At 67.8% G+C, this 47,258-nt stretch carries 30 protein-coding genes; 18 read left to right on the plus strand and 12 right to left on the minus strand.

What is annotated here, in order from left to right:
• The 4 genes from ACFHYQ_RS03845 to ACFHYQ_RS03860 form a co-directional block, all read right to left on the minus strand.
• Window positions 1-496 (minus strand): transposase family protein (locus tag ACFHYQ_RS03845; protein ID WP_394299668.1); only part of this gene is annotated, 496 nt, incomplete at its 3' end.
• A gap of 175 nt (window positions 497-671) precedes the next feature.
• Entirely contained in the window at window positions 672-1,109 is a 438-nt protein-coding gene (locus ACFHYQ_RS03850) for a response regulator transcription factor (protein WP_394299669.1), read from the minus strand.
• A 395-nt stretch (window positions 1,110-1,504) separates the two neighbouring features.
• Window positions 1,505-1,948, minus strand: a complete 444-nt coding sequence (locus ACFHYQ_RS03855) for an AAA family ATPase (protein ID WP_394299670.1) — start codon at window positions 1,946-1,948, stop codon at window positions 1,505-1,507.
• 262 nt (window positions 1,949-2,210) lie between these two features.
• The gene (locus ACFHYQ_RS03860; protein ID WP_394299671.1) at window positions 2,211-2,564 is read right to left on the minus strand and encodes a hypothetical protein; all 354 of its coding nucleotides are present in this window, start codon (window positions 2,562-2,564) and stop codon (window positions 2,211-2,213) included.
• Between the two features lie 167 nt (window positions 2,565-2,731).
• On the opposite strand from ACFHYQ_RS03860, the gene ACFHYQ_RS03865 reads away from it, so the two are divergent.
• Complete coding sequence (locus ACFHYQ_RS03865) at window positions 2,732-3,736, plus strand: LuxR C-terminal-related transcriptional regulator (protein WP_394299672.1); 1,005 nt, start codon at window positions 2,732-2,734, stop codon at window positions 3,734-3,736.
• 24 nt (window positions 3,737-3,760) lie between these two features.
• On the opposite strand, the gene ACFHYQ_RS03870 is transcribed toward ACFHYQ_RS03865, so the two are convergent.
• From ACFHYQ_RS03870 to ACFHYQ_RS03880, 3 genes are read right to left on the minus strand one after another with little or no spacing between them, the layout of a single operon-like run.
• On the minus strand, window positions 3,761-4,489 hold the full coding sequence (locus tag ACFHYQ_RS03870; protein WP_394299673.1) for a thioesterase II family protein: 729 nt from the start codon (window positions 4,487-4,489) through the stop codon (window positions 3,761-3,763).
• A gap of 3 nt (window positions 4,490-4,492) precedes the next feature.
• Window positions 4,493-5,737, minus strand: coding sequence for a cytochrome P450 (locus ACFHYQ_RS03875; RefSeq protein WP_394299674.1), 1,245 nt, complete (start codon window positions 5,735-5,737; stop codon window positions 4,493-4,495).
• Complete coding sequence (locus tag ACFHYQ_RS03880; RefSeq protein ID WP_394299675.1) at window positions 5,734-7,971, minus strand: amino acid adenylation domain-containing protein; 2,238 nt, start codon at window positions 7,969-7,971, stop codon at window positions 5,734-5,736. Before ACFHYQ_RS03880 ends, ACFHYQ_RS03875 begins: the two co-directional genes overlap by 4 nt.
• 134 nt (window positions 7,972-8,105) lie before the next feature.
• Here ACFHYQ_RS03880 and ACFHYQ_RS03885 point away from each other — a divergent pair, with 134 nt between their 5' ends.
• The 5 genes from ACFHYQ_RS03885 (at window position 8,106) to ACFHYQ_RS03905 (ending at window position 12,184) form a co-directional block, all read left to right on the plus strand.
• Entirely contained in the window at window positions 8,106-8,870 is a 765-nt protein-coding gene (locus tag ACFHYQ_RS03885; protein WP_394299676.1) for a hypothetical protein, read from the plus strand.
• Window positions 8,871-9,049: 179 nt separating this feature from the next.
• A complete protein-coding gene (locus ACFHYQ_RS03890; protein WP_394299677.1) occupies window positions 9,050-10,699 on the plus strand; it encodes a condensation domain-containing protein in 1,650 nt (549 codons plus the stop codon).
• Between the two features lie 128 nt (window positions 10,700-10,827).
• A complete protein-coding gene (locus ACFHYQ_RS03895) occupies window positions 10,828-11,589 on the plus strand; it encodes a thioesterase II family protein (protein ID WP_394299678.1) in 762 nt (253 codons plus the stop codon).
• A gap of 123 nt (window positions 11,590-11,712) precedes the next feature.
• The gene (locus ACFHYQ_RS03900; RefSeq protein WP_394299679.1) at window positions 11,713-11,940 is read left to right on the plus strand and encodes an MbtH family protein; all 228 of its coding nucleotides are present in this window, start codon (window positions 11,713-11,715) and stop codon (window positions 11,938-11,940) included.
• Window positions 11,930-12,184 carry a phosphopantetheine-binding protein gene (locus ACFHYQ_RS03905; protein ID WP_394299680.1) on the plus strand — a complete coding sequence of 85 codons (255 nt, stop codon included), beginning with the start codon at window positions 11,930-11,932 and terminating at the stop codon, window positions 12,182-12,184. Before ACFHYQ_RS03900 ends, ACFHYQ_RS03905 begins: the two co-directional genes overlap by 11 nt.
• A gap of 61 nt (window positions 12,185-12,245) precedes the next feature.
• Here ACFHYQ_RS03905 and ACFHYQ_RS03910 read toward each other — a convergent pair whose 3' ends face one another.
• Entirely contained in the window at window positions 12,246-14,381 is a 2,136-nt protein-coding gene (locus ACFHYQ_RS03910; RefSeq protein ID WP_394299681.1) for a helix-turn-helix transcriptional regulator, read from the minus strand.
• A 105-nt stretch (window positions 14,382-14,486) separates the two neighbouring features.
• Entirely contained in the window at window positions 14,487-15,527 is a 1,041-nt protein-coding gene (locus ACFHYQ_RS03915; protein ID WP_394299682.1) for a cytochrome P450 family protein, read from the minus strand.
• Window positions 15,528-15,815: 288 nt separating this feature from the next.
• Here ACFHYQ_RS03915 and ACFHYQ_RS03920 point away from each other — a divergent pair, with 288 nt between their 5' ends.
• The 12 genes from ACFHYQ_RS03920 to ACFHYQ_RS03975 all read left to right on the plus strand — a co-directional run bounded on the left by ACFHYQ_RS03920 (window position 15,816) and on the right by ACFHYQ_RS03975 (window position 45,885).
• The gene (locus ACFHYQ_RS03920; RefSeq protein WP_394299683.1) at window positions 15,816-20,285 is read left to right on the plus strand and encodes a type I polyketide synthase; all 4,470 of its coding nucleotides are present in this window, start codon (window positions 15,816-15,818) and stop codon (window positions 20,283-20,285) included.
• Entirely contained in the window at window positions 20,282-22,591 is a 2,310-nt protein-coding gene (locus tag ACFHYQ_RS03925; RefSeq protein ID WP_394299684.1) for a condensation domain-containing protein, read from the plus strand. Before ACFHYQ_RS03920 ends, ACFHYQ_RS03925 begins: the two co-directional genes overlap by 4 nt.
• Window positions 22,588-30,072 carry a non-ribosomal peptide synthetase gene (locus ACFHYQ_RS03930; RefSeq protein ID WP_394299685.1) on the plus strand — a complete coding sequence of 2,495 codons (7,485 nt, stop codon included), beginning with the start codon at window positions 22,588-22,590 and terminating at the stop codon, window positions 30,070-30,072. The genes ACFHYQ_RS03925 and ACFHYQ_RS03930 overlap by 4 nt, the downstream gene beginning before the upstream one ends.
• On the plus strand, window positions 30,069-31,313 hold the full coding sequence (locus tag ACFHYQ_RS03935; protein WP_394299686.1) for an MFS transporter: 1,245 nt from the start codon (window positions 30,069-30,071) through the stop codon (window positions 31,311-31,313). The genes ACFHYQ_RS03930 and ACFHYQ_RS03935 overlap by 4 nt, the downstream gene beginning before the upstream one ends.
• The gene (locus ACFHYQ_RS03940) at window positions 31,310-32,080 is read left to right on the plus strand and encodes a thioesterase II family protein (RefSeq protein ID WP_394299687.1); all 771 of its coding nucleotides are present in this window, start codon (window positions 31,310-31,312) and stop codon (window positions 32,078-32,080) included. The genes ACFHYQ_RS03935 and ACFHYQ_RS03940 overlap by 4 nt, the downstream gene beginning before the upstream one ends.
• Window positions 32,077-34,458, plus strand: coding sequence for an amino acid adenylation domain-containing protein (locus ACFHYQ_RS03945; protein WP_394299688.1), 2,382 nt, complete (start codon window positions 32,077-32,079; stop codon window positions 34,456-34,458). Before ACFHYQ_RS03940 ends, ACFHYQ_RS03945 begins: the two co-directional genes overlap by 4 nt.
• Window positions 34,459-34,621: 163 nt before the next feature.
• Complete coding sequence (locus tag ACFHYQ_RS03950; protein ID WP_394299689.1) at window positions 34,622-35,788, plus strand: cytochrome P450; 1,167 nt, start codon at window positions 34,622-34,624, stop codon at window positions 35,786-35,788.
• A 26-nt stretch (window positions 35,789-35,814) separates the two neighbouring features.
• Window positions 35,815-38,841: an AMP-binding protein gene (locus ACFHYQ_RS03955; RefSeq protein WP_394299690.1), complete on the plus strand. Its 3,027-nt coding sequence runs from the start codon at window positions 35,815-35,817 to the stop codon at window positions 38,839-38,841.
• Window positions 38,838-40,610, plus strand: a complete 1,773-nt coding sequence (locus ACFHYQ_RS03960) for a non-ribosomal peptide synthetase (RefSeq protein WP_394299691.1) — start codon at window positions 38,838-38,840, stop codon at window positions 40,608-40,610. The genes ACFHYQ_RS03955 and ACFHYQ_RS03960 overlap by 4 nt, the downstream gene beginning before the upstream one ends.
• 121 nt (window positions 40,611-40,731) lie before the next feature.
• A complete protein-coding gene (locus ACFHYQ_RS03965; protein WP_394299692.1) occupies window positions 40,732-41,403 on the plus strand; it encodes a hypothetical protein in 672 nt (223 codons plus the stop codon).
• Between the two features lie 284 nt (window positions 41,404-41,687).
• Window positions 41,688-42,131: a CBS domain-containing protein gene (locus tag ACFHYQ_RS03970; RefSeq protein WP_394299693.1), complete on the plus strand. Its 444-nt coding sequence runs from the start codon at window positions 41,688-41,690 to the stop codon at window positions 42,129-42,131.
• A gap of 49 nt (window positions 42,132-42,180) precedes the next feature.
• Entirely contained in the window at window positions 42,181-45,885 is a 3,705-nt protein-coding gene (locus tag ACFHYQ_RS03975) for an FHA domain-containing protein (RefSeq protein WP_394299694.1), read from the plus strand.
• Window positions 45,886-45,984: 99 nt separating this feature from the next.
• Here ACFHYQ_RS03975 and ACFHYQ_RS03980 read toward each other — a convergent pair whose 3' ends face one another.
• The 3 genes from ACFHYQ_RS03980 to ACFHYQ_RS03990 form a co-directional block, all read right to left on the minus strand.
• Window positions 45,985-46,371 carry a type II toxin-antitoxin system VapC family toxin gene (locus ACFHYQ_RS03980; protein WP_204010200.1) on the minus strand — a complete coding sequence of 129 codons (387 nt, stop codon included), beginning with the start codon at window positions 46,369-46,371 and terminating at the stop codon, window positions 45,985-45,987.
• Window positions 46,368-46,604 (minus strand): FitA-like ribbon-helix-helix domain-containing protein, encoded by a 237-nt coding sequence (locus ACFHYQ_RS03985; protein ID WP_204010198.1) that lies wholly within the window; start codon window positions 46,602-46,604, stop codon window positions 46,368-46,370. The genes ACFHYQ_RS03980 and ACFHYQ_RS03985 overlap by 4 nt, the downstream gene beginning before the upstream one ends.
• A 90-nt stretch (window positions 46,605-46,694) precedes the next feature.
• On the minus strand, window positions 46,695-47,177 hold the full coding sequence (locus tag ACFHYQ_RS03990) for a hypothetical protein (RefSeq protein WP_394299695.1): 483 nt from the start codon (window positions 47,175-47,177) through the stop codon (window positions 46,695-46,697).
• Window positions 47,178-47,258: the final 81 nt, after the last annotated feature.

Here is a 47,258-nt window from a genome sequence, read left to right on the forward strand (position 1 = left end):
GCAGATGCCTTTGGGTTCCGTCGTCGTTCTTGGCGCCCCGGACGGTCTTGCCGTCCAGCCGCAGATGGGCGAGCGGCGGCGCGTCGCCTGTCTCGTCGCTGGCGTTCATGCAGGTCAGCAGGGTGGTCGTGAGCCAGGTGCCGATCGCGGCGTCCAGGGTGTCGGCGTCGGTGTCGGTGAGGACTCGCCAGATCGTGGTCTTGCCCGGCGCGGGTGCCGGGGCCGCTCCTGCTCGCATGTAGAGGTCGGCCAGGACCTCGACGGGGACGTCCGCGATCCAGCCGGTGATCGCGCGGTAGCCCGTCATCCCGGCCACGGTCGCCGCCGCGGCCAGGGTGAGCACCGCCGTCACCGGATGGTCCCGTCCTTGATCAGAGCGCCCATCGGTCACTTTCTTGAAAAGTTCGAGCAGGTCGTCGCATGCTTCGCCGAGGGGAACACGGATGACGGGCTCGGCCGCTACCGGTTCGGCGGGCACGATGGCACACTGGGTCACGCTGAAGCTCCATGCGCGCAAGTTCTGTGAGAAGACCCTTGCTAGCTGGAGCTTCAGTTCATTTCAGGGCGAACACGCCGTACGTGATCAGATCGCGACCTACACCGCTTCATGATCTTGGAACGGCCGTGGACGGCAGGGTGCCGCCTTTCCCGCTCGCCCTAGCGCGCCCACGCTACGCCATTGCGAAAGAGACTTTGACGAGATGAGCCTTGTTGCCGCCCCCGACCTTTGACCGGATGCGTTTTACGTAGGTGTCTACTGTGTGTGGGCTGATACCTAGCCGGCGGGCGATCTGGGCGTGGGTAAGGCCATCGGCGATGGATATCAGCACCTGCAACTCGCGCTGTGATAGATGGGGTCGTGCTGCGGCCGGGCGACGGGTCTGGGCGGCATTCATGATGGCCTCGACAATCCGCTGTGCCGACAGCATGTCCGATACGCAGCCATCGACGCCGGCGGTGCTCTCCCCGGAGAGGCGCCCATCCGGGGAGAGCAGCAGCACATACCCGACGTCATGCGGTGTGTGGGTGATGTTCCACTGGCTCAGCGGGCGGTCTGTCACTAGCACATCGAGCGGCGTGTCGACGGACGGACCATCATTCGCCTCCACAGGTTCGAAGACCAGGACCTCCGCATTGAGGATGGTCCTTAATGCGTGCTCGATTGCCCAGCAGATAAGAGGATGCCGATGAGCGAGTCCAATCCTATACATCGAAACGCCTCCATCGGCGGAGCATGAGAGGGAGAGGGTAGCTCATTCCCAACCGGTCGTGTCTGTGCGTGCAAGGGCCGCGAGTGCCGACTCGGCAGTAAATTCGGGCGAGCCGGCGAAGGAGACCATCAGGGTCATGATAAGCGAGAGGGTGGCAATGATGAATCGATGCACTCTGACTCCAGGTTGTCGAAGGCAACGAGCATGGATTGCGAGGCCCAGAACGAGAGCGTGCCAGTAGCATCTCCTGGATGTAATTCTGGTACCGAAGATGCGCCTTAGTCGAGAGGACCTCAAGTTCCGGTTTCGGCCATTGGCATAGTTTGTCCATTGGCTGATTGGCCAAGCACCGCGGGCAGTGCTCGGGGGTAGCGCACCGCGATTCGCTGGTCGAGGGAGGCCAGGACGCCGAGCTTGATCATGCGGCGGAGGGTGGGCTGGCCGAGCAGCAGCAGAGCGAACGGCTGGCGGCTCTCGAGTTCGTGGTTGGTCATCATGTGCAGCGCTTCCAGATGGGCGTGGTTGAGCGGGTGCGCCTCATCGATGACCAGGACGGAGGTTCGTCCGAGTTCGGCGTGTTCGACGGCGAGGGTGTCGGCGGCTTGCGGGATCAATGTGGCAGGTGGGGGCCGGGGGTTGCCACCCAGTCCGGTCACGAGTTGGGCGAGGATGCCGCGCATGCCGATTTCGGGGTCAGAGATGTAGACGATGCTGTAGCGGGCGGGGCCCAGCGGCATGTTGCTCCGCGGGAGGCGGTGCCGTTGCATCCGGAGGCGGCTGTGTTCGCCGCGCACCACTGGTTGGGGATCGAGCCGCTGGCCGCCTACCGCCTGACCGGCAAGGCCTGACAGGCGGACTTGCAGGCCAGTCGATCGGGGGAGTAGCACAACTCGACATCGACGCCGAACCCGGCGACCAGGTCCCGCAGCGCCACAAGCCATGATCTTCAATGCGGCGCCGGACCCGCGCCTACCGGCCCGAGCAGCGGAGCTCGGACAGCTATGAATTCAGACAAACCGTCACGCACGCGTGCGGCGTAAATACTTTCCGCAGGTCTGGAAGGTATCCGCAGATGGAGTTCCGGAACCCTGTGGCTTCCTGCACGACAACGCCGTCGAACTGTGGCAGGGCGGCGATGGCTTGGTGTATGGCGGCCACGGCGACGGCCTCTGCTTCGGCGAGCGTGCGAGCCATGAGGAAGACGCCGAGGACCGCCATGCCTAACTGGTCGTAGGCGAGAGACGCATGCTCGATCCGCTGCTCCTCGGTGGCCTGGGCGTACACGACCGCCGGCAGGTCCGGCGGCACTGTGAGCTCGAACGGGATATTCAGGTGGACATGGATGAATTGCATCTAGAGTCTCTTTGAGAATTGGTACAATCAAGGCTATTCGGGGAAAGCGCATCGAGCGTCAAGGACTGATCGGTGCGCCAAAGCCCTCGGTCCGGATTGGCTGACACTGATCGAAGATCTTGATGGCGTGAGGCTGACCAGAGAGGAACGCGGTGGGAGACGGGGGGGTGCTCGAGTCCCTGGGGCTCGATGCGATTGCCGAGAATCTCTATCGTGCCATGCTGCAGTGTCCCGAGGACGACCTGGCGACCATTGGCGCCCGCCTCCAGATCTCCGATACCAGGCTGCGCGAAGCACTCGACCAGCTGCACGAGATGTCCCTAGTGCGCCCAGCGTCCGGCGTCGCGGCCCAGTATCGGCCGGTGCATCCGGAGGTGGGGATCGGTGCACTCATCGAGCGGCGCAGACTCCGGATTCAGCAGGAACTGCACCGAGTGGAGGCTGCCAGGAGCGCCGCGGACGAACTGGTCGTAGACCTGGCGATGACCGCAACGGAGCGGCCGGGCCGTAGCGGCATCCGGCATCTTGAGGACCTGGCCGAGATCCGCGAGCAGCTCGGCCTGCTGTCCCGTGAGGTCAGGTACGAGCTCATGGCCCTCGTGCCGGGCGGTGGGCAGAGCGAGGACAATCGGGCCGCGGCGCGCCCCCAGGACAAGGCACTGCTTGCCCGGGGTGTGCGAATGCGTACGCTCTACGTGGACAGCTTTCTCGCTTGCTCGGCGAGCGTCACCTACGCGAAGTGGCTGGTGGAGCGAGGGGCGGAGGTCCGCACAACGCCGGTTCTCCCGATCCGTATGACGATCATGGACAGATCCATGGCGATCATCCCCGTGGACCCCCACAACAGTGCGGACGGTGCCCTGCTGCTCACCAACCGCGGTGTGCTGACCGCTCTGTGCGAGCTCTTCACGTTGTTCTGGCGGGATGCGCGTGCCCTGGAGGCGCACGAACAGCGGTCGCGGGACGATCGTGGTCTCAGCCAGCAGGAAGCGGCGGTGCTCCAGTTGCTCGCCGAGGGCTACACGGACGAAGTGATCGCCAAGCGCCTGGGCGTCTCGCCCAGGACGGCCCGTCGCGTCGCCGCCGAACTGATGGCGCGACTGGAGGCGCGGAGCAGGTTCCAGGCCGGCATCCGCGCCGCTGCACGTGGTTGGCTCACCGGCGAGGAGTAGCCGGTGGCGAGGGTCGTACCCCATCTAATTCGTCGGCTTCACCAGGTTTCGACGGAAGAGCTCCATCAGTTCTCCTGGGGCCTCCAGGAAGCGGTAGTGGACCCCGTCGAGCAACTCGAACGTCGTGTCGCCGTACTCCGCCCAGCCCTTGATGCGTAGCGCGGACACGTCCACATCCCGGGTCCAGCCGATCGCGGTGATCGGAACCGGTAGATGGATGGGAGCGGGCAGCCGGTATCTGCGAGTGGCTCCCATGTCCGTCAACAGGATCTCGTGCGCCAGGTCGATCAGGTCGGGTACCGGCGTCGCCCCCATCTCGATCATCAGCCGGACCAGCTCGTCCCGCAGTTCGTCGTCCCGCATGGCCAGCAGGCGGCCGAAAGGCTCCTCGTGCGGGGCTACTTGGGATGACAGGAAGATACGTGTGGGTGTCGGGAGGTCCAGAGCGCTGAGCTGCACAGTCGTCGCGAACGCGGCCAGGGCTGATCCACAGTGACCGAAGAGACCGAAAGGGCGGTCGAGATAAGGTAGCAGGGCGTCGGCAAGGTCTACAGCCAATGCCTCGTTGGTCTCGTAGGCGGTCTCACGCATACGGTTCTCCCGGCCTGGCAGTTGTACCGGGCAGATCTCCAGCTCGCCCACGAAGTGGGGCCACTTTCGATACATGCTCGCCCCGCACCCTGAATAGGGAATACAGAAGAGCCGGGCGGCCGCCTGTGGTGACGGCTGGCGTATGAGCCATTTGGTACGCAAGATTCAGCGCTCCTTGAGCCGTGCGGTGATGGGCAGGTGCTTGTATCCCGACACGAAGTTGGACTGGAGCCGCTCGGCTCGGCCGGCCGGAGCGAGATCGCGGAAACGGCTGAAGAGTTCGGTGAAGAGCAGCCGGAGCGTCACTCGCGCCACCATGTGGCCGACGCAGTGGTGCGGGCCGGCGCCGAAGGCGATGTGGCGGTTGGGCTTGCGGCGGATGTCGAAGACGAACGGATTGTCGAACGCCTCCTCGTCCCGGTTGGCTGAGGCGATCCATGCCACGACCGCATCGCCGGAGGCGATTGGCACGCCTCTGATCTCCGTGTCCTTGGTGGCGTAACGCATGAAGTAGGTGATGGGAGAGGCCCAGCGCAGGGCCTCCTCCACACCGCTTTTCACTAGCTCGGGATGGGCCGCCCAGTCGTCCAGCCTCTCGGTGCCGAGCAGCTCGACCAGCGCGAAGCTCGGCGCGTGGGGTGTGGTGACATTGGCGCCGAGCAGCATGCTGTAGCAGTTGGAAACGATTTCCCCGGTCGACATTCGCCGTCCGTCGAACTCGGTGCGCAGCAGGACACTGATGAGATCGTCGCCCAGGTTTCGTTCGCGTTCCTTGACGATGTCCTGGAAGTATGCGAACAGCTCCCGGTGAGCGGCCTTGAGGGTGTGCTCACGTCCGCGCGGGTGTCGGTACTCCGGATCGTCCGGCGCTATGCAGACCGTGGTGAGACGGGTCAGGCGTTTCCAATCTGCCGTCGGAAGTCCCATCAGCACACCCGTCACCGCCATTGGGAGCCCCAGCATGGCGTCGGCGAAGTCGAATACTCCGCCGTCCTGCAAAGGGCGGAGCAGCGATTCGACCTGTTCCTGGATGACATGCTGCCGGTGCTCCACGGCTTTGAGCGTGAGTGCCTGCTGCAGAGGGGCCCGCATCACGCCGTGCCGCGGTGGGTCGGTAACGGCCAACTGGCTGCCGCCCGCCGGGTCGTCCGTGCCCAGCAGGTCGATCATGGTGCCGCGCTCGGAGGTGAACGTAGCGTAGTCGCGCAAGACGAGAGCGACGTCGTCGTGTTTGGTGACCTGCCAGAACCCCAGGTCGGGGCTGACGGGATGCCAGCTCACGGGCCGCATCGCCCGCATCGCCCGCCAGATCTCGTGTGGTCGCCCATTGCTGTGGACTTGCGGGTCGACAAGGTCATAGGCCCCGCCCTGGACCGGGCAGCGGCCGAAGACAGGAAGGGGAGTCGTCATGGGTGGACCGCCTGAGGTTTGGCTGCGGGCAGGAGCGAGGTGAGGTTCTCTGCCAGTTCGGCGATGGTTGGCTGGAGATACAGAATCCGGGCCTGAAGCGCCACGCCGTAACGGGCACGGATCTTTTCGATGAGATCAACGGCCAGTAGCGAGTGGCCGCCGAGGTCGAACAGGTCGTCCTCCACACCCACGGGTTCGACGCCGAGTAACTCGCCCCACATCTCGGCCAGTTCCGTCTCCAGGAGATAGCGCGGCGCGACGTACTCGTTCCATACGTTGCGTGGTACCCGGCGGGTCGCGGGCAGGGCGGCGCGGTCGACCTTGCCGCTGGGCGTGAGCGGCAGCTCGGCCCGGGTCAAGACGGCCCAGGGCACTTGATGGGAAGGAAGGACGGCGGAAAGCCGTTCCCGCAGCAGCGGCCCGAGGGCGGAGCCCTCGATGGCGCCTTGCGCGGAGGGCACGATGTACGCCAGTAAACGCTTGCCCCCGGATCCGTCGGGCTGAGCTACGACCACCGCTTGGTGGACTTCCGGGCTGCGCAGCAGCTCCGTCTCGATTCCTCCAGGTTCGACCCGGTAGCCCCGGATCTTTATCTGGCTGTCGGCGCGCCCCACGAACTCGAGTGTCCCGTCTGAGGTCCAGCGGGCAAGATCGCCGGTACGGTACATCCGCCCGCCGGATTCAGGGGCATAAGGGTCGGGGATGAATCGTTCGGCGGTGGCGTCGGCCCGATTCAGGTAGCCGTGAGCCAGGCCCTCCCCGGAGGTGTAGAGCTCGCCGATCACGCCGGTGGGCACCGGACGCAGTGCGCAGTCAAGCACCGCGACCCTGGTGCCGCCGATGGGGCGGCCGATCGGCACAGAGTTCAAGCTGTCGTCGAACGGTCCCATGGTCGTCCACGTGCTGGTGAAGGTGGTGTTCTCGGTTGGGCCGTAGCCGTTGGTAAAGCGCAATTCGGGACAGGCTGCTAGCAAACGGGCAACTTGGATGGGGGAGACAACGTCACCTCCTGCGATGACCTGCCGCAAGCCACCGAGCGCCTTGGGCTGGGTGATGACCATTCGTTGAAAGAGGCCAGCGGTGAGCCAAAGGACGGTCACACCCTCGGTGATCAGCGTTTCGGCCAGCCGTTCTGTCGTCGTGGGTCCGGAAGGCAGGACGGCGAGCCGTGCGCCGTGCACCAGCGGCGCCCAGATCTCCAGCGTCGACGCGTCGAATGCGACAGGGCTGAGCTGCAAAAAGACATCGGAGGCTGAGAGCGAGATCCAGTCCGGATGGTGCACGAGGCGGGCGATCGCCCGATGGGGCACGGCCACGCCTTTGGGCTCGCCGGTGGAGCCCGATGTATAGGCTACGTAGGCTACGGCGTCCGGGCCGATGACGACGTCCTGCCCGTTGAAGTCCTCTCCGGACCGCGGCCGCGGAACCAGCACCGCGACGCCCTCAGGGATCTCGTCCTGGAACCGTTCCTCGGTGAGGATCAGTCTCGCGCCCGCGTCGTCCAGCCACTGTTTCCAGCGGGCCGGCGGATCCTCAGGATCGAGTGCGAGGTAGGCGGCACCCGTTCTGAGCACCGCGAGCAGGGAGACCACCAACTGCGGCGACCGCTGGTGCAGTACGCCGATGACCGACCCGGGTCCCGCGCCGAGTCTCCGCAGATCGTCGGCGAGTAGTCGTGACTGTACGGCGAGGTCCCGATAGGTCAGCGCTTCCTCGCCCAGGTTCACGGCGATCGAGTCTGGAGTGCGTTCCGCCTGTTCGAGCACAAGCTGGTGGACACAGCGAGCGGGCGGGCCGGCGGGGCCGGCGACCCGCTCCTGGAGCAACAGTCTCTCCTGCCGGTCCATCAGATCGAGTTCCCCCACGGCGAGGCCCGTGAGCGCATCACCCGCGCCGAGCACGCCGCGTACCTGCCTCAGGACCTGCTCCTCGGCGGGCGTGGGCCGCCGGTCCGTCCCCGGCTCATGGTGCGTACCGAGAAGAAGCGACAGCACCGCACCATCCGCTGCCAGCGTAAGTACAGCGTCGCAGTTCTCTGCGACGTTCGTATCGGTTGTCAGGCCGCGCAGGTCGGCAGCATGACGGGCAACCAGCTCACCGAAGACGGTGTCCCCGTCGACGTGGGCGGTCACGGTGCCGGTGCGGGAGCCTGTGGCATCGGTGATACGGCAGTGGACGGCTACTCGTTCCTGACCGGTCCGCCGGTGCAGGACGGCAGCCAGCGCGCTGACCACGTCAGCAGGCGTGGTCAGCGGTGTAGTCGCAATCATCTGGTGTCCTCTCGTGCGACCGGGCCGTAGGGTGCCCACCAGGGCGGCTCCTGGGCGATACTCATGCGGGGCCACCGGATCACCCTGGAGTTCGGTCGATGGATGAGCTGTACGTCAAGGACCATTTCAACGGTCCGTTACTGAGCGCTAACGGCGGCTACGCCTGCGGCCTGTTCGCGGACCGGGCCGCCGAGCTTCTGGGCGCCGTCGACCTGACGGTCACCCTGTTCGCCCCGCCGCCTCTCGCCGTTCCGCTCCGTGCCGACGCCGCAGGACGGCGGGCGCATGTGTGGGACGGCGACCGACTGGTGGCGGGCGTGGCGATCGCGCGTCCCGATATCGACACCCCCGCTTTCGTATCTCCCGGCGCGGCTGCGCGGGCGGAGCGGGAGTACCGGGGGCTGTCCAGCCACCCGTTCCCGTCCTGCTTCGTCTGCGGCACCGAACGGGGGGAACGGGAGAGCCTGGCGATGAGGCCCGGGCCGCTCCCAGGAGAGCCGCCCGGCACCGCCTGCACCTGGACGCCCGACCCGGTCCTCGCCGGCGGCGACGGTCGGTCGGTGCCTGTCCAGATCGCCTGGGCCGCACTCGACTGTCCCGGGGGCTGGACCGCCGACCTGTCCGCTGGCCCAATGGTGTTGAGCCGGATGACGGCGCGACTGGATCGCCTGCCGGTCACCGGTGAATGCCACGTCGTGGTCGGCCGGATGGACAGCCGCTCCGATCGGACGATGGTCACTACCACCGCGATCTACCGAGCCGGCGGTGAACGGCTGGGACACGCCCTGTCCGTCTGGACGGACTTCCTACCCGGAGCCCTGGGGCCCGGAGCCCCGGGGTGTGAAGGCGCACCGTCCGTCTGATCGATGTCCACGGTCAATTACTCCGCTTCGGCCAACCGGCCGGACTGTCCGGCCGCGGAATCGCCATACTCGGCGGTTGGTCCCCGGCTGCCCAGTCGGGGATAACCCTGACTCCCACCTCACTTCCGGCTGGCCGAATGTGGACGACGAGCAGGGTCGCCCGGAGAGGTGGGAAGTACATGCGTCGGCTGCCTTCGTACGAGCAACACGGGATGTGGATCGCTCAGGACCTGCGCGGCAGGACGGACACGTCGTTCCTGGTCCGTCGTGTCTTCCGCATCCGTGGCGCGCTGGACGTGACCGCCTTGCGAGACGCCATCTCCGATGTGGTGGCCAGGCATGAGCCGCTGCGGACGACGTTCGCCGTATCCGAGGGCCGGCTGACCCAGGTGATCTCCGCCCCTCGCGTCTTTGACCTGTTGGTCGAGCGGGTACCGGACGATATCCCCGACACGAATGCCTGGATCGACGGACGGATCGCGTGGCTCTACGCGAAGGGCGTCGATCTGGAGCACGGCCCTGTCCTGTCGGCACGACTGTTCGCCAAGGGGCCCGACGATCACGTCTTGATGCTGCTGGTGCACCACATCGCGGTGGACGGCTGGTCCTTTGAGATTCTCTACCGGGAGCTCGACGCCTTCTACGCGGCCCGGCTCGACGGGCGGGAGCCCGGCCTGCCCGAACTGCCGCTCACGTATGGGCAATGGGCGGACGAGTGCAGGCAGTCGGCCGAGCGGGGGGAGGGCACCGCCGCGCTCGCCTACTGGCATGCGCAGCTGCACGATCTCCCCGCCCCGCTGCTGTTGCCGACCGATCGTCCCGGTCACGACGACATGGAGTATCGCGCGGAGCGGATCGGCCGGGATCTGGACGAGGAGACGCTGGCCGGTGTTGAGCAGCTCGCGCGGGTCACTCGGTCAACCCCGTTCGCGGTACTGCTGATCGCGTTCGCCGCCCTGCTCGGCCACTGGTCGGGCAGGCGAGACCTGGTGCTCGGTGTGGCGACCGCCAACCGGTCCGCGCCGGTGACGCATGAACTGGTCGGTTGCTTCGCGAGCGTGCTGCCTGTGCGGCTCCGGCTTGATCCGGGAAAGTCGTTCACCGAAGTGCTGCGAGAGGGGCGCGTGGCACTGGTGCACGCGCAGGAGCACGAGCTGCCGTTCGAACGCATCGTCCAGATGCTGCCGCCACGGCCAGGAGCCGCTCTGGAGCCTCTGTTCCGCGTGGGGGTGTCTTCTGTCCAGGGTTTCGGAGCCTCGCTGCTACTGCAGGGGACGCAGGTCGAACCCGCTCCCATCGAGATCACGCATGTTCCGCATGATCTGCTGGCCAGCTTGGAGCTTGCGCGGGGGAGGGGGCGTGTGGACCTGGCCTATCCCGTCGCCGTCTTCGACCGGCGGACCATCGAGGAACTGCTCGACTGCTACCTCGACATCCTCCGCGCCGTCGTCCGCGACCCCCGTCTGCCGATATCGGCCGCGTCGCCGCTCGCTCTGCCGGTCCGGTCGGCGAGGCTGCCGGCGGAGGACCCCGCACCGCCGCAGGCCGATCCGGGTGATGCCCAGAACGTCGGCCGACTCACGGGTGAGCTGGAAATTCTCGTCGCGAAGGTGTGGGCCGAGGTTCTGGAGGTCGAGGTGCGGTCGGGTGAGGACGACTTCTTCCTGCTCGGCGGGAGCTCGCTGACAGCAGTGCGCGTCGTCGACGAACTGTCACGGGCCATCAGCGTGACGGTCCCCCTACGCACCGTCTACGAGTACAGCGACCTCAGTCAACTGGCGGAACGGCTCGCCCTGCTGCGTGCGTCCACGCCGCGGGACAAGGCATGAACAACGATGTGAAGGCGCGGGGGCTGTGACCCGGCTCAGCAGGCTCCGCCCGGCATCGCTCATCTACCCTTGGCCGAGGTCCGGTCCCCGCCCGCCTCTGCCGTCCCTTCTGCAGACAGTGAGCTTATATGACTACCATCGCCTCGCCGGGCTGGATCCACCGGCTCACCCCCGCTGGCGGCGCGGCTGTGAGGCTGTACTGCTTTCCCTTCGCAGGCGGTTCGGCCAGCGCGTATCGGCCCTGGGCCGCGCTGTTCCCTCCCGACGTGGAACTCGCGGCAGTTCAGCTCCCCGGTCGTCAGGAGCGCTACAGCGAGCCCGCGGTCACGGATCTGCGCTCACTGGTGCCGGACATCAGCCGAGCGATAGCCGCCGACCTCGACGGGCGGCCGTACGGTCTGTACGGGCACAGCATGGGGACGATTCTCGCCTACGAGGTCGCCGTGGAGCTGGCCCGTGCCGGGGCTGCGAAGCCGGAGCTGCTTGCGGTGTCCGGGCGACGAGCCCCGCACGCAGTGGACCCCGATTTCGTTCCCTACCACCAGATGCCGGATGAGGCGTTCCTGCACAAGATAGAGGCGCTCGGCGGGATCGCGCCGGAGCTGGCCGAGCACCGGGACCTGCTGGACCTGATGCTGCCGGTGCTACGCGCGGACTTCACCGCGGTGGAGACGTACCAGGCCAGACCGCAGGAGCCACTCGTCTGCCGGATCCTGGTGTTCAGCGGCGATGCGGACCCCCATGCGCCGCGTGACGGCCTGGAACGCTGGCGCGAGCTGAGTACGGCCGGCACGTCCATCCATATCTACCCAGGTGGACACTTCTTCCTCTGGGAACACTCGGCGGATCTCATCGCGAGGATCTCGGACACGTTGAGGGGCGTGGGTTGAGCCGTACACCATGCCCATCTGTATGGCGTGAAAGCGCGCGTTACGTCTGGTCCGAGGGACGGCTCTACAACAATCCGTCGGTCGGCAACTGATCTCCGGCCGTCTCACATCAAGGGGAACATCTTGTTCAGCGACGAAAATCAGATCCTGCGGGTCGTGGTCAACGACGAGGAGCAGCACTCGATCTGGCCGGTGGGCCGGAACCTTCCGCCCGGCTGGCGGGCGACAGGCTTCGAGGGAGTCAAGGCGGAGTGTCTGGAGCACATTGACGCAGTGTGGCCGGACATTCGGCCCCTGAGCGTCCGTCAGCGGCTGTCCGCGGTGTCCGAGGAGGTGCGGTATGCCGACTGAACTCTCGGCTGGTGTGCTCGAAGAGCGCTTGGCCGGTATGTTCGCCGAGTTGCTCGGGCTGTCCGAGGTGGGCCCCGAGGACGACTTCTTCGCACTGGGCGGGCACTCACTCACCGCCGGGCGGCTTATCGGCCGGATCAGGAGCGAGCTTGACGTCGAGTTGTCACTGCTCGACTTCTTCGACGGCCCAACCGTCCGGGAGCTCTCGGTGCTCCTGTGCGCGCAGCGTCAGCCGTCTGACTGAGTTCGGCAACGCCACCCGGCCTGCCCCGCCGGCGGGGCAGGCCGGGTGCTCCGGCACGGCATCAGCCCTGCCGCGCGGCCCCGGCGCCTGCGGCGGCCCGGCCGACCATGTTGGCGATCTCGGCTCGTGAGGAGACACTCAGTTTACCGAAGATCCGGCTGAGGTGTGTCTCCACCGTCTTGTGGCTCACGGCCAGGGCCCTGGCGATCTGCCGGTTCGTGCGCCCCTGGCTGACCAGCACGGCCACCTCCTGCTCGCGCCGGCTCAGCAGGTCCAGGCACGTCCGGCCGTTGGACGGCTCGTGCGGGTCGGCAGGCTCGGTCACCGGCTGCCCATTCCGTGGAACCCCGGCCGTGACGGCACGCAGCGCCAGCGCCGATGCGCTCAGACTCGGGGCTTCCAGGTCCGATGCGAGCAGCACCGCGCATTCTGCGGTTCGCGTGGCCTCGTCCCGGCGGCCCAGCCTCAGCTGTGCGGTGCCCAGCGCGATGGAGGCGGTCACGGACGAGGGCCATTGACCGGTGTCCGTCGCGATCGCCGCGCAACGAGCCAGATGGCGTATGGCAGGCTCATACGTCTCCAGGCCGAGCTCTGCCCGTCCGAGATCGATCAGGGCGTCCAGCGTGCCCGCGATCACCTCGTCAGGTTGCTGATCGAGCAGGCGGCTGGCCTCCGCCGCGGCGCTGCGGCTGGATTCGAGAGCGCCGCAGGAGAACTTCGCCAGGGCGAACGCCGCCAACGCCGCGGCGCGCAGGCGCTGATCACCTGAGCCGGCCGCGGCGAGGAGGGCGTCCTCGGCCACCTCCGCGGCGTGCTGCGCGTCATGTACGACGCGGGCCAGCTCGATCCTGAGCCGGACGGTCTCCTCCGCCGAGGGATGATCCGCCACCTGGCGCAGGGCCTGCTCCAGAGTCCGCACCGCGTCCTCGGTTCGTCCCGACTGCAGTTCGAGAGCAGCCCGGCTGGTGGCCGCATCGGTGATGGCGGCCGCATCCACGTCACTCCGAGGGAGTTGATCATACTTGCGCAAGAAGGCGGCGCAGAGGCGGTTCAATCCGCCTCGCCAGGCGGCCGCCGCACCGGACGCGAGCAAGGGGCCGTGCGTCCTGACAGTGCTCGTGCCGAGCGGGAGGATGCGCAGCGCCGCACGGAACCAGTGAGCCGCCAGTCGCGGGTCGCGTGCCCGCATACCGCTGCCGGCCTGGGCCAGCACGAGCGCGGCGGCCCGGTCGCCGACAGGTGCCGAGCGCTCCACATGGAACGCGTAGGTTTGCGGAGGCCCGCACAGGGCGCGAAGGGCCGCCTCAGCGCGTTGGTGGGCCCCGAGGCGTCGGCCGACGGGCACCATGCCGTACCACACCGCGCGCAGCAGGGGATGACGGAAGCAGAGCTGGGCCGTTCCTGGAATCGCACGGAGAAGGTCGGTGGCGGTCAGTTCGTCCAGCGCCTCCAGCACCTGCGTGCGAGGCAACTCCGCGACAGCGGCCAGCAGGTCGGCGTCGAACGAGCCGCCCAGGACCGCCGCCGAGTCGGCGACGAGCGCAGCCGTGCCGCTGAGGCCCGCGAATTCGGCGAGCAGCACGGCTGCGGAGGGTGGAGTCTGCAGGCCGAGCAGGGGATCGCCCGGACACGGCGCCATCGATGTGCACCAGTCCACGAGCAGGCGCACATAGCGCGGATTGCCATGGCAGAGCGCGAACTCCGCTCGCCGATGCGCCCCACACAGAGCGTCTGCTCCCAGCGCGTCCAGCTCGTCCCCGTCAAGTCCAGCGAGTTGCCAGCGCATGGGATGGAGCGACTCCATCACCGCCGCCACGCGCGACGGCATCTGCCGCGGCCTGCTCGCTACCAGGAGCAGCACGGGCCGCGTCGGCAGGGCAGCAAGCAGGCTGCCGAAAGCGGGGAGTTCGCCGGGGCCGAGATGATGGAGATCATCGATCAGGATCACCCGCCCTTCCGGGCTCGGTACGGCGGGTGCGGGCAGGCTACGTGGTCTGCCGGTCACCGTGGGCACCTTCCGCCGCCGGGCCAGCTCGGCGAGATCGACCAGAAACCGGGACTTTCCCATGCCGGGGTCGCCGGTGAGCTCGACAAGGTGCGAAGCACCGTCTTCCAACCGGTCGAGCAGGAACTCCCACGCGGCGATGAGCTCGCCTCGTCGCATCGGGCGCCGGGCATACCGCACCTTCAGGTCCATCGTCGCGCGACCTCCTCAACCGTCTGCGTCATTGCTTCGCGACGTCGAGGCCATTGTCGCCAGGGTCCCTTCCCCAATCGCAGTCCCCGGATCCGGGGACAGACGTCACAGCACGAGCGGGAGGCGATGGAATCCGTGGTAGGCGTGGTTGCCGGACGGCTCGGCGTTCGGCGCCGCCAGTGCGGCATCAGGGAAGCGCCGCTGGAACGCGTTGAGCAGGATCGTCGTTTCCAGCATGGTGAGCGGCATGCCGAGGCAGAAGTGGCGTCCCATGCCGAAGGCCAGTGCCGGCGTGGCCACGTCCTCCGCCCCTGTCAGTGAGACCATCACCAGCTCTCCCGCCCTGATGCGCCGGTCGGCGAGCTCGATATCGGCCGCGGCCACGCGGCTGACGTACTTCAGCGGCGGATATCTCCGCAGCACTCGATCGATGATCTCCTCGACCTCGACGGCCGCCCGGTCGGAAGTGCACAGCAACTCCCACAGGGCGAGCCCAAGCAAGCGGGCGGAGGTCTCCAGCCCGCCGAACAACATCATCGTGTGGTCGGCCACGCCGGCCAGGAAATCGCCGTCCTGATACCTGCCGGCGAGGCCCTCCGCCGCCTGACCCGTCAGCTCCTGCCGGATGAAGTCGGCCATCTCCAGTACGGCCTGCTGAGCCTTGCGGGCAAGGTCCAGCCGGTAGACGGCACTTACGAAGGCCGCGATGTCGGCGGACCAGCGATGCAGTTGCGAGATGTCGAGCCGCTGCAGCCCCAAGGCGAGACCGATCACCCGCGCTGAGACGGGTTCGGCTATGTCACGGACGGCGTCGACGCCGCCGGTGCGCGCCGACAGCGCGTCGAGGGTCTCGTCGACGATGTCGTTGATGGCGGGCCCGAGCCGGGTGAGCAGTCCCCGCGAGAAATGCGCTTGCGTCACTCTTCGCTCGGCGGTGTGCTGCGGCGGGTCGTGCTCCACGTACCAGCGGCGGAGGATGTCCAGCAGATACGCGCACTCCTGATGTATGTGGCCGCTGCTGAAACGGCTGAACGAGGTGTTGAGAGTGCTGGAGCTGAAGCGGTCGTCCGTCAGCACCGCACGACTCAGCGCCGGCTCATCCACCAGCCAGTATTCGAGATCCGAGAACCACGTGAGCGAGGGCATGCCAGGACCGTAGCGGCTGTGCCCGCGCGTGGCCTTACGGGAAAGTCCTGACCCGCCTGCTCCGTAGGAGTCGGATGTCCCGGGTGGGACCGGGAATGCGGTGGGATCTTCCCGATGGACCCGGAGCATGCGGCAGTCGTTCGCCCCGTCGGGGTTATCCCTGACTTGGCCCCCGGACGGCGGACGCCGAGCATGACCGTGGCCGGGCCTACGCAACTGTGGAACCCGCCGAGCATCTGGAACCACACAGACCTGGGGCTGGACGACAGCGCACGGGGAGAGGCGGACATGGACGACAAGCGTGGACCGGGAATGGACATCGCCGTCATCGGCCTGTCGTGCGCGTACCCCGGGGCCTCCGGGGCGGACGAGTTCTGGAACAACATCGTCTCCGGAGTGGAGTCACTCACGGACCTTACGGACGAGGATCTCCTCGCCGCCGGGGAGGACGCCGATCTGATTCGCTCCAAGGAGTATGTCCGACGTGCCGCCTGTATCGAGGGCATCGAGATGTTCGACGCCGCCTTCTTTGGGCTCACCCCCCGTGAGGCGGAGTTGATGGACCCCCAGCACAGGTTGTTCCTGGAGCACAGCTGGCGAGCCATCGAAGCCGCGGGCTACGACCCTCAGCGATTCCCCGGCTCAGTCGGGGTGTACGCCGGGCAGGGCGCCAACACTTATCTGGAACGGATCCGGGCGCGGGTCGACGCGGAGGCGCTGAAGCGAACCGGTGGGCGGATGCACTCGGTCGGCTCGCTTGAGAACGATGTGGACTATCTGACGCCTAAGGTCTCCTACCACCTCAATCTCACCGGGCCCAGTGTGCCGGTGGGCACCGCTTGCTCCACCTCGCTGGTCGCTGTTCACCTGGCCTGCCAGGCGCTGCGCACGTTCGAGTGCGACGCGGCGCTCGCCGGCGGTGTCGCGATCACCCCACCGGTCAAGCGCGGCTATGTCTACCAGGAGGGCGGCATCGCCTCGGCCGACGGGCTTACCCGCTCGTTCGATTCCCGCTCCACCGGCACCGTGTTCGGGTCGGGCGTCGGCGTGGTTCTGCTCAAAAGGCTTGAGGACGCCATCGCCGACGGTGACACGATCGAGGGCGTCATCATCGGCTCGGCCATCAACAATGATGGAGCGGGCCGGGCCGGTTTCACCGCGCCGAGCGTCGACGGGCAGGCGGAGTTGATCGCGGCGGCGCAGGCCGTGGCGGGGGTGCACCCCGACTCCATCACCTATCTGGAGGCGCACGGCACGGGAACCCCGATCGGTGACCCGATCGAGCTTGCCGCGCTGACCAGGGCATTCCGTGAACAGACGGACCGGACCGGCTACTGCGTCCTCGGCTCGGTGAAGGCGAACATCGGTCACATGGACTCAGCGGCGGGTGTGGCTGGACTGATCAAGGCGCTGTACGCCATCAAACATGGCGTGATTCCGCCGCAGCTGAACTTCCGCGAGCCGAACGAGGCCCTGCATCTGGCCACAAGTCCCTTCCGCATCACCACGGATCGGGAGGAATGGCATACGCCGGACGGCATGCCGCGCCGCGCGGGCGTCAGTTCGTTCGGCATCGGCGGTACCAACGCCCACGTGATTATCGAGCAGCCGCCGGTGGCCGAGCCCCGCGCTGCCGAGTCCGAGGGCTGGCGGGTGCTTCCCGTGTCGGCACGGGACGACAAGGCGCTGGCGGAGGCCCTCAAGGAGCTGGCGGACGCTCTCGAAGGTGATTCCGCTCGCGTCGACGACGCGGCACTGACGCTGCAGAACGGCCGCGGCAGATTCGCCTGCCGGGCGGCCGTCGTGGCCAGGAACCGCGGCGAGGCGGCCCGCGCGTTGCGCGACCGCGAGGCCGAGCCGTTCCGTACAGGACAGTCCAACCCGGCCGTCGCGTTCATGTTTCCCGGCCAGGGCGCCCATTACCCGGGAATGACCCGGGGCCTGTACGAGGGCATGTCGGAGTTCGCCGCGGAGTTCGACCGCTGCGCGGAGCTGTTCCGGCCGCTCCTCGGCCTGGATCCGCGTGACCTCATCCTCGACGAGGACCGAGTGGACGAGCTGAACCAGCCACGGTTGATCCAGCCCGTGCTCTTCTGCGTCGAGTACGCACTCGCCCAGGCCTTGATCGCGCGCGGCGTTGAACCAGCGGCCATGCTCGGGCACAGCCTGGGCGAGTTCGTCGCGGCCACCGTCGCCGGGGTCTTCTCGCTCCCGGACGCCGTACGCGTCATCGATGCCCGATCCCGCTTCATGGCGGGGGCCCCCGATGGGGGCATGCTCGCCGTGGCCCTGCCAGAAGCCGAGCTTGCTTCCCTGCTCCCGGTCGGCGCCGCCATCGCGGGGGACAACGGTCCAAGGCTGGTCGCGGTAGGCGGCGACCTCGAGGTCCTGGCCGGGCTCGAGAGCCTGTTGACCGAGCGCGGCGTGACGTCGAGGCGGCTGCGGGTTCCGTACGCTGCGCACACCGAGGCCATGGCCGAGGCAGCCGACCGCTTCACCGCCTTCATGGCGACCGTGCCGACACAGGCCCCCCTCATCCCGTATCTCTCCAATGTCACGGGCACCTGGATCACCGAGGCCGACGTGCGGTCGGCCGAGTACTGGGGTCGACATATGCGGCAGCCGGTCCGCTTCCGTGAGTGTGTCGCAAACCTGCTCGTGACGGCCGGCGGCCCGATGGCCGAGGTCGGCCCCGGGCATGGACTGCTTTCGCTGGTGCAGAGCCTCATCGCAGCCGGCACGGAGCACCGGCTGGTGCGTACGGTCCGATCGTTCGACGATGCGGAGGACGATCTTGAAATTCTCCACCGAGCCTTCGCGGCCCTGTGGGAGCAGGGCGTGGAGCCGCGGTGGGAGACGTTCGCCGACGACGGAGCCAGGCGTACCGGGCTGCCCACCTACCCGTTTCAGCGTCAGCGGTTCTGGGTCGAGGACGTTTCGGCGAGGTCCGCCACACCGGCCGCCGTCCAGCGAGTCCGGGACTCGGGGAGATGGCTGTACGCACCGGCTTGGCGCAGCAGTACGGCACCGCGGCGCCGTCCGGAGCAGGACGGGGCAGCGGGTCCCGTGCTCGTCGTCGCGGCGGCCGGCGAGCGGGCTCACACGCTGACCGAAGCTGTGCGGCTGGCGGGACACCAGGTGGTGCACGTCGAGTCCGGCCCTGATGTGGATCCAGGCCAGGCGCTGGAGCGGGCTCTGGCCGGCCGGGCACGGGCCGACGTGCTGTTTCTCAGCGCGGTCGACGGCCGGGCCGCGGTAGGTGGACGCTCCGATGAACTCCTCGCAGTGGTGCGTGCCCTGGCCGCGCGTGACGACGGGCGTTTCGGCCTCCTCGTGGCGACCAGCGGTGCGTTCGACGTGTCAGGCGATGAGCCGATCGTGCCGGATCACGCGACCCTTGCCGGCGTCGCCAAGGTGGTTCCCAAGGAACTGCGCCATGTGGCCTGCCGCGTCGTCGACCTCGACCCTGCCGGGGACGCCGAGTCCTGGGCCCGCCAGTTGTCCGCCGAGATCGGGGCGTTGTCGTCGGACCTCCTGGTCGCCTATCGGGGACGTCGGCGCTGGAGGCAGGATGTCGAACCGCTGGAACTTCCCTTACCGCGCCGCGAACAGGTACCCCTCAGGGACAAGGGCGTCTACCTGATCACCGGGGGCCTGGGTGGCATCGGCCTGTCCATCGCGAAGTTCCTCGCCAGGGAGTACGGCGCCACGCTCGTCCTCTCCGGCCGTACCGCGCTGCCCGCCCGGGCGGACTGGGACGACTTCGTCCAGGCCCACGGGGCGGATCATCCGACGTCCTGGGCCGTCGCGCGGCTCGCCGAGATCGAGGCCCTGGGCGGCGAGGTGCTGGCCGTGTCCTGCGATGTGACGCATGCGCCGGCGGTGGACATGCTGATCCGCGCCACACTCGACGAGTTCGGCGCGCTGGACGGGGTTGTGCACGCGGCAGGCCTGACCGGTGGCGGCGGTCTCATCGAGAGACTTGGTCCTGAGGAGTTCAACCGCACCGTGGCACCCAAGATCGCTGGCGCCCGGGCGCTGATCGACGCGACCGCCGGGCTCGATCTGCGTTTCCTGGCCCTCTTCTCGTCGCTCACCACCGTCGACAGCTGGGATGGGGCCGCCGACTACACCGCGGGCAACTCATTCCTCGACGCGCTCGCCCACCAAGCCAGGCGAGAAGGGCGCGACGACGTCCTGGCCATTGACTGGACGGGCTGGCTGAACATCGGGATGAACGCGACCTTGCAGGAGCCGGCGGCAGATCCCGGCATCTTCCTCACCGAATCCGAGGGCCACGAGATGTTCTGCGCAGCGCTGGCCGCCGGTCTTCCGCAGATCCACGTTTCGGTCGGTGATCTGCGGGAGGTGCTGGAGCAGGCCCGCCGGTTCGCCCGCGACGGCGTGGCGGCGCAGCCGCCGTCGGCGCCTGATGTCAAGGAATCGCCGGCGGCCGTCACCCACGGTCACGACCGGCCCTCGGCCGTGGGCGAGTTCGTCACGCCCGTCACGCCTGTCGAGTGGCATCTGGCGGAGGTGTTCCAGCAGGTGCTGGGCTTCGACCGGATCGGTTGCGCGGACAACTTCTTCTCCCTGGGGGGGAACTCGCTGCTCGCCCTGGAGCTCATCGGACAGGTCCGCCGGCACTACGAGGTGCAGATCCTCCTGCGGGACTTCTTCAGCGGCCCGACCGTCAGCGGCCTTGCCACGCTGATCGAGGCCGGTCGGACCAGCGGCACCGAGGAGGCCGGCCGATGACCGAACTCCTCCCCGGCGACGTCGGGCACCGCCCCGCCTGCCGCCTGCAGACCCGGCTCTGGTTCTACAGCCGTCTCTACCCCGAACTGCCGTTCTTCATGATCCCGGTGGTGCTGCGCCTGTCGGGGCCGGTCGATCAGGAAGGCGTCCAGGTCGCCCTGCACATGCTGACCGCCCGACACGAGACGTTGCGTACCCGGCTAGTGCCAGGCGAGCACGGGCCTGAGCGGGTCGTCGACGACGTCGCGGCGCGGCTGGCGGTCACGGATCTGACGGGCGCCGCCGATGTCGAGGCGGCCTGGTCCGAGGTGATGACCGACGAGTTCTCCCGGCCGCTGGACCTGGAACACGGGCCGCTCATCCGCGGCCACCTGGCGTGCACCGGGCATGGGGAGCACCGGCTCGCCCTGTTCGTTCACCACGTCGCGGTCGACGGCGCGTCCATCGAGGTGCTGCTGCGGGAGTTCGCGCAGCTCTACCGGGCCTGGGACGCCGGTCATGACCTGAACACCATCCTGGGCCCTGCACCGGAGAGCTACCAGCTCTTCAGTGCCTGGCTCGACGAGGTGGCGGCCGATCCGGCCTACGAGAAGTCCCGTAACTACTGGCGGGCGGAGTTCGCCGGACAGCCGGAGTTCGATCTGCAGACCGATCGGTCGCGCTCCCTTCACCGTGTGTTCGAGGTCGGCGAGGAGAGCACTGTCGTCCCGGTCGAACTGGCCGTGGCCGTACGCGAGTTCGCCCGGCGGCATCGCATCACACCGTTCGTGTTCCTCAAGGCCGTGCTCGCGATTCTGCTCGGACGGCGCGGCGGGCCGGTCCGGGACGTGGTCATCGCGACGCCGTGGTCGCTACGGCACGGGCCGTGGTTGGACGGCACCGTCGGGTTCTTCGTCAACACCGTGCCGCTGCGGGTACGGATGACGCCCGAATCGACCTTTCGAGACGTGCTGAACGCGACCCGCGGCACCTTCTTCGATGTGATGGATCACTGCGTGGTGCCGTTCGATGAGATCGTCGCGCTTTCCAACCCCGTGCGGAAACCGAACCGCCTGCCGCTCACCTCTGTGTGTTTCCAGGTGCTCGGGACGTCGGATCTGGCCTTTGACCTGGGATCGGTTCGGGCGGAGCGTCAGGTCGACAGCGACGGGGCAAGCGAGTTCGATCTCGTGTGGGATGTCATCGACCCTGGCGAAGGCACCATGTCGGTGTCGGTCAAGTACACTGCCGACGTCCTCGACGCCGGCACCATCCGCCGAATGTCGGAGGAATACGTCCGGCTCGTCGAGGCGGCGTTGGCCGGGCCACACCGGCCGATGTTGGATCTGCCGCTGTACGACGACGCCGAGCGGGACCGGCTTGTCGGGCTGGGAGCCTCCACCCGTCCGGGCTGGCTCACCGAAATGGAGCGGCCGATCCCCGACGGTCCGCTGCTGCTGTTGGACGAGGCGCGGCGGCCCGTTCCCGTGGGAGCCACAGGAGAGCTGTACGTGGCCGCACCGGGCGATGGCGACGCCGGTCAGCGGGTCGGCCGCCTCGTGGATGAACCGCATGCGACGGGAATACTCGCTCGGTGGCTGGCCGACGGGACACTTGAGCGGAGCAGCGCGGGGTGCGTGACGATCTCACCCGAGGCGACCGCCGCCGAGTTGACCCGGCATCCTGCGGTGGCGGCGGCCGTGGTCTGCCCGGCGCCCGCGCAAGCGGGTGGCGTGCCGGTCGCCTATGCCGTCACGGACGATCTCGCGCTTACTCCGGCTGATCTGCGTGCGTTCCTGCTCAGCCGGACGCCGGTCGGCACCGTGCCGTCCTGGTTCGTGCTGCTCGACCGGCTCCCGGTGGATGACGCCGGGCAGGTGGATCGGGCGGCGCTCGACGAGATCGCCCTGATGGCCGGTGTCGGGGGAGAGACGGCGGAGAGCGGTACGGAGATGGAGGAGGCCGTCCGTGCCGTGTGGCAGGAGCATCTCGGCAGGCCGGTGCCGAGCCTGGACGTCCCGTTCTTCGATGTGGACGGCCACTCCCTGATAGCCGTGCGGATCGCCGCGACGCTTCAGCGGGAGTTGGGCAGGCCCGTTCCGGTGCGGGCGGTCTTCGACTGGCCGACCGTGCGCTCGTTCGCGGCCTGGCTGACGAGCAAGATCTCTGGTGCTGGACCGCGGTCCGATACCACTCATCGGAGCGGGACGGCCGCACGCCTGCTCGACAATCTGCAAGCCGCCAGTGACGAGGAACTGGCTGCCTTACAGCGGCTGACCGGGCCGATCACCGCATCCACCGTCGAATCTTCTGGGGACCGCCAGTGACTGCCCAGCCCGATGCAGGTACGTCCGCCCCGCCGTGGGCAACCCGGCCCGGTGTCTGGCCACTCGGTCAGACGCAGCGGGGGTTGTGGTTTCTCGACAACTTCAATCCCGACAGTTCCTTCTACATCGTCTCAATGGGCCTGCGCCTGCGCGGGCACCTGGACGCCGACGCCCTGCGATCCGCCTTCGCCGCGTGCCTCGCCCGCCACGAGGCTCTGCGTACCCGGTTCGTGACCCTCGACGGTATCCCCTACCAGGTCTTCGTCGCGGACGGGTCGATGGAGGTGCCCCTGCTCGACATCGGGGACCTTGACGCGGCGCAGGCCGAGGAGTTCGTCCAGCAGCGGTGCGACCTGGCCGCGAACACCCCGTTCGACCTGGCCGCTGACCAGTTGATACGGGCGGAACTGGTGCGCCTGGCCGACGATCACCATGTGCTCGTCGTCGCGGTTCACCACATCATCTTCGACGGCTGGTCAGCCCAGGTGCTGCTGTCCGACCTCGCATCGGCGTACGAGGCCGAGGCGACCGGCCGGGAACCGTTCCCCGCACCGCTCGAACTGAGCGTGGGCGGGCATGCCGAGGAGCAGGAGGCCCGCTTCGCACCCGGTACGGTGGAGCGGGTCGCCGAGGTGGAACACTGGCGGCAGGTCCTGGACGGCGCGAGCCGGCTGGAATTGCCGACCGAGTTGGTCCGGCCGGAGCTGCGGACCTTCGCCGGGGCGACGTCGATGCGCGACCTCGACCACGCCACGACTGACGGCGTCCGGGCGCTGGCGAGCGGACTGGGAGTCACGCCGTTCACCGTACTGGCCGCGGCCTTCGCCCTTGTGCTCAAGGAGTTGTCCGGACAGGACGATGTGCTGTTCGGTGTACCGCTCGCGGGCCGCGTGAGCGAGGAGAGCACCGCTCTGATCGGCTTCCTCGTCAACGTGCTGCCCCTGCGGGCCGATCTCGGGGGTGTACGGACCTTCGCCGACGCGGTCGAGCGATTCCGGCGTCCGGTGCTCGACCTGCTCACGCACCAGGAGTTCCCGTTCGGTGTTCTGGTCGACGAGCTCCAGCCGTCCCGCGCGGGCAACCGCAATCCGTTCTTCGACGTGTGCTTTCAGTACCTGCCGTCGCCTGAGCACGGTCTGCGGTTCGCCGGGTTGGACATCGAGGTGTTCGGCGGGCGTCGTCCGTCCGCGCAGTTCGATCTCAGCTGTGACGTGCACGATCACGGCCGGACACTTACGGTTGCGCTGGAGTACAGCACCGAGATCTTCACCGAGCGCACCGTCGAGCTCTGCCATGAGATGTTCGCCGCGGTTCTCCGCTCTGCCGTGGCCGACCCCGCCATGCCGGTCCGGATCGCCGCGGCCCGGTCGGCGGCCCTGGTCTCGGCGGAGAGATTGGACGGGCAGTGGCGCAGCGGCGGCCTGCGCTCGCTGGTCGGGCGGTGGGCGCGGGAGAACCCGGACGCACCCGCGGTATCGGCCGGCGATCAGACCATGACCTACGGTCGGCTGGACGCCACCGTCACGCGGTTCGCCGCACGGCTGACCGCCGCAGGTGTGCGGCCGGGTGACCGAGTGGGGTTGCTCGCGGAACCGTCCGTGGAGATCTCGGTCGCCATCCTGGCCGTCCTGCAGTGCGGTGCGGCGTACGTGGCGATCGACGTCCGCACACCCGCCCTCCGTGCCGGCTCGATGCTGGAGCAGTCGGGCTGCCGGATCCTGGTGGTGCACGCTCCCACCAGGGAGCTGGGCGCGGGTCTGGGCGTCACCCTGCTCGACATGGACGCAGACGAGTCGGATGACCCGGCATGGACGGCGCCGCGGGCGGCGGAGACGGTGACGCGGGGGAGCCCGGCCTACGTCATCTTCACCTCGGGCAGCACCGGCCGCCCCAAGGCCGTTCTCGTCCACCAGAGCGCGGTGCTCACCCTGGCCGCGGCGGTGGCCGCGGTGTACCACCTGGTGCCCGGGGACCAGGTGCTGCAGATGGCCTCGCCGGCCGTCGACGTCTCCGTCGAAGAACTCTTCGGCGCCTGGTACGCGGGCGCCTGCGTGGTCGTTCACGCCACTCTGGACGAGGATCTGGACGAGCTGATCCGGCGCCGCGGCCTGACGGTGCTGAATCTGCCGGCGAGCCGCTGGCATGAGTGGACGTCGGAGCTGACCGCTCGAGGTGTGGACGTACCGGACTGCGTCCGGCTGGTCGTGGCCGGAAGCGAACGGTTGGAACCCGCCAGGGTCAGAACGTGGCGGTCTGGCGCAGGCCGGGGGGCGACCCTGTTCAACGCGTACGGCACGACGGAAGCCACCGTGTCCTCGGTCTGGTACAACACAGCCTGCATGGACCGTGACGCCGTTCAGACCCGGAACGTGCCCATCGGCGGTCCGCTTCCGCACGTCCGGCTGTACGTGCTGGACGGAGCCGGCGAGCCGGTGGCCGACGGCGTTCCGGGGGAGCTGTACATCGCAGGCCCCGGCGTCGCGCTGGGATACCTCGGCGACGCGGCCGCGACGGCGGACCGTTTCCTGCCGGACCCGTTCGAGGGCGCCGAGCCCGGGAGTCGGATGTACCGGACCGGCGACAAGGTCCGTCGGCTGGCGAGCGGGGCGCTGGACTTTCTCGGCCGCTCCGACACCCAGGTGAAGGTTCGGGGATCACGGATCGATCTGTCAGAGGTCGAGCGAACCGCAGCAGAGGTGGCCGGGGTGGCCGAGTTCGTCGCGGACGTCCGGGAGGACGTCAATGGCGCGGCGCGCCTCATCGGGTACCTCCGGGTCGCGGGCGGGACGGACGACGGCCTCGCCCAGGCCCGGGTGGCGGAGTGGCGTGAGGTCCACGACGAGGAAGGACTCAACGAGATCGGCTCGGGCGGGGCCGACTTCAACACGAGTGGCTGGATCAGCAGCTACACCCAGGAGGCGATTCCGGACGAGCACATGCGGGAGTGGCTGGACGCGTCCGTCGGCCGGATCCTGGAGCACCCCGCCGAGCGCGTCCTGGAGATCGGCTGTGGCACCGGCATGGTGTTGTTCCGGGTCGCCCCCCACACCGCGCGCTATGTCGGGACGGACATCGCCGCCGGCGCCCTGGGCTATGTGGGCGGCCATCTGGCCGGTGCGGGCCTGGACGACGGACGAGTACGGCTCGCCGAGGCAGCGGCCGACGACTTCGGCGTCCTCGGCGACGAGCGGTTCGATCTGGTGATCATCAATTCGGTCGCCCAGTACTTTCCCAGCCTGGACTATCTGGAGCGGGTGATCGAGGGCGCGTGGCGGCGCCTCCGGCCAGGGGGCCGGATCTTCCTCGGCGATGTCCGGGATGTGACAACGCTCGCCGCGTTCCATCTGTCGGTACGGCTGGCGCAGACCGGTGGTGCCGCACCCGACGACGGTTTGGCTGACGAGGTGGCGCGGCTGGTCGAGGCCGAGAACGAGCTCTGCGTCGCGCCGGGCTGGTTCGCCCGGTTCGCCGCGACCCTCTCTGGAGCGACGGTGGTGACCCATGCCAAGCGAGGCCGTGCGGACACGGAGATGAACCGGTTCCGCTTCGATGTCTCACTGTGGCGTGATCTGCCCGCTGCCCCGACCGCGCCGGCCCGGTCGGTCCGTTTCGACGATATGGACGCCTCGGACGCCGTGGAGTCGTACGCCTCGCTGATCGACGACCTCTGCGGTGAGAGCGTCGTTCTGACCGGCGTCCCGGACGCGCGCTGCCGGCCGGAGGTGCTGCTCGCAGACCGGCTGCGGGACGCCGGGCGTGGGGATACCTCACCGGACCCGGGCGTGTACCCCGATGACCTGGTGGAGATCGCCGCGGTACGTGGATATGCCGCCGTCGTGTGTCCACGCGGTGCGGGGCTGCTGACGGTGCTGGTGCATCCGGCCGGCAGCCGCCCCGACCTGACCTTGATCGACTCCAGCGAGCCGGTGCCGCTCGCCGCCAACCAGCCTTTGCGCACGGCCCGTGGCAGGCAAGTGATCACGGCCGTCCGCGAGCACATGACCCGCCTGCTGCCTTCTGCGATGGTGCCCACCAAGTTCGTCGTCGTCGACGAGATGCCACTGACGGTGAGCGGAAAGATCGACCGCCCCCGGTTGCCTGATCCTGCCCGGTCGCTGGGCACCGCGGGGCGGGTCCCTGGGGGTACGGAGACGGAGCGGGCACTGTGCGGTATCTGGGCCCGGGCGCTCGGCCTGGCCGAAGTGGGGATCCGGGACAACTTCTTCGAGATCGGTGGTGACTCGATCACCTGGCTGCAGATCATGTCGCGGTGCGCGCGGGCGGGCTACCAGCTCGGCGCGCGAGACATCTTCGAGCATCAGACCGTGGAGCGGTTGGCCCGGTTACTGGCCGAGCGAGCGCGGGCGGCACCGACGCCGGCCGCCGCCGAGGGCGCAGGGCGTCCGGAGAACGCGGAGCTTTCCCCGATCCAACGCTGGTTCTTCGACACGTTTACAACCGAACGAAACCATCAAAACCAGTGCCAGTGGTACGAATTGCCCGAGGCTATTGCTACCGAGAATTTCGCCCAAGCGGTGCGCGCGGTCGCCGAACACCACGCCGGCCTGCTCAGCCGCTTCACGGTGGACGCAGGCCGACCACGGTGGCATCGCGGACCGGCGACCGCTCCGGCAGCGCTGCCGCTACGAGAGGTCGATCTCACCGCCGTACCGACTGCCGAGCGGGTCACCGTGCTGCGACGCGAGAGCGACACAGCCCAGAGATCGATCCACATCACCGACGGGCCGATGTTCGCGCTGCTGCTCTTCCGTACCCCGGCCGGTGAGCCCGATCTGGTCTTCTGGTGCGTTCACCACTTGGTGGTCGACGCGGTCTCCTGGCAGTTCCTCTCCGAGGACCTCGACACCGCCCTGGGCGCGATGGCCTCAGGAGGACCGGTGGACCTGCCTCCCAGCAGCAGCGACCCGCTGACCTGGCCCGGATGGTCGGCGCAGGAGACAGCGCGGCTCTCGGACGACGAGCTCTCCTACTGGCGGAGCACCGCATCGGCACCCGCCTTCGCGCTGCCGATGCGTCACCCGGACGCCTCGCCGCTCGCCAGGGATGGTCACGTGCTGACGCGGACCGTGCGCTGTACCACGAACGCCCGGGGAGGAGAGGCCATGCTCGCGGCCTGTCTCGTCGCGACCCGGCCGGTGCTGGCGGCTGCTACCGGTATTCCCGCAGGCACGGTGTGGCTGGAGTTTCACGGCCGTCCGCTTCACACGTCGGCGCCCGATGTCGTGCGTACGGTGGGCTGGTTCACTGCGCTGTTCCCCTTCCTGCTGACGGTGGAACCCGGCGGCGCCGGGCACCGGGCCCGGTTGTCGGCCGTGCCGCACGGCGGCGTCGGCTACGGACGGGCTCGTTATCTGCGTGAGGAACGCCTTGATACGGCGGCCAACGTGGTCGTGAACTATCTCGGGCCGGCGGCGTCCGGAGACGGGCAGCGGCTGCGGACGATCGCGACCCTCGCATCGGCGACCGGACCGGTCGGCTCGCCAGATGCGATCCTGCCTTTCGCGGCTGAGATCAACCTTGGCTTCGACGGGGAGGGCGAACTGACGCTGTCCATGCATCTCGGTGCCAGATACTTCGACGGCACCGAGGCTCGGGCCTTCGCGGACGCGCTCGCCGAGAGCCTCGCAACGGGGCTCGGCGAGCCGCGGGAGCAGGGCGCGGAAGATGGCTTCGAACTGCTGCCGGATGCCACCCAGGCGTCGGAGCTGGCCATCGAGTTGCGTGAACGAGACGACATCGTCGCCGGATTCGCCCTGACGCCGGTACAGCGGACGATGCTGTACCGCCACCTGATGTCCCCGGAAGGTGATGTCAACTACAACGATTTCGTTCTGACCCTGGCAGGTGATCTCGACGTCGGCCTGCTGAAGAGCGCATGGCATGCGCTCGGCCGGCGTCACGAGGCGCTTCGTACCTCGTTCGAATGGATCAGAAGCCCGGAGCCCGTACAACTGGTGCACCGTTCGGCGTCGGAGATGCGCGTTCTCGACTGGACAGGGATAGCGGACGGAGACGTCGACCAGCGGATGGAAGAAGTGCTGCGGCGGGAACGCGCGTCCCGACCCGCTCTGGACGGTGCCCCGCCGTTCCGTCTCACCCTGGTCAGGCTCGCGCCGAACCGACACCGGCTGGTCTGGGTCGATCACCACATCCTGCTCGATGGCTGGTCGTCGGGCATTCTGATCAAGGAACTCACGTCGGCCTACGCCGAACTGGCGGCCGGCCGCGAGCCGTTCGCGGCGCTGGCGTCACCGGTCCGCTACCGTGACTACCTGCGCTGGCTCCGGCAGAGGACGGGTGATGCGGCGGTCGCCTACTGGCGGGAGGCGATGGACGGCTTCGAGGGACCGACCCCCCTTCCGTTCGACAGTCCGCCCTCGGCGTCGCTCGCGACCCAGAATGATTTCCACAGGGTGGACGGCGTGCTGCCACCCCAGTTGATGGCCGGGCTCAGGGAACTCGCGGAACGATCCCATACCACGCTGGGCAGCGTGCTCTCCACGGGCTGGGCCGCGTTCCTGTACCGCTACTCCGGCCGGCCCCTGGTCACGTTCGGGGTCGCGCAGAGCGGACGACCGGCCGCCCTCGGAGATGTGGACGCCATGGTCGGCATGTACATGGCGACGTTGCCCATGGCCGTCAAGGTAGAGGCTGAACAGAGCGTGGTGGAACTGGTCGGCCGGGTGAGCGAGCAGGGCTGGAAACTCATGTCGCTGTCCGGGGTGGGATCGCTGTGGGACATCTACGAGTGGACCGGCATCCCGGTTAGCCGGTCGCTCTTCCACAGCGCCATGATTGTGCAGAACTTCGGCTCGGCCCCGCCGGAAGAGAATGCCCTGCCGGTACGGGGGGAGCTCACTCGGACCCGTACAGAAACCGGGTTCCCGCTGACCCTGGTGGTCGAGCCGGAGGACGGCGTGCTGCAACTCGTGTGCGACCGACGGTGCTTCTCACCGGAAACCGCCCGCCGGCTGTTCGCGACCCTGATGGACCTGCTCGGGCACATCGCAGCTGAACCGTCCGCCCGGGTGGGTGATCTGCCGGTGGTGACCATTCGATCCGACACGATGAAGACCGTGCGCGGTCAAGGGACGGTCGATCCGCCGCGGAACGCCACGGAGGCCCGGGTGGCGCGGGCCTGGTGCTCGGTTCTGGGGGTCGAGGAGATCGACCGGGAGCTCAACCTCTTCGATGCGGGCGCCACGTCGTTGAGCGCCGCGCGCTTGCACGTGCGACTGTGCGCGGAGTTCGACGTGTCCCTGCCGATCACCGATGTGTTCCGGTTCCCCTCGGTGGCCGCCATGGCCGCCAGACTCGACGGCCGGAGCGGTGTCACCGACGGGATCAGAACGCCCGAGTGGCTTGCCCGGGCAGAGCGCCGCAGGGAGTCGCTGCGCTCCCAGACCGGCAGGCGGGACACACGCCGATCGCGATCTCATATGGAGGGCTCGGACCAGTGATCAAGAAACTCACCCGCCCGTTGCGGCATGCCCGGTTCCGCCGGGTGTGGCTCGGTCAGGCGATAAGTACCGTCGGAGATGGAATCTTCTCGGTCGCTCTGATCGGCGTCGTGCTGCAGCACCGGCACAGCACGGACCTCGGGTACGTCATGGCGGCCGAAGGGCTCGCACTGGTGCTGATGTCCCTGCTCGGTGGGGTGCTCGCAGATCGGATCCGGCGCAGCCGGGCGATGGCCCTGGCGGACGTGCTGCGGCTGCTCGCCGTGCTCGGCTTCACGCTGACCGCCGGACAGGGCCCGTTGGTTCTCTCGCTCCTGTTCGCCGCGATGATGGGCGCGGGAGCGGCGGCCTTTCAACCGGCGTTCGCCGCTCTCATTCCTTCGCTCGTTCCGGATGACGATTTGCCCGCCGCCAATGCGCTGCGCTCGACCACGGCCCGCACAGCGGCGATCGTCGGGCCGGCCGTGGGTGGTCTGCTGCTCGCCGTCGGAGGCGCACGGACCGCGCTGCTGGTGGATCTGGCCTCCTTCGCCGTCAGCGTGCTTACCCTGATCGGCATCTCCGATCGGGTGCCGAAGAGAATCGCCGCCCAGAGCGTGCTCACCGAGGCGCGGGCCGGTTTGTCGGCGGTACGCGAACGGCCCTGGGTTCTGACGATCATCGTGCAGGGCACCGTACAACTGCTCCTGGTCATGGGTCCGGCCCTGGTTCTGCTGCCGATCCTGCTGAAGGAGCGCGGCGAGTTCGGCGCCTTCGGCCTGATGCTGGGCCTGCAGGCTGCCGGTTCGGTACTCGGGGGGCTCACGGCGGCAGGCTGGAAGCCCGGCCGCCCCGGGGTCGTGGCCGTGTCGGCGCTGGCCCTGCTGGGCCTTCAACTGACCTGTCTGGCGCTGGAGCTGCCGGTGTATGTACTCGGGGCGTCGATGGTGGCGACCGGATTCGGCTACTCGCTCTTTGGTGTGCTGTGGCAGAGCGCCCTCCAACGCGAAATCCCGGACGAGATCCTCGGCCGGGTCTTCTCGGTAGAGATGCTCGGCACCTTCGCGCTGGCACCGCTCGGCCTGGCCCTCGCCCCGATCGCCATCGGACTCATGGGTGCGCAACCGGTGCTGGTCGGCGCCTTGCTGGTGCTGCTGCTCTCGACCGTCCTGCCGCTGTTTGTCCGCGGTGTGAGCACACTGGGAGCCGGCGCCTACCGGTCGACAACTCCCGCCCTGGCCGTGACCGGGGGGGACTCGTGAGCTCCAACCTGCGGATTCTCTCCGGCCGCGGGGACACCGCGGTATATCTGCTGCCCTACGCCGGAGGCACCGTGTCCTCGTACTGGTCCTGGGCCGGGCTGCTGCCCGACGGGTTCGAAACGTCGGCCGTCCAGTTACCCGGACGGCAGGACCGGTGGAGCGAAGCGTCGTACCAGCGTTTCGACGTCTTGATCGCCGACCTGGCCGACGAGATCGCCGCGGCCGCGGCCGACCGTCCCTTCGTGCTCGTCGGACACAGCATGGGAGCCGCCCTCGCCTTCGAAGTGGCACGCGGTCTGTGGCGCCTGTCGGCGCTCGAGCCGGCCCTCCTCGCAGTGTCCTCGGCGATACCTCCGCAGATCTACCACCCGGCTATCGGGGCAGACCGATGGTCGGACGACGAGTTGATACGGGAGACCCAGGAGGGAAACCGGCTTCCTGCGGTGATTCTGGAGAACCACGAACTGCTGGAACTGGTGTTGCCCAGCCTTCGGGCCGACCTCGAGTTGGTCGATACCTACGAATACCGTCCAGGGCCGCCTCTTACCTGCCCCATCAGCGTGTTCGGCGGCCTGGATGACCGGCTGGTGCCGGTCGCGGTGCTTGACCACTGGCGGGCGCAGACGACGGGCCGGACCATCATCAGGACGTATCCCGGAGACCACTTCTATCTGTGGGGCCGCGAGCGCGACGTCGTGTCGGCGATCGTCAGTGATCTCCAGCGCACCGACGGCGATCTGAAGGTGACGAAGGGCCCGGCTCAATGAACGAGTTTCCCGCGGCCGTGGTCGCCGCCAACCGCACCGACCGGCCGTTCGACGAGGCCGCCACGGTCATAGACCTGCTGGATCGCGCGGCACGTCACCACGCCGGTCGTACGGCGCTGCGAACTCCGTCCGGCGCGGCGGTGACCCATGCCGGACTGGCCACGACCAGCCGCCGGATGGCCGCGGCCCTCACGGCGAACGGGGTCGAACCCGGCACTCCCGTGGCTCTCCTCATCGACCACACGCCGACGTCCGTCGCGGGGCTGATCGCCGTCGTCCGCGCGGGCGCCTATTACGTGCCGCTCGATCCGCGCTGGCCCGACACGAGAATCGCGGAGGTGCTGACCTCGCTGAAGGTCCGCGCACTCGTCGTCGCACCCGAGTACGAGGGCAGGGCCTTCGAGATCGGCTGCCTGGCCCCGGGCCTGCGGCAGGTGTTCCGCGTCCCGGGGACGGCACCTGCCGCCGGGAAGCCGCGTCTGGCCGAGGTCGCCGAGATCTGGGACGGAATCACCGACTCCGACGACGTGTGCGTCGCGGCCGGGTTCAATCTTGATCCGAGAGGGTTCCGCTTCGAGGTCGAACAGGTCGAGGACTATGCGCGGCACGTCGCAGGCCTGGTCCTGGAGCACTATCGTCCCGGCTCGACGGTGGTGGAGATCGGTGCGGGCAGCGGCCTGATCGTCAGGAAGCTCGCGCCGAAGGTCGCCCGGCTGCTTGCCCTGGACGGCGCACCCGCGTCGATGCGCCGACTGGGCCAGTGGGCACGCCGTACTGGGCTACCGGTCACCGCCGAGGCATGCTGGGCGCACGAGGCCCGCGACGCGGTCGCCCGGGCCGACCCGAGCGTGTTGCTGCTCGCCGCGGTGGTGCAGTACTTTCCGGATCTGCGCTACCTCCGCCAGGTGCTGGGCGACCTGATCGCCGCCGTGTCTGCGGGCACGGTGATCGTCGTCGCCGACCTGGTGGACCCGGACTCAGGACAGTTCCAGGGAAGTCTCCGTATCCCGCCTGCCTGGTGGCGGGAGCTGGCCGGTCACGAACAGGGCTTCGACGTGAGCATCCGCCCGCGGCCGGCACGAAGCCTGGCCGGCCCGCTGCGTGACCGCTACGACGTGGTGCTCACAGTGACGGGCGAGAGCCCGGCGCCGTTCCCCGCAGCCCGGCCGGGCAGTCCCGAGGCGCCGTTGCTGCTCGACACGTCGCAGCGGGAGGGGAATCCGCGACAGGCGCCGCTACAGCCGGGCGACCTCGCTTACACCATCACGACCTCGGGCTCGACAGGAGCGCCGAAGGCGGTGGCCGTCCGGCACAGCAGCGTGGTGAATTTGGTGGAGTGGTTCAACCGCCGCCATGGGGTGGGACCCGGCGACACACTGGCGCAAGTGGCGTCGTTCTCATTCGATCTTTCCGTGTACGACGTCTTCGGTGTGCTCGCGGCAGGCGGCAGCCTGCTTCTGCTGCCAGACCGCGACCTCGGCGAGCCCGCACGCCTTCTGGACACGCTGGTGACCCACCGGGCGACCCTGTGGAACTCGGCGCCCGCCGCCTTCACCGCGGTGCTTGCCTTCCTGCACGGCCGGCCGGGAGAGGGAGGAACCGCCCTGCGGCGGGTTTTCCTGAGCGGGGACTGGGTTCCGCTCACGCTGCACGAGGAGCTCGTCCGGGCCTTTCCCGCGGCCGTGCTCGTCGCGCTCGGCGGCGCGACGGAGGCGTGTGTGTGGTCCAACGACTTCATCGTGCACCAGGTTGAGACCGGGTGGACGAGCATCCCGTACGGCCATCCCATGCAGAATGCCCGCTACTACGTCCTTGATGAGCACGGCGTGCCTTGCGGCATCGACGAGCCCGGTGAATTGTACATCGGCGGAGAATGCGCGGCTGTCGGCTACACCAACGACCCCGCGCTCACCTCAGAACGCTTCGTCCCCGACCCCTGGTCCGCGCAGCGTGGTGGCCGGATGTACCGCACAGGTGACCGGGCCTGCTGGACCTCACAGGGCTGGGTCGAGTTCCTCGGCCGGACCGATCACCAGATCAAGGTGCGCGGCTATCGCATCGAGCTGGGAGAGATCGAGCACGCTGCCAGCCGGATGGACGGGGTGGCCGAGGCGGTGGCGGTCCCCCTGGGCGAGCCTCGCGACCCCGTGATCGGACTGGCTGTACGAGGCCATGGGGTGAGCGAGCAGGCCGTCCGCGAATACCTGCGGGAAACTCTTCCCCCCTACATGGAACCGAGCCGCATCAGGGTGCTCGCGACCCTGCCGGTGTCTGCGACGGGAAAGGTCGACCGCCGGCAACTGAAGACCCTGCTCACAGCAGAACGAACGGTACGTACGGTGCGGCTGCTGGCCGCGGGTAACGGTCTGCCCGCGTGACGCGCATGTCCAGTGCCGGCGACCGAGACCTTTCGTGATGCATCATGAATCCTTACCCTGGAGCGGCGTGATTTCGGTGAAACAGCAATCACCTGACGCACAGCGCGAATCAAGTGTCACAGGCCCGGCCGGTGAGGGGGAGGGCTGTCCCTACCAGGACCGCATGTCCCTCAAGCCAGACCCCTGCGGCGACTATCTCGGCCTGCGCGGCTACCCGCCCATCCACCGCGACGACGTGCTCGGAGTCTGGGTCGTCACTGGATTCAACGAGGTCACGGCCATGCTGCGGCATCCCGGCCTTTCCTCGTCCTGGCCGGACCGCGGCAACACCAAGCTTCACGCGTACCCGGGCGGCGCGGACGGGAACATGCGCACCTCGGACACCGTGAGACGGTGGTTCATGTTCATGGACGGTGAGCGGCACAGGATTCTGCGGCGCATCGTCGCACCGCTCTTCGCTGCGGATCGGATAGCGGAACTCGAGCCCTTCATCGGAAGAATCGTCGATGAATTGCTGGACGGCGTGACCGATGGGCATCTGGACGTGATGGCCGATCTCGTGATCCCCTTGTCCAGCAGAGCGATCTGCAGAATCCTCGGGCTGCCGTCCGGGGTCGCGCCACGGCTGCATGGCTGGGCGCAGGACGTCGCCGCCCTGCTGATCGCCGATTACCTGCCGCAGGTCGTGGAGCGAGGCACGGAGGCGCTGCGCCAGATAGAAGAGGCGGTCGGCGCCGCACAGCGAAGGCCGGGACTGCCCGGCGACAGCGGGATCGGCCTGCTCATGCGGGCTGAGCGGGCCGGTCTGATCGAGCGGCTGGACATCTCGGCGACAGCGTCACTTCTGGTGTACGCCGGATTCGAAACGACGTCCACCTTTTTGGGCAAGGCGGTGCGTGCAGTCCTGCATGCCGGCGACTGGCCGGCACTGACCGAGACGGACCCCGCTGCGGCGGTCGAGGAGCTCCTGCGGTTCGACACCTCGGTCCAGCAGGTCGCCAGAGTCGCCAGGAACCCAGTGGAGATCTCCGGGACGCGCATCGAGCGCGGGGACCTCGTACTCCTCATGCTGGGCGCCGCCAATCGCGACTCCCGCGCCTTCGTCGAGCCGGACTCGCTGGATCTCGCTCGCGTCAGGAAGCGCCATCTGGCCTTCGGCCAGGGAGCGCACTACTGCCTGGGGCCCGGTCTGGCAAGGCTGGAAGCCCGGGTCGTCATCGACCGGCTGACTTCCCGCTGGAAACACACCGAGCCGGCATCGCCTCCGGTGGCGCGCAAGCACTACGGCGTCAGCGTACTGGAGCACGTCGAGATACAACTCGCCAGGTGACGGCAGAGGACCCAGAGGAGACGACAGTGGACCGGGCAGAGAAGGCCGCTTTTCAGCACGGACAGGTCATCCACGAGGCGTTCGTACGTCACGCCGCGCTTACGCCGCAGGCCACAGCTCTGCTCCAGGGGCCTCGCAGGCTGACCTACGACGAGTTGGACCGGGCGTCCACTTTCTACGCGAACGAACTCCTCCTGGCGGGAATAGGGCCTGGATGCAAGCTTCCCGTCGTGCTTCCGCGCTCCATGGAACTGGTCGCGGTGTTGTTGGCGGTGCTGAAGACCGGTGCCGCCTATGCGGCATTGGACCCCCGCTGGCCGGCCGAGCGTATAAAGAGGATCGCTGAAGCACTGCGTTCCTCGTTGACTGTCACATGTGTCCTGCCGTTGAGCAAAACAGTTGACATCGGGGGTGTCATACCCGACATCCCCTGCCGGGGCACGGATGCGGCCACCGTCTTCTTCACCTCTGGCACAAGCGGTACCCCCAGGGGTGTGGTTTCACCCCATCAGGCGACGACACGGCTGTTCCAGAAAGGGTCCTTCGCCGATTTCGGCTCGGGACATACGACGGCATCCGCTGCCGCCATATCCTGGGACGCGTTCACCCTGGAACTGTGGGGCCCGCTGGTGAGCGGTGGAACGGTCGCACTCAACGATGCGGACTACCTCCTGCCCAGCACGCTGAAATCGCTGGTCGGCGAGCACGGCGTGGATACGGCCTGGCTCACCTCTTCCCTCTTCAACATGTTCGTGGACGAAGACCTTTCGTGCTTCCACGGACTGAGCCAGCTCATGATCGGTGGGGAACGGTTGTCTCCGGAGTATGTCGGAAGGTTTCTCAACGCCCATCCCGAGATATCCCTCATCAACGGATACGGGCCGGTGGAAAGCTGTGTGTTCGCCACGACGCACCGGATCCGGCCCGAAGACATCACCCACAGCGGCGGGATCCCGCTGGGCCGGGCAGTCCCGGTCACCGATGTGTACGTGATCCATGACGGTCGTCGCTGCGCACCCGAAGAGGAGGGTGAGATATGTGTGGGAGGCGCAGGTCTGGCCCACGAGTATCTGAACGATGCCGAGGCGACGGCGGAGCGGTTCGTCCACCTGAATCTCGGTGGCGAGGAAGTGCGCCTGTATCGGACCGGAGACATCGGATACACGAACTCGGCGGGACTCCTGCACTACCGCGGCCGGGCGGACCGGCAAGTGAAGTTACGGGGCCACCGCATCGAGCCGCATGAGATAGAACGCCACTGCGCGGCACTGAACGGCGTGACGCACGCTGTGGTCGTGCCCGTTTCGACCGACGGGCAGAACACTGATCGGCTGGCTCTGTTCTATGTCGCGGGCCCCGGCGCGCCGGTGACGCCTTCGGCGGTGCGGAGGGCCCTGAGCGAGAGCCTGCCCGGCTATCTTGTCCCTGAGCAGATCGACAGGCTGGACGCCCTGCCGATTACGCCGAACGGAAAGACCGACTACCAGCACATCCTTTCGCTCGCGAGGGCGAGCCGTCGCGCAGACGACGCCGGCGACGCCACGGGGGCTTTCCACGAGATTCTGCGTATCGTGGAGAGCGGTGCCGACACCGTGGATCCGGACGCGGCGTTCGCCGCCCTGGGCGGGAGTTCACTTGACGCGCTGAGGCTGTGTGCCCGGCTGCAGAGCCGATTCGGGCCGCACATCACGGTCTCCCGATTCATGCGCGATCCGACGTTGCGGGGCGTGCTCACGCTCATCCGCGAAAAGCCGCCGGAGAGCGCGCTCTCCGGGATCCACCCCTCCGATTCGTCCACGGTGCCACTACGTGGCATGCAGGCGCACTTCTCCATGGCGTACGAGACGAGCCCCGCCGACACTTCGTCGGCCTGTCGGCTGACGTGGCGTGTCATCGGCGACCTGGACGTGGTGGCACTTGAGCGGGCGCTGAACGATGTCCATGACCGGCACCAAGCCCTACGAGCCGCCTACCGACTGGCTGAAGGGCCCGTCGCCGACCTGCCATCCGGGTCCCGGAGCATCCGCCTCACGGTGCTGCCCCAGGACACCCAGGGGGGCGATCCTCGGACGAGACTCTCCCGGCGCCTGGCCGGACCACTGCGCATCGATCGGGGCGAGATCTGGCGATGCGTACTGGCCGAGCTGGATGAGCGGGTATTTCTCCTGGGCGTCGTGGTTCACCACGTAGCTTTCGACGGGTGGTCTCAGTCGCTCCTGGTGTCCGAGTTGAGCACCGCGTACAGCAGCCGGAGGAACGGGAGCGCACCTGCCTTCGATGGCGCTGCCCCCACCATGGCGTTCCTGGCCAACGAGCTGTCCGAGTTCTCCGGAACGCCAGACCATGCGCGGCAGATCGAGTACTGGACGTCAGTTCTGAGGGGAATTCCGGAGCTGGAAATGCCACGCCCTGCCGAGCAAGAAAAAACCCAGCGGAGCGGACGGCTGACCTTCTTCCTGGAGGAGGTTGTCGTCCACGAGCTGAACACCATGGCCAAGAGGTATGGCAGCACCGTGTTCCTCCTGCTGATCGTCGGCTACGACATGGCGGTCAGAGAGGTGTTCGGGCAGTACGACTTCGGTATCGGCGTGCCGGTGACGGGGCGTTTCACCGAGGAGAGCCTTCGAGCCATCACCTGCCTGACCGACATGGTCTGCGTCCGCCTCCCTCGCGGGCGGGCCGGCGACTCCCTGACGCACAGGCTCGAGGTGAGTCGCGAAGCCGTCCGGGGCGCACTGGCCCATCAGGGCGTTCGCTTCGGTGACGTCGTGGCCGCGCTCCGGCTTCCGCGTACCGGCCGCAATCCCTGTTTTCAGACGATCTTCGCCTATCAGAACAACGAGCAGCCGGACCTCGTCCTAGACGGGTGTTCGGCCGATCTCGTTGCCCATGACGGCAGTGAACCCCTGGCCGAAGTCCAATGTGAGGTCTGGCCGACGCGCGGCGGCCTGCTCGTGGACTTCGCATATCGGGCCGATGCCGTCTCTGCCGAAGCAGTTCGACGCCTTGCTGCCGCCTATGAGGACGTGCTGCGGAGAGGAGCTCGACCATGACGAACCCCCTGGCAGTCGCATCGGTGCCGGAGATGATCAGGTCGCTGGCGAATGCCGCGCCTGACCTGGTAGCGATGGAATGTGGCGCGGAATCGATCACCTACGGTGAATTGTGGGCTGAATCCGCCAATGCGGCCGCGCGCATCTCGTCAGGCCCGAACTACCGCCCAGGTGGGCTGGTCGCCACCCTTTTCGAGCGGGGAACGGCTTGCGTCATCGAGCAGCTGGCCGCCTGGCGCAGCGGGTGCGCCTATCTGCCGCTGGAGCCGGCACTGCCCGACGGACGCCTGCGGTACATCCTCGCGGATGCGCGCCCTCAGTCCATAGAAGTCTCGCCTCACCTGCGGCAGAGGCTGGGCGCCGACGCGCGGCTATCGGGCGTGTTCGACGAGAAGACGGCAGGAACGGCTGCCTGCCGGGCCGGAGAGGATGCGACCGCATATGTGATCTACACTTCTGGCTCCACCGGTGTTCCCAAGGGTGTCGCGGTCGGTCACAACAGCCTGGCCAATCTCGTGAGCTGGCATCGGGAGACGTATCTCACCGGCCCGGGTGCTCGTGTCGCTGCATTCGCCGGCCTGGGTTTTGACGCTTCCGCATGGGAGTGCTGGAGCACGCTCGCATGCGGCGCCACCCTGGTGCTCCCACCGGGTCCGGTGGCCGGCGACATAGCTCGAATCACCGAGTTTCTGACAGCCCAGAAGATCGACTTGTGCTTTCTGAGTACCCCGCTCGCTGAGCAACTCTTCGTTGCCCAGGAAGTGCCGTCGCACTTGAGAGTGCTCAACACCGGGGGAGATCGGCTGCGGGTGTACCCGCCCAAGGACTTCCCAGCTGCGGTGCATAATCACTACGGCCCGACAGAGGCCACCGTGGTCACCACGGCCACCGGTGATCTGAGAAAATCGCAAAGGGATGCGCTGCCGCCCATTGGACGTCCTGTGCGCGGTGCTGAAGTGCGTCTGGTCAATGATTCCGGAGGCGATGTCGCAGAGCCCGGGGTCGACGGTGAACTTCTGATCGGGGGATCGATACTCGCCACCGGATATTGGAATGACAGCCGTCTGACTGCGGATAAATTCATCGCCGAACAGGCGGGTGGGCGTTGGTACCGTTCCGGTGATATCTGTAGATGGGCATCGAATGGTGATCTGGAGTTTGTTGGTCGGCGGGACGGCCAGATCAGCCTTCGTGGCCTCCGAATTGAACTCGCGGAGATAGAAATAGCCATTCTGGCGGGTGGCGGTGTGCGCCAGGCCGCAGTCATGCATCAGGGCGGCGGTGACGGTGGCAGGTTGTTGGCCTTCTTCTGCGGAGAGGTGGAGGAGGCCGCGATCCGTGCGCATTTACTTGGCATGTTGCCACGGTACATGGTCCCCGCGATCATCCGTCGTGTGGGGTCGATTCCCCTGACGGTGAACGGAAAGATCGACCACGCATCACTCGTCCGCTCTCTGCCGGAGGCCGCCACTGATGTGGTGCTCCAGGAGAGCGTGACCTCTGCTCACGCGGTGTCTCAGGAGGAGGGGGACATATTCATCGCCATAGCGGAAATCTGGGGCGGATTGCTCGGAGTGTCTCCCGGGCCGGATGATGACTTCTTCGCGATCGGCGGCCATTCGCTGCTCGCCGCTCGCGTCACCGGACAGGTGCGCAAGGATCTCGGGATCAATATCGGCTTGGAGGTCCTCTTTGAATTCCCTGTCCTCATGGACTACGTGAACCGCGTCAAGGATTCGCATGGCCGGAACAAACCGGGATCTCTGTGAGATCGAACATTCGGTGAGGTGTCAGGTCGTGCGGCGATTTGTGGTGGCGATAGAGTTTCGGAATGAAACGCCTAGGCGGTCCTTCGATTCACTTCTTCGTGGCTGGCCGTTCGAGGATGTAGTGAAGATCGATCCGCTCCAGTTCCCTGGCATATCGTCACGGGTCTATAGGATGAGCGAGCAATCGACCTATTGGCAGAAACGACTCCAGGGTTACGAGAGAAGGCCGGACGCCATTCTTGGATACTGCTCCGGTGCGGCTCTGGCCTGGTCGCTCGCTCTTGAGTATCTACCCGAGGATGTTCCGCTTATTCTGCTCGATCCGGTGTGGACCTCCCCCGACGTGGTACAGAATCTCCTTGCCGACCTTTGTCAAGGTATGGATCCGGAAAGTTTCGATTCGCCAATTCCTCTGGTCGGGGACCTGGCGTCGGATGAAGCACTTCTCGTTGCCGGAAAGTTCCTGAGGTCGGCCATGGAGCGAGTAGCCGGTGAGCTGCCGGTTGATATTCTGGACGCTCTCACGGAGAAGCAAAGGGCATGGTTCAGTTACACTCTGTCGGCTACGACTCCCGGTGTGCGTGTGGAGCCGCGTCAAGTCTTCTTGAGCAAGGCGGGACGTTGGACGGAGGGAGACGATACGTGTGTTCATCGCTTTTCGGCTGATCCATGGGAGCTTTTTCAGTCGATTAGAGTCGCCGATGCCATAGGCCGGTTGGTGGAAGATTCGCGTCGTGAAGCTCGTCAGATGCCGTCGAACCGCTCAGGGACCAGTGGAGACTTGATCGCTTGAGAGGATCGATAAAGGTCACGCCAGACGTTCTCCTTGCCCTGTCGGGCCTGCGTGTGGAGTTCGCTTTGGACCCACGCTGCGCGGCCGCGAGCCATGTGTGACCTGCTGGAGCGCGACGTCGACACATCGGCGCAGAACCGGCGTCGGGCGGCCGGCCTGACGTATGTGCAGGCCGCGACCAGGAGGGTGTACACCGTGTTCGGGTGGATCTATACTCCCGGAAAATCGTTCCAAATGAATGGCCGGGTGGCCGATTTGTGCGGACGGCGGACCTGGGAGGTGGCGTGCTGGTCAGTGACGTCATGACGGCATTCCCGGCCTACATACGGCTCGGCGCGACCATCCGGCGGGCGGCCGAGGTGATCAGCGTGTCGGAGGTCGGCCACCTGGTGGTCCTGGACCACGACGGCCGGTTCGTCGGGTCGCTGTCCGAGGAGGACCTGGTGCGGGCCATGCTGCCCGGCTTCGACGACGTGACCGCCGCCGGTGGCACGCTCGCCGACGCGTTCCGGATTTTCCTGGAGCGGGGCCGCGCCCTCGCCGACCGCGTCATCGACCCCCTCGTCGTGCGCGACGTGGTGACGGTCCGATCGACCGACGAACTCGCCCGCGCGGCGATCGTGATGATCGACCGTGGGATCCGAAGGCTTCCCGTGGTCGACGACGGGACCCTCGTGGGCACGTTGTCCCGGGCCGATCTGTGCCGGGCGGTGATCTACCATTCCTGAGCTCCGGCTTGTCCTCACCGATCGGCACACCCGAGAGACCATCGAGCGGGTGTGCACGCTGCCGGCGACTCTCGGCCGGGACGGCGGCGCGGCGGCGGTGGTGCTGGACGACGACACCGTCTCCCGGCGCCACGCACGGCTCGAGACCGTCGACGACCAGTTGGTGCTCACCGATCTCGGCAGCTCCAACGGAACCTACGTGAACGACGTGCGGGTGACGCGCCGGGTGCTCGTCCCCGGGGATCGGATGCGCATCGGCCGATACGAGCTGACCTGGACGTTCTTCGACTCGGACGCGACGGGGCTCATCGATCCGAGCCAGATGACCGTGCTGCGGCCGGTTGGGCCGCCGCGCATCGCCGCACGACGCGTGGTGGAGGCCGCCGAGGCGTACAACCGGCGGGCCGGGCACGAACTCGACGGATTCCTGTCGCTCGCGCGCGGATTTCTGCCGGTCGAGCCGCCGCTGCAGGCCTTCGCGGAGTCGCACCGCGCCTGGGACGAGATGACCGATCAGCTCCCCGAGCTGTTCCGCCGGCTGTCGCTGCGCCGGGCGTTCGACGCGATGCCGGTGCTCGACGCCCGGTCCGAGGCGTTGCCCGACCGATACCTGCTGCGCGCCTCGACGCTGCTCGGCGTTTTCGCCCACGCCTATCAGTACATGGCGATCGATCCGCCGACCGCTCTGCCCGAGTCGCTGCTGCGGCCGTGGACCACGGTCTCGCGCCGGCTGGGCAAGGAGATCCCGGCCGTCTCCTACATCGATCTGTTCTTCTACAACTGGCGGCTGCGCGATCCCGCCGGGCCGCGGGCGCTGGACAACATGGACCTGCTCGTGCCGGCCTGGAACAACCCGGCGGAGCAGGTGTTCTACCTGGTCACCACCGAATTCGCGATGGAGCTCACGCCCGTGCTGGGCGCCATGCTGGCGGCTCAGGAGGCCGTCGTCGCGGACGATCCCGCCTCCTTGGAGCGCGCGCTCCTGGTGATCCTCGACCGGCTGCAGCACGTCACCCAGGCCATTTATCCGCAGCTCGATCCCAACCCCCGCGCCCGGCACCCGCTCGACCAGGTGTTGTGGGCCAAGACGGTCGGCACCGCGGGCGTTCCGATCTTCGACGGCGCACCCAGCCCGAGCGGGACCGCGCAACCGCAGATCCACGCGCTGGACGCGTTTCTCGAGCGCCGGGACTACGGCTCGGTGGTCGGGCGGCAGAGCACCTACCTCGCCGGATTCTTCCCCCGGCACTGGCAGGAGCTGATCGCCGCGTTACGCGAGGTGTCGGTGCGACAGTACGTCGAGGACACCCGCAACAGCACCCTGCGCGGCGTCTACAACGCCGTGCTCGACGCCTATCTGGGCGACCGCGGCTGGATGGGCCTGCACCGCGTCAAGACGTACGGCTTCCTGGAGGTGGCGTTCAAGGTCGGCCGCCAGGTGACGACCGGCGCCCGGTTCACCGGACTGTTCAAGGACCGGACCTGGGACAGGGTGGACGACCAGCTGGCCATCGCCCGCGATGAGCGCCGCCCGCCGGTGGGTCCGCCGGTGGTGTTCGGGACCGCCCGCCGGGGCCGGGTCGTCACCGGAGAGTCCGGCGCCTGGACCTGCTACCTGGACATCGACGTCACCGGGCAGGGCGTGCACCACCTGCCCGGCGACCGCGTCGGCGTGCTGGCCGAGAACGACGACGAACTGGTGCGCCGCACCGTCGCCGCCCTGCAGGCGACCGGCGACGAGCTGGTACGGCTCACCCCCAAGTGGCGAGCGGCGGTGGCCTGCCGGGCAGGCTACGGCGACGTCGACGTGCTGCCGCTGCGGACGCTGCTGCGCTTCGCCCGGCTCCGGCCGATCGGGCGGGACGTGGCCAAACGGCTGGTGAAACTGACGGCCGTGGGCTCGTGGCAGCGAGTGGTGGACGCCCGCATGGAGGACCAGTGGGAGCTGTGGGACGTCCTGAACCTGTTGTACGCCGGCGGATATGACGTCACCCGGCTGTGGAAGGCCGATCCACGCGAGGACGAGGCGTTCTGCGCGGTGATTCCGCCCGAGCCGTTCCGGCTGTATTCGATCGCCTCGGCGCCGCCGCCCGGCGAGCCGGCCACCACGCTGAGGCTGGTGGTCGCCGGCCTCGGCTACACCTCAGCTCAGACGCCGTGGTCGTACCCGAGGGAACGGCAGGGCACGGCATCGCATTTCCTGCGCCGGGTGAGTGCCGAGGGCCGGCACCGGCTGTCGCTGCAGATCGTCCCCACGCCCCGTTTCCGGCTGCCGGCCGATCCGGCCCGGCCCGTCGTCATGTTCGCGGCCGGTTCCGGGATCGCCCCGTTCCTGGGGTTCGCCGCCGCCCGCACCGGTTCGGGGGAGAATCGACTTTATCTGGGGATCCGGACGCCGGAGGAATTCGTCGAGGACGCGGACCTGGACACGGCGGCGGCCGCGGGCCGGCTGCGACTCTCCGTCGCGTTCTCCCGTGCCGATGCCGCGATCGGATTCGACGGCCGGCGCCACGTCGTCCAGGCCGGACAGCGGAGCCGGGTGGACGATGTGATCCGCGCAGAGGCGGACGGGCTCTGGGAGCTGTTGCGGTCCATCGACGACGGCGGCCGCGGCGCGTTCGTCTACGTGTGCGGCAGCGCACCGTTCGCCACCGCCGTGCTCCAGGCGTTGACCGACATCGTGCCCGGCGACGGCCGTGAGTTCCTCCGCCAGTTGGTGGCCGACGGACGTCTGGGCCAGGACGTCTTCACCACCTATCTGGGCCACGCGCAGCAGGGGCCCCGCTTCGAGGTGTCGGATCTGGCGCGGCGCAACACCGCGGAGGCGGGCTACTGGATGGCGATCGGCGGCGCGGTGTTCGACGTCGGCGAATTCCTGCACCTGCACATCGGCGGGCCGCAGATCGTCCGCAACCACGTCGGGCTCGACGCGACCGGGGCGTACCGGAAAGTGCTGCACCACGCGCACGCCGAGATCGACTCCCAACTCGCGATGTACCAGATCGGCCATCTGCGCCGGCTGCGGTTCGGCGGCCGGTGGGGCGTGGTGCTCACCGAGGAGGGCCTGCGCGCGCTGCCGCTGGAAGAACTGTTCCGGACCTGGGTACGGTTCGTGTACCTGCTGGTTGGCATGGAAAACGCGTTGACCTCCGACTACGAGTTCACCACGTTGGTCACCACACTGGGTGAGGATCCCCGGGAGCTGACGCCCTTCAAGGCGCAGTACGTCCTCGAGGCGCACCGGCGATTCCTGGTCAGTTATCTGGACGGGCTGGTGCACGAGGACCTGCGCGCCCTGTGGCAACTCACCGCCGGCTTCTGCGATCCACACCTGGACCTCCGGTCCTTCGACACCGATCTCGCCGCCATGTCCGCGCGGTCGGACGTCGGGCTGGTCCGGCATTCCGTATCCGCCGTCAAGGAGTCGCTGCTCGCCGGGGACGACTTCCGGCGGGTCTCGGCGCTGTGCCGCGGTTACGCGAACGCCGACGTCCAACTGCTGCGCGACCTGAAAACCGCTGTACTGGAAGGGATCCGGGCGTTCGAGATCCACGAGGGCGACGTCGTCGAGCAGGCGGGAGCCACGCTGCTGAATGCGGCGCGCGAGGCGCTCGCCGCGGTCTCGGCCTACTACCGGCGCCTCGCCGAGCAGACCCGCGGCCAGGGCATCACGGCCGACGGTGGGGTCGAGGAGCCGATCCCGGCCGACCGGGGCCTGCCCGGCCACGGCGGTCCGCTACCACTTCCCGATTGACGCTCGATCGCGACAAGGGCATGCGCGGCTGAGGCCGACACACAGGCGAAGGGCAGCCCGCGGATATTCACGTTGCACGGACTCACAACCGACCAGAGATCAGCAGAGATCGACGTCGATGTACTTGCTCGCCACCTTGTAGATCTTCTCGTCTGTGGTGACCAGGGCGCAGTCCAGCGCTTCGGCCAGGGCGACGTAGGTGGCGTCGTAACCGTTGAAGTTGGCTCGCAGGTCCCAGGCGCGATCGGCGGTCAGGTCGTCGGCGTGACGGGTGAAGGGCAGGCCCGCCTTGACGATCCGGGCTCCCTCGGCGCGGGCCTCACTGATCTTCCCGCCGAGAAGCAGGCCGCGTATGGCGTTACGGAACTCGTAGTCGAGCAGGTAAGGGATGTGGAGCCGGTTCTCGGCGACGCGCGCGAGCAGTTCGTCTGCGGCGGTGTCTCCGGCCAAGGCCTCGACGAGCGCCGAGCTGTCGATGACGATCACGTCTCGCGGATCTTCCGTATCTCGGTGACGACGTCGTCACGACTCGCCCCGCCGCCGAGCGATCGGAGCGCCTCCAGTCGTTCTCTGATCGTGTCGGGGGAGGGAGTGGCGGCGACTTCGGTGAGGATGTCGGCCACATACGCGGACAGCGACATGCGCTTACGCGCGGCCCGCGCTTTCAGTTCGGCGACCACTTCCGTACCCAGCCCTCTGACCTGCAAGGTGGCGTCCATGATGTAAGCATAATGCTTTTCGCGCATGTGAGGTCTGCATACGGCTAGCACCAGACCGAATGCGGCCCCGCTCACTCACGCTCGTCTCCCTTACCACGGCTGAGTCGCGGACAGCTTCAGGCGGCGCGCCAGGGTCTTGTCCGCGGTCCGGATGAGGTCCTCGTCGATGTGATACAGGTCGGCGACCTCGCTGTAGTGGCCGCGATCTCCGGCCCGGTAGCCGATCATTCGGTCGATGGCGGCCGCGATCGCCTTCGACGGGTGTGCTCGGAGCACGACGGCCTGGTCGGGGATGCGGTTCCAGGCGGTGAGCATCCGCAGCACGAGTGGTAGCCCGCAGTAGGGCAGCGAGTGCTTCCAGATCAACCGTTCCACCGGGTCGAGGCCGCGCGGGGCGGCGAGGTCCCGGGTGCCACGCCCCAGGCCCCTGATGATCATCCAGTGTGGATGGAACCTGCGCCCGGGCTCATTGATGCTCGGCAGGAGTTCCTCGACCCGGGGGACGTCCCCGTCGAACCGCCAGGTGATCTGATATTTGTACAGGTAGTCGCCCGCCTGTGCCTGGCCGCTCACCGCCTCCGGCTGTCCGGGGTGAGAGACATCCCAGGAGCTTGAATGTCAAGCTGCAAGCTTTTCGACACGATGCGACCAAGC

It is taken from the genome of Sphaerimonospora cavernae (genome assembly GCF_042435035.1).
In the GTDB taxonomy this organism is placed as follows: domain Bacteria; phylum Actinomycetota; class Actinomycetes; order Streptosporangiales; family Streptosporangiaceae; genus Sphaerimonospora; species Sphaerimonospora cavernae.

Bases quoted from the DNA above. Each gene is read 5' to 3' on its own strand.
- ACFHYQ_RS03855 (WP_394299670.1), bottom strand. From the start codon at position 1,948: ATGCCGCTGGGCCCCGCCCGCTACAGCATCGTCTACATCTCTGACCCC.
- ACFHYQ_RS03860 (WP_394299671.1), bottom strand. From the start codon at position 2,564: ATGCAATTCATCCATGTCCACCTGAATATCCCGTTCGAGCTCACAGTG.
- ACFHYQ_RS03875 (WP_394299674.1), bottom strand. From the start codon at position 5,737: ATGACGACTCCCCTTCCTGTCTTCGGCCGCTGCCCGGTCCAGGGCGGG.
- ACFHYQ_RS03885 (WP_394299676.1), top strand. From the start codon at position 8,106: ATGGATGAGCTGTACGTCAAGGACCATTTCAACGGTCCGTTACTGAGC.
- ACFHYQ_RS03890 (WP_394299677.1), top strand. From the start codon at position 9,050: ATGCGTCGGCTGCCTTCGTACGAGCAACACGGGATGTGGATCGCTCAG.
- ACFHYQ_RS03895 (WP_394299678.1), top strand. From the start codon at position 10,828: ATGACTACCATCGCCTCGCCGGGCTGGATCCACCGGCTCACCCCCGCT.
- ACFHYQ_RS03905 (WP_394299680.1), top strand. From the start codon at position 11,930: ATGCCGACTGAACTCTCGGCTGGTGTGCTCGAAGAGCGCTTGGCCGGT.
- ACFHYQ_RS03910 (WP_394299681.1), bottom strand. From the start codon at position 14,381: ATGGACCTGAAGGTGCGGTATGCCCGGCGCCCGATGCGACGAGGCGAG.
- ACFHYQ_RS03915 (WP_394299682.1), bottom strand. From the start codon at position 15,527: ATGCCCTCGCTCACGTGGTTCTCGGATCTCGAATACTGGCTGGTGGAT.
- ACFHYQ_RS03920 (WP_394299683.1), top strand. From the start codon at position 15,816: ATGGACGACAAGCGTGGACCGGGAATGGACATCGCCGTCATCGGCCTG.
- ACFHYQ_RS03925 (WP_394299684.1), top strand. From the start codon at position 20,282: ATGACCGAACTCCTCCCCGGCGACGTCGGGCACCGCCCCGCCTGCCGC.
- ACFHYQ_RS03945 (WP_394299688.1), top strand. From the start codon at position 32,077: ATGAACGAGTTTCCCGCGGCCGTGGTCGCCGCCAACCGCACCGACCGG.
- ACFHYQ_RS03950 (WP_394299689.1), top strand. From the start codon at position 34,622: ATGTCCCTCAAGCCAGACCCCTGCGGCGACTATCTCGGCCTGCGCGGC.
- ACFHYQ_RS03960 (WP_394299691.1), top strand. From the start codon at position 38,838: ATGACGAACCCCCTGGCAGTCGCATCGGTGCCGGAGATGATCAGGTCG.
- ACFHYQ_RS03985 (WP_204010198.1), bottom strand. From the start codon at position 46,604: ATGGACGCCACCTTGCAGGTCAGAGGGCTGGGTACGGAAGTGGTCGCC.